Below are 56,240 nucleotides of genomic sequence, written 5' to 3'. Positions count from 1 at the left end.
TGCGCAACCTGCACGGCAGATCTTCGATGGCTTTCGCCAACGTCGTGTAGTCGCGCCCGGAACGACCGGCCGTAACAATGTCCGCGTTTTCGGTCCGGTTGCTGTATTTCGCGATCAGCGCCCGATGGTTCGTCACGGTCGTGCCATAAGGAACGCAAGCGAAGCGGCATCGCGCGCGAGGGAAGGCTGCGGCATATTGAACAGTTTCGGCATGAGAATGGCAGATGGCCACGTCGATCAACGAAAGTATAAAGCCGAAGTAGCCATGAGCTAGCGCGGTCAGCCTCCGCGATCGGCGCGGCGCAATAATCAACGTTTCAAATACGACAATCGTGCGAAGCCGCAGCAACATTCGAATGAGGCCGAAAATCAGCGCTTCGATATCGGACCCGACGACTGCCGCCACCGGACGCGGTCGGCTCAGCAGCAAGGACCGAATAGCGGAACCAAGCGCGACCCAGATCATCCGCGGATAAGCCACGAAAAGCCGCTCAGCCAATGTGGTGTAAGTCCGATCGACTACCGACGCAAAAAAGCGATGCGGTACCTGGCAACGGCGGAGCTCGACCGCAAACGGATGCTCGCTGACGTCATTGGCGTAATGTGGAAAGAAATGCAGCATCAGCGTGATTTTGCCAATGGAAGTCTGATCATGGGTCTGTTGCGCCCCGCTACAACAGCAAACTCAACGGATCCTCCACCACCTGCTTGAACGTCCGCATCCAGCTCGCCCCCAGCGCGCCGTCCGCAACGCGATGATCGACCGACAGCGTGCAGGTCATCACCGTCGCCACCGCAAGTTCGCCTGCGGCGTTCACCACCGGCCGCTTCTTACCCGCCGCCACCGCCAGAATCGCCGACTGCGGCGGGTTGATGATTGCGGTGAACGCCGACACCCCGAACATCCCCATGTTCGAGATCGAGAACCCGCCGCCCTGGAATTCCTCCGGCTTCAGCTTGCCGGCCCGCGCCCGGCCAGCCAGGTCCTTCATCTCCCGGCTGATCGTGGCCAGCCCCTTGGCATCCGCCTGGCGAATGATCGGCGTGATCAGCCCGTCCGGAATCGACACCGCGACGCTGATATCGACATCGTCGTAGAACGCCATGCCGTCCTCGGTCCAACTGGCGTTCACCGCCGGCACCTTGCGCAAGGTCGCTGCCGCCGCCTTGATCACCATGTCATTGATGGTGACCAGATAGGCGCCCGGCTGCTCCTTCGGCGGCGACTTGGCGTTCAACTGGCCCAGCAGCGCGATCATCGCATCGATCTCGATGTCCATCGAGACATAGAAATGCGGAATCGTCGCAGTCGACTCGCTCAGCCGCTTGGCGATGACCTTCCGCATCGACGTGTGCGGGATCAGCTTATGCGGTGCGCTAACCGCCGGCTGCGCTGCGGCACCGATCGGCGCGGCGGCGGGCGTGGCAATCGCCGGGGCCGGCATCGACGTCGCCGGCGCCGCAACCGCGCCGCCCTGCCGGGCCGCCTCGATATCGGCGCGCACGATCCGCCCGTTCGGCCCGCTGCCCTTCAGCCCAGACAACGCAATCCCCGCCTGTGCCGCCATGCGGCGCGCCAACGGCGAGGCAAATATCCGCTCACCGTCGGCGGCATGGCCATTGGCCGCCGCGGCGCCCTGTGCCTTCGGCGCCGGCGGTGCGGGGGCAGGACTGGCAGCCGGCTTCGGCTCGGCCGGCGGCGCGGCCTGGGCCGGTTTCGCCGCCGCCGCTGCCGGCGTCTGCTCGGGAACCGCCTCGCCATCATCCACCAGCACCGCGATCGGCGCGTTGACCTGCACGTTCGCGGTGCCGTCCTCGATCAGGATCTTCCCCAGCACGCCCTCATCGACGGCCTCGACCTCCATCGTCGCCTTGTCGGTCTCGATCTCGGCGATGACGTCACCGGCCTTGATCGTCTCGCCTTCCTTCTTCAGCCACCGCGCCAGCGTGCCTTCGGTCATCGTAGGGCTCAACGCCGGCATCAGGATATTGGTCGCCATAAGTAACGTTCCCCGCTCAGACGATTTTCCTTACCGCGTCCACCACCCAGCCCGGCTGCGGCAGCGCCAGCTTCTCCAGATTCGCCGCGTACGGCAGCGGTACATCGACCCCATGCACCCGAACCGGCGGCGCATCCAGCCAGTCGAACGCGTGCTCGATAATCTGCATCGCGACCTCCGCGCCGATGCCGGCGAACGGCCAGCCTTCCTCCACCGTCACCAACCGGCTGGTCTTCTTCACGCTGTCCACGATGGTCGCGGTGTCCAGCGGGCGCAGCGAGCGCAGATTGATCACCTCGGCCTCGACCCCCTGTTCCGCCAGCGCATCGGCAGCCTTCATCGCCACCCCGACCATGATGCTGAACGCCACGATCGTCACATGCTGGCCCACGCGCTCGACCTTGGCTCGGCCGATCGGCACGAGGAAATCCTCATCGACCGGGCAGTCGAAGGTCTGCCCATACAGAATTTCGTTCTCCAGCATGATCACCGGGTTGGGATCGCGGATCGCCGAGCGCAGCAGACCCTTGGCATCGGCCGACGACCACGGCGAGACCACCTTCAATCCCGGCACATGCGCATACCAACTGGCGTAGCACTGGGAGTGCTGCGCGCCGACGCGCGACGCCGCGCCGTTCGGCCCGCGCAACACGATCGGACAGCCCATCTGCCCGCCCGACATATAAAGCGTCTTGGCCGCGCTGTTGATGATCTGATCCATCGCCTGCATGGCGAAATTGAAGGTCATGAACTCGACGATCGGGCGCAGCCCGCTCAACGCCGCCCCCACCGACATCCCGGTGAAACCGTGTTCGGTGATCGGCGTGTCGATCACCCGCTTCGGCCCGAACTCGTCCAGCAACCCCTGGCTGATCTTGTAGGCACCCTGGTACTGGGCGACCTCCTCGCCGATCAGGAACACATCCGCGTCGCGGCGCATCTCCAGGGCAATCGCATCACGCAGCGCCTCGCGCACCGTCACCGGCTTGCTCGGCCCCCAATCCCGCTCCGGAGCCGGCACCGCCGCCAGCGCCTCCTGACGCTGCCCCTTGGCTCCCTGTTCGGCGATCGCCGCCGGGTCGGACCCTTGCGTCGCCACCTTCGGCAGCGCGGCGACCTCCGCCTTCGGGGCCTCCGCCGTCGAGACATCCTCCCCGTTCATGCTCAACACTGCGATCGGCGTGTTGACGGCAACCCCCTCGGTGCCTTCGCCCACCAGGATCCGGGCCAGCTTGCCCTCATCCACCGCTTCGACCTCCATCGTCGCCTTGTCGGTCTCGATCTCGGCGATCACGTCGCCGGCGCGGACGTCGTCGCCGACATCCTTCAACCAGCGTGCCAGCTTGCCTTCGGTCATCGTCGGTGACAGCGCCGGCATCAGGATCTGCGTCGCCATCGCTCAGCCCTCCAGCAACACGTCGGTATACAGTTCGGCAAGCTCAGGCTCCGCACTGGCCTGTGCGAAGTCGGTGGCGTCCTGGATGATGCCCTTGACCTCGTCATCGATCGACTTGATCTGCTTCTCCTCGACATCCAACTGCTCCAGCCGGCGCCGCGCGCTCTCGATGCAATCATGCTGGGTGCGCATCATCTGCACTTCCTCGCGGGTGCGATATTTCGCCGGGTCCGACATGGAATGGCCGCGATACCGATAGGTCTTCACCTCCAGCAGATAAGGACCCTTGCCGGCGCGGCAACGGGCCACCGCCGCCTCGGCTGCCTGCTTCACCGCCAGCACATCCATGCCATCGACCTGGGACCCCGGAATGCCCCACGGCGCGCCGTTCTTCGACAGGTCGTTACTGGCCGACGCGCGCTCGACCGAGGTGCCCATCCCGTACTTGTTGTTCTCGATCACATAGACCACCGGAAGCTTCATCAGCGCCGCCAGGTTGAAGCTCTCGAACACCTGCCCCTGGTTCGACGCCCCCTCGCCAAAATAGGTGATCGCAACCCGGTCGTTGCCGCGATACAGGTTGCTGAACGCCAGCCCGGTGCCCAGGCTGACCTGCGCCCCGACGATGCCATGGCCGCCGAAGAACTTCTTCTCCTTGCTGAACATGTGCATCGACCCGCCCTTGCCGCGAGAATACCCGCCGGACCGCCCGGTCAACTCCGCCATCACGCCGCGCGCTTCCATGCCGGTCGCCAGCATGTGGCCGTGATCACGGTAGGAGGTGATCACCTGGTCGCCATCGCCCAGCGCCAACTGCACCCCGACGACGACCGCTTCCTGCCCGATATACAGGTGACAGAACCCGCCGATCAGACCCATGCCGTAAAGCTGCCCGGCCTTCTCCTCGAAGCGCCGGATCAACAACATCGAGCGATACGCCTTCAGCAGCGTATCGCGGTCCACCGCGCCGTCCTTGGTCTTGCCGCGTTTTCTCGCCTCGGCCGCCTGCGCCATTTCGACGTTCTCCCGCTGGTGTGCCAGTCCGCTGCCCGCTCATTATCCGCTGCCCGCTCACTAGCGGTATATCGGTCCGTTCGACAAGCGCCCCAAGGCAGAACAGCTAAATGAATAGAGGTTGACCGCGAGCACGAAATTGCTGGTTGCGGCGCGGATGGTCAGTCCTTCCTGGGTCACCTCGGCTGGCAACAGCGATTGCGCGAGCTGCACGCGGTTCTGCACGTTGACCTGGTCGTATTTGTTGTTGTCCGGGATCGATGTTCGGGTCGGAGCCGATGGCGAAGGTCGCGGTGAAGATTGTAGGTACCGGAGCTGGAGCTGGTGCTCTGGTCGCAGAACATCCAGGTGGGGTCTTCATCTCGAATTACGCCTACATGCACCTGCAGCAGCCGATCGCACGCACCCCTGGCATCGGCAACACCCAGATCTTCGGCCAGCGCGAGTACGCGATGCGCATCTGGATGGACCCGGTGCGGATGACCGGCATGAACCTCACCGCATCCGACGTGATTGCCGCGATCCAGCGGCCGGACAAATTGGCCAACCGCCGGTTTCCCGGAGACCAGCAGCAGCAGCTGACTGTCATCACCCCAGGCGAGCTGACCACGCCGGAGGAGTTCGAGAACATCATCATCCGCGCCAACCAGAATGGCGGCGTGGTGCGGATCAAGGATATCGGCACCGTCGAGCTCGCGGCCCAACAGTACACCACCACGGCGGGACTCGACGGCAGTCCGTCCGCCACGCTGGCGCTGTATCAGACCCCGAACGCCAACGCCCTGGCTGTCGCCAGGTCCGTCGAACAGCAGATGAAGACGCTGTCGAAGCAGTTTCCGCCCGGCCTGAAATACGCCATCGTCTATAACGCGACCAACTTCGTCAGCGCCAATATCGTCGAAATCGTCCGCACCCTGGCGATCACCCTGGTGCTGGTGGTGCTGGTGGTGTTCCTGTTCCTGCAGGATTGGCGCGCCACGCTTATCCCGACGATCGCCATTCCGGTCTCGCTGATCGGCGTCTTCGCCGTCCTCTACGTGCTCGGCTACTCCGCCAACACCGTGGACCTGTTCGCCATCGTGTTGGCGATCACCCTGGTCGTGGATGACGCCATCGTCGTGGTCGAGAACGTGACCCGAACCCTGCAGCAGGACCCAAAACTCTCCGTCGCCGAGGCCACCAATGTCGCGATGGCCGAGATCACCGGGCCGGTCATCGCGACCACCCTGGTGCTGGTGGCGGTGTTCGCCCCTGTCGGCTTCGTCTCCGGCGTGACCGGCGCCCTCTACCGGCAGTTCGCGGTGACCATATCGGTATCGGTAGTGATTTCCGGAATCAACGCGTTGAGCCTCAGCCCGGCGCTCTGCGCCCTGCTGCTGCGGCCTCCGAAACCGACGCGATTCGTCGGCTTTCGCTGGTTCAACCGCGGATTTGGCGTCGCGCGGGACGGCTATGGCTGGGCGGTCGGCCTGTTGTCGCGCCGCCTGCTGCTCGGCTCGCTGGGCCTCGTCGTCGCCTTCGGCATCGGTTACCTGCTGCTCGAACGCACCCCAAGCGCCTTCCTGCCGGCCGAGGACCAGGGCTATTTCTTCGTCAACATCCAGACCCCCAACGGCGCCTCGCTGGGCCGCACCCAGGCAGTGGTGGACCAGGTCGGCAAGACCCTGCGCAACACACCGGGGGTCGCCCATTCCATCGAACTCGGCGGCTTCAGCATCGTCGCCGGCGCCCAGGAACCCAATGCCGGCACCGTCATCGCCATCATGAAGCCATGGGCAGGGCGAAGCGCCAGCGAGTCGATCCCCAGCGTGATCGCCAAGCTGGCACCGGTCTTCAATGCCATGCCCACGGCGCAGATCGTCAGTTTCAATCCGCCCGCCATTCCCGGGCTCAGCGCCGCCGGCGGCATCAACTACGTGCTGGAGGCGCGCAACGGCCAATCTCCAGCCGAACTCGCCGCCGCGTCCCGCGCGCTGATTTACGCAGCCAACCAGGACCCCAACCTCAGCTCCGTGTTCACCAGCTTCTCGGCCAGCATGCCGCAAATCCTGGTCACCGTTGACACCACCCGAGCCTCCCTGCTCGGGGTCACCCCCGCCGCGGTCTATGCCGTCTTGCAGGCCAACCTCGGCAGCCAGTTCGTCAACCTGTTCAACTACCAGAACTTCGTCTTCCAGGTCATCGTCCAGGCGCAACAGCAGTTCCGTAACCAGGTCAACGACATCGGCCAGTTGTACGTGCGCAGCAGCAGCGGCGCCATGGTGCCGCTGAACGCCCTGGTGAAGATCACCACCGTGCAGGGCGCCGACTCGATCAACGCCTACAACGAGTATCCCGCCGTGCTGGTCAACGGCTCCGCCAGCGCCGGCAAAAGCAGCGGGCAGGCCATCGCCGCCATGGAACAGGTCGGCACTCAGCATTTGCCCCAGGGGTTCGGCTATGACTGGACCGGAATGTCCTATCAGGAACTCCAATCGGCCGGCCAGGAATCGGCGGCGTTCGTGTTCGCCGTGATCTTCTCCTACCTGTTCATGGTGGCCCTGTATGAGAGCTGGACATTGCCGCTCTCCGTCGTGCTGCCGGTCATTTTCGCGGTGATCGGCGGCTTGCTTGCGTTGATGGTGCGCGGCATGGCGCTGGATGTATACGGACAGATCGGCCTGGTGCTGCTGATCGGGCTGGCCGCCAAGAACGCCATCCTGATCGTGGAATTCGCCAAGGACCGGCTGGAGCGCGGCGACATCACCGTCATGCAGGCCGCCGACGAGGGCGCAAGGACCCGCTATCGTCCGGTGATGATGACCGCCCTGGCCTTCATCATCGGGGTCATCCCGCTGGTGATCGCCACCGGCGCGGGGGCCGGCGGCCGGGTATCAATCGGCACCACCGTCTTCGGCGGCATGATTTTGGCCTCGTTCGTCGGCACCTTGTTTGTGCCGATGTTGTTCGTCGGGTTCGAGGTGCTCAGCGACCGGGCATCGAGGCTGTTCCGGCGCCGCTCCACCGAACACCCCGCGGAATAGCGGCGCCGTGGCGTAGCAACTGCTGCCATGGCAGTCCTTGCCCGCCCTGCTCATCTCATTCCGCCCGCGAACCCGGACCGGTCCACAGCGCCGCCAGTTCAGCGTGGTTGGTCAGCCAGCAGTGCGGTTTTTGCCTGACCACCGCCAGCGCATCCAGCAACGCCAGCGCGCCAAAAGGCCGCCCAAAGACATGCGCATGAACCGTGACGTCCAGGCACGCATACGGGCATCCCAATCGCGGCCACCCATCGACGATCCGGGTCAGAATTCGGGTGAACGCATCGGGCTCGTTTCCGTATCGAACATACAGCGGCATGTCATTCACCTCCATGGTGAACGGCACCCCGACCAGAGCCCCCGACGGCGTTCGGATCAGATACGGCAGATCGGCATCGAACATATCCGCATGAAAACCAAACCCCTGCGCCGCTAGCAGCCCCGACGTCGCCGCGCTTGGAGTACACCGCGGACTGAGCCAGCCCAGCGGCGGCGACCCAGCCGCGCGACCGATCATATCAACGCAACGCGCGATATCGGCGGCCTCCTGCTCCGGGCTCAGATAGGCCGGCAGGGTGCCCTGGCTCCAGCCGTGCGCCGCCACCGGATGACCGCGCCCGGCGATCGACGCCGCCAGCGCCGGGAACTGCTCCGCCACCACACCCGAGGTATAGAACACCGCCTTCACCGCTTCCCGATCCAGCAGATCGAGCAACCGCCAGCCGCCCACCTTGGCGCCATAATCCGCCCACGATCGCGCCTGCAGATCCACCGTGCCGGGCTTCAGCAGATTGCCCATCGGTCCCATCCCCGGAGCATCCGGCGCCGCCCAACCCTCCAGCATCACGCTGACCGAAACCGCCAACGGCCGGTCCGCCGGCCATCCAGGTGGCACCCGGTTATGTTCCATCTGCTCTCTCCACCCGCAGCCGAACCGGCGACGATCGGCCTGATCCCGCCGGACGCGACGCATCGCCCGGCAGTCCGACCGCGCAATACTCAATCCTGCGAAAACACTCCGGACTTTCCACCGTCCTTGTGCGTCACCCGCAGCCCCTCGATCCGCATCGCGCGATCCACCGCCTTGCACATGTCATACACCGTCAGTGCCGCCACGCTCGCCGCCGTCAACGCCTCCATCTCCACCCCGGTCTGCCCCGTGGTGCGCACGGTCGCGACGATGTCCACCGCGTTCGCCGCCGCATCAGCCGCCAGATCGACCGTTACCGCTGAAATCGGCAGCGGATGGCACAGCGGGATCAACTCCGAGGTCCGCTTCGCCGCCATGATCCCGGCCAGCCGAGCCACGCCGAGAACATCGCCCTTCTTCGCCGACCCCTGCTGGATCATCGCCAGCGTCGCCGCCGCCATCACCACCCGAACCCGAGCGGTCGCGGTCCGCGCGCTCACCGCCTTGTCCGACACATCGACCATCGCGGCGTTCCCAGCCTGATCGAAATGACTGAAACCACTCATCAGATACCGTCGCCCAGCAATTCCCGCACCGCCTGCGACACATCGGTCTGGCGCATCAGGCTCTCACCTACCAGGTAGCAGTTCGGTCCGACCGCCGACAGCCGTCGCAGGTCGTCGGTGTCGCGGATCCCGCTCTCGGCGATCAGGAAACGGTCCGGCGGCACCAGCGGGGCCAGCGTCTCGGTCACGCCCAGGTCGGTCTTCAGCGTCTTCAGGTTGCGGTTATTGATCCCGATCAGCGAAGTCTCCAGCAACAGCGCCCGATCCAGCTCCTCACGATCGTGAACCTCGACCAGCACATCCATGTCCAGGCTCATGGCAACCTGCTCCAGTTCCCGCGCCATCGCATCCGTCAGCGCCGCCATGATCAGCAGGATGCAGTCCGCCCCCATCGCTCGGCTCTCATGGACCTGCCACGGATCGAGCATGAAATCCTTCCGCAGCACCGGCAGCTTCACCGCCGCGCGCGCCGCTTTCAGGTGTTCGGGGTCGCCCTGGAAATGCAACCGTTCGGTCAGCACCGACAGACACGCCGCGCCGCCCGCCTCGTACGCCCGCGCAAGCCATGCCGGATCGAAGTCCGGCCGGATCAACCCACCCGACGGCGACGCCTTCTTGATTTCCGCGATCAGACCATAGCGACCGCTGGCCGAGGCCTGCTTCAGCGCATAGCCGAAGCCGCGCGGCGCATCGTGCGCCGCCGCGATCTCCTGGCGCAGCACGTCGACCCCGCGCCTGGCCTTGCGTATCGCCACATCCGCTCGCGCCTCGTCGCATATTCGGGCGAGCACATCCGGCATCGAGCCTATATCGTCCGCCATCAAGCCTCCCCATGCACGATCGCCCGAGCGGAACCGGTCCAGCGCGCCATTCGCGCGATCAAACCCCGGCGCGCCAATCGAGCGATCAAACAAAATCCTAAACCATATGCAACCCGCCCGGTCAGGCCGAAACTGGTTGAGCTCACGATGCGATGAGACCGCCCACCCGCCGCAAGCTCTGCAACGCAGCATGGGCGGCCCCGGATGCGATCGAACCCGCCGCCAACGAAACACCTTCGCGCAAGTCATCGGCTCGGGCCGCGATGATCAGCGCAGCCCCGGCATTCAGCAGTACGGTATCACGGTAGGCGCCCGGAGCCCCCTGCAGGACCGCTTCCAGCGCGGCCGCGTTGAACGCCGCATCGCCCCCCTCGATCGCCGCCACCGGCGCGCGCGGCAGCCCGGCGTCCTCGGGGTGCACGACGAAGCTGCTGATCGCCCCGTCCCGCAGCGCGGTCACCTGGTTCGGTCCGGCGACCGAAAGTTCATCGAGACCCATCCCATGCACGATCCACGCCGCCTCATGCCCAAGTGCTGCCAGTGTCTCCGCCATCGGTCGGGTCCAGTCGGGTGCAAACACCCCGGTCAGTTGCCGTCGCACCCGCGCCGGATTGGCCAGCGGGCCCAGCAGGTTGAAGATGGTCCGGGTGCCCAGTTCGACCCGCGGTCCGGCTGCATGGCGCATCGAGGGATGATGTCGCGGCGCGAACAGGAACACGCAACCCGCCTCGGCCAGGATAACGGACAGCGACTCGATCGGCGCATCCACGTTGATCCCAAGCGCGCTCAGCACGTCGGCTCCGCCAGTGCGCGACGACAGCGCTCGGTTGCCGTGCTTGGCGACCGGAACGCCGCAGCCGGCGACGACGAAGGTCACCGCCGAGGACACGTTCAGCGTACCCGCTCCGTCGCCGCCCGTGCCGCAAACGTCGATCGCCCCGGCCGGCGCGTCGATCGCGGTCATCCGCGCTCGCATCGCGCGCACCGCGCCGGTGATCTCGGCCACCGTCTCGCCGCGCAGCCGCATCGCCATCAGCAACGCGCCGATCTGCGCCGGCGTCGCCTCGCCCGACATGATGATGTCGAACGCCACCTCCGCCCGGTCCTCGGTCAGCGTTTCGCCGGCGGCGAGTCGGGCGATCAGCGGTTTCAGGTTGGCGGACAAAAACTTAGCCGTTACGCAGGGGCGCGTTGCTGCCGCGCGCCAGGGTCAGGAAGTTGGCCAGGATGGTGTGGCCGCACTCGCTGGCGATGCTCTCGGGGTGGAACTGCACGCCCCAGACCGGCAGCGTGCGATGGCGCATCGCCATGATCAGCCCATCCTCGGTCCAGGCGCTGACCGCCAGGTCGTCGGGCAGGGTGTCGCGCTCGACCATCAGGCTGTGATAGCGCGTGGCGCGGAACGGGCAGGGCAGGCCGGCCAGGATATCGCTGTCGGCATGGACGATTGCGCTGACCTTGCCGTGCATCGGTTGCGGCGCGCGCACCACCTTTCCGCCGAACGCCTGCCCGATCGCCTGGTGTCCCAGGCATACGCCAAGCAGCGGCACCGAACCGGCCGCTGCGGTAATCAGCTCGAGGCAGATGCCGGCTTCGGTCGGGGTGCACGGACCCGGCGACAGCACGATCGCCTCCGGCCGCATCGCCATCGCCTCGGCCACCGAAAGCTTGTCGTTGCGCCACACCTGGCAGTCGAATTTGCCGTCCCGGGCGCCGACATCGCCCAGGAAATGGTAAAGGTTGAAGGTGAAGCTGTCGTAGTTGTCGATGAGCAGGATCATAACGACGCATCTTTGGTCTGCAGGGCGCGGCGGTCAATCGCCGATCGAGGTAAGGACGTCGACCATGTAAGGGTCCTGCGGATGCAGCGTAACGTCATTACTGGATGCCCGGCTGCAGAAAACTCCACGAGGTCCAGATATTGCGCGCGCGTTTTTGGGCTAGAGTCCGTTACCCGGGCCGGCTTTGCGGCGAACCGGCCAGATCGAGGTACCTTCGGACGTTTTCGCCGCGGAGGTCGAGCGATCGCGGCGCTACCGGCAGGGGGTACTCAACGGCACGCAGCTACGACCGCTGATCCGCGCCTCTCGGCGTTACTGGGTTACGCTCCAGCTGACGTTGTAGTTTGAGTTTGATCCACACCCCGACGGCGAATTCACTCCAGGATGATTTTCGGGGGGAGGCGCATATTTTCGACCGTTCGTGGTCTGGGACTGAAGAAACGCCCCACTTAAGATATGAACACCCGACGCCACCGGGCCGTCGCAATCAGGGAAGGCAATGTTCCACCCAGCGACCACCAGCCACCCTGCCAGTGCGCTGAGGGCGCTTCCTACTAGGGGAACTGGAATCAAGATCTGCAGGAGGCCGCTGATGGCCGCCCCGAGGGCTGTACCGCCGGTCGTCGCAAGAGCCGTCACTGCTGCGTTTGCTATTTTCTCCGATGCTTGCTGTAGATAGGCTGACACTGAAGTTTCGCCCTGGGAACTGTTGATTATTTGGTATGAAAGTATCACGTTGTCAGTCGCGGCCACTTGGATATTATTAAATGCTAATGTTGTCGAGTAGGTTCCGTTCCTCAGGTTTCCCATGCTTTGGGTTTTTACCTGTGCCGGGTTGTCTCCCACTGTCACGCTGAGCGAAGCGTAATCGGTATCAGAGGATGTGCTAAAGATATTTCCGGAACGAGTGTTTAGGATTTGAAAGTTGTCGAGCGAGAACGTGAAGGTGGATGTGCTCGCGGCTCCCGACGCGGTAACGCCTGCGAGTACAAAGCTCTCCCAACCGGCCACGCTGGTTCCATCGGTATGAATGGGCATCGTATTAGGACCACCAACACCGCCCCCGTTTACGGAAGTAAGATAGTTTCCATTACTCGTTTGAATTTGGACCGTTGGTGGATTAGCGGTGTCGTCTAGGTTGAAGGTGAATGTTTCCCAACCACCCTGCGTGGTGGCATCAGAGTGGACAGGAGATGTGCCATCGTTTGGACCCCCAATCCCGCCACCGTTGACCGCAGTCACGAAATTTCCGGACAACGTCTGCAGCGAAAAACTGTTCCCGCTGACGATTCCGGAAACATTTCCATTTGTTACGACTCGAAAAGTTTCCCATTTACCCGCCGCGGTAGCGTCTGTATGTAAGGCAACTACGGCAGGGCCAGCATCGGGGCCGCCGAGGCCGCCGCCATTCACTGCGGTGAGAAAGAAGCCATTGGTTGTCTTTATGGCGGCGCGAAATGTTTGCATAGTAAATCGCTCCTTCTGGTTCCGAACCACCGTGTGATCGTTAAAGTAATCAAAGCAAACTGGCCTGTTCGTCGTCCCGTAGTGTTAAAGTAAATTCGGAGAATTGTGTTCATATATAGATAGAAACCTGTCTTCAATTTTTCATTCGCTGAATTGGCGCCCCGACGATGCTATTGCAGTTACCTGCAAGTCGGAACAATCATCGGCTTTCCCGATTGTAGCCCAGCGACCAATCTCGTCTGCTGCAAATTGTGAGTTAACATTAGCTGTTGGCTGCTAGACTTCGCATCGTCAAAAGTGACTACGACTGCATTAGATCGCGCGTCTGCTGCTTTTTTGGGAACCGCTGGCTATCACATCTGCGTGCACTATGCTAATGAGTTTGGAGATGCGATGGGCTCCGGTTGTGTCTAGAAGTCTTCGAATTTGTGCCCGCACCGTATAGATGCTGGTGGAGCGGGCCGTGGCGATCTCCTGCGGTGCTCGCCCGCTCGCGAGCGCCGCTGCCACCTCGGCTTCCGCCAACGTGCATCCCAGTTTCAGACGGATCGCGGAAGGGTCCGGAGTCTGCCGTTGTTTCGATCTCTCTACGAACAGCAGGGCGCACCCTGTTTGTCGCTGACTGAATGGGTTGTCGCACGCGACGCCGGCAGGGACGACGTGAACCACTGCTGACCTCAAGCCGGCCAATACTAGAGGGATTTCCCCACCAGCACGGCCATTGCAGGCCTGCCCAATCAGCGCGCGGAGGCGTCCTGTTGTTGCATCATCACCCAGTCGGACCAGCCCGTCCTCGGTCAGCCGAATACTATCTCCGTCGGCCAGCATCTCGGCGCCAGCCTCTGAATGGTCAATAACCCGCGCTTCACTTCTTACCATTACGCAGATCATGCCTTCGCGGTCAACCGCCTGCCGTAACAATAATCCCTGTTCAATTCCTTCTTTGAGCACGGCGCCTATGCGCACCGCTCGGCGGAGATGAGCTATCATCGGCGCCCACTCCATCAGCCGCTCACGCTTAAGCGGCGTGTTGCGAGTGTGTACATCCAAGACCGCGAGAGAGTGTTGATCGTTTACCAGCGTCACTCCGGATTGATACCGACCGCCGGCTGGAACTAGAAAATCCTGGAAATAGGAGCTTCGCGAAACGAAATCTGCCGATATGAACTCATGGCACTGTAGGATTGTACCAGGTGGCCCCACCGCATTTCCTGAAGTAGGTATTAGGGGGTCGAGAGCATACCACTCATTCATGTAGCGATCGGCGGCGGTGGGATCCATATGCCGCGTGCCGCTTATTTTGAGACGCGGCCGAACCCCGCCAATAAGTTCCGGAGCCTTGTCCAGCACGACGACATGAGCGCCCACTCCGCCAATGGCGTCCGCGAGCGTAGCAAACACCGTAGACCACTGTGTGGGATCCAACGCGGCATCGTAGATGAGACCGAGCAGTTGGTCAGCACCATCCATGAGGTGGATCCTCTTTTAAGGCCAACTAAACTGTATCCTCTGGCTAGCCTTGCACCTCGCCGGCTAATCGCCAAACTGCTCCGCAGCGACCACCGAGGCTCTCATGGCCGATGACGATGTGCCGTTCACCGGCAAAATCCGCGACAAGCTGATCGAGCGCAAGCAGGACTGGGCCCGGCAGGGCCGGCTGTTGACCGGCACCACGGCGGATCCGGATCACGACCGACTGCCCCCCGGTCAGCGCCTGGTCAAGGATTGGCCGGTGCTCGACCTGGGCGCCCAGCCCGATGTCACCGAAGCCAAGTTCCGCCTCGATGTCGATGGCGCGGTGGCCAACCGTCTCAGTCTGCGACTGCATGAGTTCATGGCTCTGCCGCAGACCGAGCAGGCGTCCGACATCCACTGCGTTACCCAGTGGTCGCGCTACGACAACCACTGGAAGGGGGTCTCGGCCCAGGCGCTGCTGCGGATCGTCCAGCCGTCGTCGGAGGTGAACCATGTGATCTTCACCGCCCACGACGGCTACACCGCCAATATCCGGCTGCACCAGTTCGACCAGCCTGACGTATTGCTGGTGCATCAATGGCAAGGCCGCCCGATCAGCCGCGAGCATGGCGGCCCGGTGCGCATGCTGGTGCCGCGGCTCTATCTCTGGAAGTCAGCCAAGTGGCTCCGCCGCATCCACTTCACCATCAGCGATCACCCCGGATTTTGGGAGCGCCGGGGCTACCACAACGACGCCGACCCCTGGCAGGAAGAACGTTACGATTGAAACCGGCCGCCGGCATTTAGCGGTCGCGCGCGCCGACGTTAATCCCGCCTCGCCAGCAACGACGTCAACGCGCGCGGGTTGGCCACCAGGTCGGCCACCGTGTGCTGATCCAGCACCGCCATGAACGCCGCGACCGCGCGATCCAGCAGGTCCGGCAATAGGCAGCCGGGCTGGATCACGCACTCCGCGCATGGTGCCAGAGCCATCTCCGGTTCGGTGCGGCGGATAATCTCACCGACCCGGATCTCCGAGGCCGGGCGCCCCAGGCGCAACCCGCCATGCTGGCCGCGCAGTGTCAGTACCTCGCCGCTGGCCGCCAATTGCTGCACCACCTTCATCAGATGGTTCGACGAAATCCGGTACGCCGCCGCGATCTCTGCGATGGTAACGAAACGATCCGGATGCAACGCCAGATACATCAAGGTTCGCAGCGTGTAGTCGGAAAAAAGCGTCAGCCGCATCACCCGCGCCCTCTGGCCGCCTAGTATCCGATCGCAGAGAATCGCGAGACGCGGAGCGTCCGCGATTCGCCGCGTGAATCGGATACTCAAACAAGCAGCGACGTATCGCGCTTCACTGATGCGCGATACTAGCCGATCCTACCCCAGCCGAGCCGCGATGTCCGCGATCACCGCCTCGAACATCGGCGTCGTCAGCCGGCCGGTATTCGTGTTCAGCCGCGAGACATGATAGCTGTCCACCAGCATCAGCCGGTCCGGCAGCGCATGTACCGCACCATGGGCGAACGCCACCAGCCCGGCGCGCAGCCCACGCGACCGCAGCACCGCCTTGTGCGACACAACGCCCAAAGCCAGCACCACAAGCAGCCGCGGCATCGCTTCCAGTTCACGGGCCAGGAACAGATTGCATCCCGTGATCTCGGCCGGAGTCGGCAGATTGGCCGGCGGCACGCAGCGCACCGCGTTGGTCACCCGGCAGTCCCGCAGCACCATCCCGTCCGCCGGATCGGCGGCGTAACCACCGGCCGCGAAACCGTATTTGATCAACGTCTGGTACAGCAGCATCCCGGCAAAGTCGCCGGTAAACGGCCGCCCGGTACGGTTTGCCCCGCGCACGCCCGGCGCCAGTCCCACCACCAGAAGCCGACTGTCCAATGGCCCGAAGCTCGGTACCGCACCGTTGAACCACGCCGGATTGGCCGCTCGGTTGGTTTCCCGATATCCGACCAGCCGCGGGCAGAGCGGACAGTCCGCGGCCGGCGCCTGCAAGCCCATCCCGGCCCGCCGGCTCAGGTCACCTCGTGCGGGTCGGCATACGGTTCGGCCGGCGTGCTCCGCGTCCCACTGTTTCGCTGCCGCGGCTCGGTCTGCCGCCGGGTAAACTCAGTCGCGATGTCCGCCAACTCCACGAACGAATCGCACTGCCGGCGCAATTCATCGGCCACCATCGGTGGGCTGCTGCGGATCGAGGACACCACCGACACCCTGACCCCTTTGCGCTGCACCGCCTCGACCAGGCGGCGAAAGTCGGAATCGCCGCTGAACAAAACTACGTGATCAACCTTGTCGGCTAACTCCAGCATGTCCACCGCGATCTCGATGTCCATATTGCCCTTCACCCGGCGCCGCCCAGCCCCGTCGGTGAACTCCTTCGCCGGCTTGGTCACCAGCGCGTAGCCGTTATACGCCAGCCAATCGGTCAGCGGCTTCAGCGGCGAATATTCTTCCGTCTCCAGCACCGCTGAGTAGTAATACGCACGGATCACATTGGCCTTTTTACGGAAGTATTCCAGCAGGTTACGGTAGTCCACGTCGAACCCCAGATTACGCGAGGCGGAGTAAAGATTGGCGCCGTCAATGAAAAGCGCGACACGCTCATTGGGAAGAAAAGCCATCGGCCTAACCTTGTAAAGCGGGTTGCTAATAATTGGGACAAGCGCAAACCGATTGTCCCGGCTAAATCGGCGGACTCGAGAGGAGGTATTACTATATCCAAGAGTCAATTTTGTGAACATCGAAACGGTGTCACAGCCGCCACACCCGAAACGTGCACCGCCCTCATCGCGGTCGGAGCCAACCTTCCACGCAGCGATGGAACACCCGCCCTGCGGACCTGCGAACAGGCCGTCGCGATGCTCGACAGCCTGCCGCGCCTGCGACTTATCGGCCACTCGCGCTGGTTCGAATCGGCACCCGTGCCCCCCTCCGGCCAGCCGCCCTACATCAACGGCGTCGCCTCGCTTCGGTTCGACGCCGGCGACACGCCCGACCCGGCAGCGTTGCTCGCCTGCCTCATGGATATCGAGACAAGCTGCGGGCGCCGGCGCGGCGCACCCAACGCCGCCCGCACCCTCGATCTCGACATCATCGGTATCGGCGATCTGATCCGCGCCGCGCCCGACCCGGTCCTGCCGCACCCCAGGGCCCATCTGCGAGCCTTCGTGCTGGCACCGTTGCTCGACGTGGCACCCGACTGGGTCCATCCCGTGCTCGGGCGTTCCGCCGCCGCCTTGCTTGCCGCCCTACCGCCCCAGGCGATCCGCCCGCTCTGATCGCGGCCCGATCCGCAGCAGCGCCGCAAGCTCCGCTTCATGCTCGTAGGACGGCATCAACCGGTCCAGTAGCGGATCCCTGCGTGCGGCGGGGTGGAAGTAAATCTCGCTCTCGCCATCAGGAAGATTGGCCAACAGCAGCGCCACGCGCTCGGCTGTCATGTGGCCGCTCCAGGCCAGCCCGAAGCAATGCTCGCTGCTCGTCACCCCGGCCATCCGAGCCTGCCGCCGCAGTACGCCAGTCCAACGATACAGCAGCCTCTCACCGACCCCCAGCCTGGTGCCACAGCGAGCCAGCACCGCCGGCGGTTCGGCCGGCACTCGAATCCGGCGTAATCCGAACCCGCCACCGACTCGCAACAGCATCGCCCCGACCGTCGGATGCAGGTGCATGTGCTTGTGCGCATTGGCATGATCCAGCGTCAGCCCGGTCGCGGCAAACGCCGCGAACTGTGCACCAATCTCCGCCTCTAGCTGACGCCTGACCTGGGGTCGGAAGTAATACTTCAGCCCCAGCGCCAACTGATCGGACGGGAACCAACCGGCGCTGTCGACCAGATCCGGGATTTCCGCCGGAGGCAGGGCGGCCGGGCCCTCGATCACCACAAGATGCAGCCCGACTCGCAGCGACGGGTTGGCCCTGGCCCGCCGCACCGCGTCGCCGGCGGCGGCCCCGGCCACCATCAGGCTGGCGGCCTGCAGGGCACCTTCTCGATGCGCCCGCTCGATCCCCTCGTTGACCGCTTCCGATAAGCCGAAATCGTCGGCGCAGAAGCTGACGCTGCTCACCGGAACGATCCGGCGCCGCCCATTCGCCTCAGACCGTCTGGTGCCGCTCCCGCAGGAACTGGAAGAACTCCACCCCCTCGCGCAGCCGCCGCTTCATCATCTGCGGGCTGCGCACCATCTCGCCGACGATGGAAGCGATCTTCGGCGCCCGAAAATAGAACCGCTTATAAAACGTCTCTACGTTGTCGAAGATCTCGGTATGCGACAAATGCTCATAGTGCAGAGGGGCGATCTGCACCCCGCTCTCGTCCACCAGTTCGGCATGGTCCGCGTCCAGCCAGCCATTCTCAACCGCCTGCTTGTACAGCAAGGTCCCGGGATAAGGCGCGGCGAGCGAGACCTGAATGGTGTGCGGATTGATATCCGTGGCAAATCGAATGGTCTCCTCGATCGTGGCCTGGGTCTCCCCCGGCAGGCCCAGGATGAAGGTGCCGTGGATCTTGATCCCAAGGTCATGGCAGTCCTGGGTGAACTTGCGGGCAACCTCGATCCGCATGCCCTTCTTGATGTTGTACAAGATCTGCTGATTACCGCTCTCATAGCCCACCAGAAGCAAACGCAGGCCGTTGTCCTTCAACACCTCCAGCGTCGCCCGCGGCACGTTCGCCTTGGCGTTGCACGACCAGGTGACTCCCATCTTGCCCAATTCGCGCGCGATCGCCTCGGCGCGCGGCAGGTTGTCGGTGAAGGTGTCGTCGTCGAAGAAAAATTCCCTGACCTGCGGGAACCGCACCTTGGCCTGGCGAATTTCCTCGGCAACATGTTCCGGAGAGCGCACCCGGTAGCGATGACCGCCGACGGTCTGCGGCCACAGGCAGAAGCTGCAATGCGATTTGCAGCCGCGGCCGCTGTACAACGACACATACGGGTGCAGCAGGTAGCCGATGAAGTAGTCCTCGATCCGCAGGTCGCGATGATAGACCTCGGTGACGAACGGAAGCTGGTCCATGTCCTCAAGGATCGCCCGATCCTTGTTGTGAACGATGACCCCGGTCGGGTTGCGCCAGGAAATGCCGTCCACCGATGCCCAGTCGCGACCCTCGGCAATCTCCTTGATGGTGAAGTCGAACTCGTTGCGCGCGACGAAATCGATCACCCCGCCCTGGGCCAGGCTTTCCGCCGGCTGTACCGCGACCTTGGCGCCGACGAAGCCGATCTTCAGGCCTGGGTTGGCCACCTTCAGCGCCTCGGCCACCTTAACATCGGACGCGAACGACGGCGTCGAGGTGTGCATCACGCACAATTCGTAATCACCCGCCTGCCGCGCGATCGCCTCCAGCCCGATCCGCGCCGGCGGCGCGTCGATCAGCTTGCTGCCCGGCACCAGCGCCGCCGGCTGAGCCAGCCAGGTCGGGAACCAGAACGACTTGATCTCCCGCTTGGCCTGGTAGCGGGACCCGGCACCACCGTCGAAACCATCGAACGAGGGCGGGTGCAGGAACAGGGTCTTCATCATATCACGCGGATTCCCTCGATCGGCGGCGATCACAGCCGAAGTGTCACGGATTGGTGGGCCGGCGGCGGTGGCGTGTCGGCGTGCAGGCCGTGACCGCGCCAGTGAACCTTGCGGCCACCATAGCTCGCCGCCATCACCGCGACGGAAAATACGTCGCGCAAAGGCAGAAGCCAGATCGGGCAACAAAACGCAACCGCGGCCTGGTCGTTCCCCCCCGACCACGCCTGCCCCGACGACGCCTGCCCCGACCACGCCTGCCCCGACGACCACGCCTGCCTGGTCCTCCATAACGGCGCCAGTGCTCGGTCGACGCTCAGCGCCGCGACGGCCCGCAGCATCCAGGCCAGCAGGAAACAACCCACCGACCAGGCCGCCCCGCCACTCAGCAGCACCGTCAACAGCGCCCAGACCAACGGATACTGGATCACCGAGGCCGCGAAACCCGCCGGTTCCAACGCCCGGATCGTGCGCGCCCAGCGCAACTCATGGCGGAACAGCGCACCAAAGCTGGACTCCGGCACCGTGGTCAGCGCCACCGTGTCGGCCAGCACCACGCTGGACCCAAGGCCATTGATCCGCCGCCCCAGCACGTTGTCGTCGGCCAAATGCTCCACCAGCGCGTGCAGCCCGCCGATGCTTTCCAGATCGCGCCGTCGCAGGCACATCGTCGCGCCAAGGCAATCCTGCCGCCCCAACGCCCGCGCCACCAGCGCACTCGGCAGGAAGCCATGAGTGATCTGCATGGCACCCAACCGGGCGGCCAGACCGATCGCCCGGCCTCCCGCCACCGCCGTATCATCCGTCCTGGGCCGCCGTGCGGCATCGGGGCAGGGGGCCGGTCGCACCCCGGATCCCGACGCCGAACCCCGGGCCACGGCAGCCGGCAATCCGGCGTATAGAGTGGTCACCAAACCCACCCCCGGCCGTTCCAATGCCGCCACCAGCCGGTTCAGGTAGTCCGATCGGACATGCACGTCGGCATCGGCTATCACCAGCACGTCATGACGCGCCGCCGAAATCATGTTGATCAGGTTGCCCACCTTGCGATTACGCCCATGCAAAGTCGGATCGATCACCAAATCGATGTCCAGGCTGGGAAACCGCGCCTGTAGCCGGCGCACCACGCCGATCGCCGAATCGGTCGCATCCTGCACCCCGAACACGATCTGCCAGCTCGGATAATCCTGCCGGCACAACGTGGCCAGCGCCTCGGCCAGCAGCGGCTCATCCCCATGCAGCGGCTTCAGCAAAGTCACCGGCGGCCGGACTATCGGATCGGCTCCTCCGCTCTGGCGCGCGAACGACGTTACCAGCCGGGACCCGACCAACGCCTCGGCCAGGCCAATGCCGGCCAGCACCGCGGCCACCCCAGCCAGCATCGCCATCATCCCCCCAGCGCGCCGCCCGTCCCGCCGGCGGTCAGCAACGGGTCGAGCGCGGGCCGAATCATTGCCCGAATCATTGCCCTGGGCGTTATCATCCTGAAGTGCCGACCTTCGACGACCCGACCTTCGACGATCCGACTTTCGACGATCCGACCTTCGGCGCCGCGATGCCCATCGCCGACAGCGCCGCCGACACGATGTCCTTGGCCGACAGCCCGGCCGCGATCAATTGCTTGGTCTGTGAGTCGTGATCGATGAACCAGTCCGGCATCACCATAGGCCTAATCTTCAACCCGGAATCCAGCAGGCCCTTCCAGGCCAGGTGCTGCATAACCTGGGCGCTAAAGCCGCCAATGGAAGCTTCCTCGATCGTGATCAGGACCTCGTGATTGCGCGCCAACTGTTCGACCAATACGGTGTCTATCGGTTTCGCAAACCGCGCATCGGCGACCGTCGTCGGAAAGCCGCGCGCGGCCAGTTCGTCCGCCGCCTTCAGCGCATCGCCCAGCCGAGTGCCCAGCGACAGGATGGCAATGTTCTTGCCTTCGCGCAGCACCCGACCCTTGCCCAGCGCCAGCACCTCGCCGATCTTGGGCAACGCCACGCCGGTGCCCTCACCGCGCGGATAGCGGAACGCACTGGGCCGATCGCCGATGGTGACCGCGGTCGCCACCACATGCACCAACTCCGCCTCGTCCGACGGCGCCATGATCACCATGTTCGGCAGGCACCCCAGATACGACAGGTCGAAGCTGCCGGCATGGGTCGCGCCGTCAGCACCGACATAGCCCGCCCGGTCCATCGCGAAGCGCACCGGCAGCGATTGCAGCGCGACGTCATGCACGATCTGATCGTAGGCCCGTTGCAGGAAGGTCGAGTAGATCGCGCAGAACGGCTTCATCCCCTCCGTCGCCATTCCGGCGGCAAACGTCACCGCGTGCTGCTCCGCGATCCCCACGTCGAAGCAGCGGTCCGGAAACATCTTGCCGAAGCGGTCCAGCCCGGTGCCCGACGGCATCGCCGCGGTAATCGCCACCACCGTCGGGTCCCGCTTCGCCTCGGCGATCAGCGCCTCGGCGAACACCTTGGTGTAGCCCGGCGGCCCCGGCGGCGCCTTGGCCTGCTCGCCGGTGATCACGTTGAACTTGGACACCCCGTGATACTTGTCCGGCGACCGCTCAGCCGGCTCGTAACCCTTGCCCTTCTGGGTGATCGCATGCACCAGAATCGGCCCGGTCTCCTCGGCCTCACGCACATTGCGCAGCACAGGCAGCAAATGATCGAGGTTATGCCCGTCGATCGGTCCGACGTAGTAGAACCCCATCTCCTCGAACAACGTCCCGCCAGTCAGGATCCCCCTGGCATATTCCTCCGCCCGTCGCGCCGTCCGCTCGATCCCGCGCGGAAACCGCCTGGCCATCCGCCCGGCCAGTTCGCGCAGCGACAGAAAGCTGCGCGACGACATCAGCCGCGACAAATAGGCGCTCATCGCCCCCACCGGCGGGGCAATCGACATGTCGTTATCGTTCAGGATCACGATCAGCCGCGATTTCAGCGCCCCGGCGTTGTTCATCGCCTCATACGCCATGCCCGCGCTCATCGCTCCGTCACCGATGACGCAGATCACGTTGCGGTCGTCCGCCACCGACCGAGCGGCTTCGCCATCCTCGGTCACCGGCGCGCACGCCGCCGATTTCAGGTCGCGCGCCACCGCCATGCCAAGCCCCGCCGAGATCGACGTCGAGGAATGCGCCGCCCCGAACGGGTCGTACTCACTCTCCGATCGCTTGGTGAACCCCGACAGCCCGCCACCCTGACGCAGCGTGCGGATCCGGTCGCGCCGCCCAGTCAGGATCTTGTGCGGATAGGCCTGGTGCCCGACATCCCACAACAACCGATCGCGCGGTGTGTCGAAAATCGCGTGGATCGCCACCGTCAGCTCCACCACTCCAAGCGAAGCGCCAAGATGCCCGCCGGTCACGGACACCGTGTCCACAGTCTCGGCCCGCAGCTCATCGGCCAGTTGCCGCAACTGCTCGATCGAGAAATTGCGCATGTCGGCCGGGTGGCGAACGCGGTCGAGTAACGGCGTGGTGATCGGGCTCATCAATTCTCCTGTTTCTTGCTTAGCTGCGCCTGTTCTTGCCTTGCCGCGCCCCTAGCTGCGTCGCTCGATTACAAAACCCGCCAAGGCCCTCAGGTTCGTGGCTCGGCCGCCGAATTCATCAAGATGCGCCGCTGCCTGCCGGGACAGCATGTCGGCATGGGACCGAGCCAACTCCAAACCCAGAACTGCAACCATGGTTGCCTTGCCCACGGCGGCGTCCTTGCCGGCGGTCTTGCCAAGCTCCGCCGCGTCGCCTTCCACATCCAGAACATCGTCGGCGATCTGGAACGCCGCCCCCAGGTCACGCCCATAGGCCGCCAGCAGATGCCGCTGGGCCGACGTCGCCCGGCCAAGAATTCCGCCGCACTCGGCACTGTATTGGATCAGCCGACCGGTCTTCAGCGCCTGCAATCTAGTCACCGCCGGCGCGTCCAGATCATGCCCTTCGGTTATCATGTCGATCATCTGTCCGCCTGCCATGCCGCGCGCACCGGCCGCGGCACCCAGCGCCGACACCAGTTCGCAACGAGCCTGAGGATCGGAGTGAGTGTCCGGCTCCGCCAAAATCTCGAACGCGCGACACTGCAACGCGTCGCCGGCCAAGATTGCGGTCGCGTCATCGAACGCCCTATGTGTGCTCGGCTTGCCACGCCGCAAGTCGTCATCGTCCATCGCCGGCAGGTCGTCATGCACCAGCGAATAGGCGTGCAGCATCTCCACCGAGGCCGCGACTCGGGCGGCGCAGGTCTCGTTCACACCGAACAGCGCGGCGGTTTCCATCACCAGGAACGCCCGCAACCGCTTGCCGCCACCCAACGCGGCATACCGCATCGCCTCGGCCAGGCGTCCCTCGGCGCCCTCCACCGGCGGCAACAGGACATCCAGCGCCTGCTCCACGGTGGCCGCGACGCGCGCCATCTCGCGCGGTAGATCGATCAATGCCATGGAACTATCAGACGCCACACGCAGCCTCGCGACCGGGGCCCCGCCGGACGGGAGCCGATTTTTTTGCCGATAACACGTCAGACGACGTTGCGCATGCCGACCCGCGCGCGATCCTTGCCGTTGTTGCCAATTTGCCACGCCGTTGTGTTCAGCCCCGTCATCCGCCCCCCGGCCCGCCAACCGGGCCGCTCGGCCGGTGCGAGACCGCCCAGGCGAGCCCATGCGCCACGCGGCCGGTTCGCGCCGCCCGGCCATCGTCGGGGTTTGGCGGCGTTGCAGCCCAACGACCGACCTGCCATATCCCGGGCCGGCCAAGCCCCGCGTCGGTCAATCAATGTCGCGCCGACCCGGTGCCACCTACGGAGAGTAGCTGAATGATCCGCGTCGTCCTTGCCCAGCCCCGTGGCTTCTGTGCCGGGGTGGAACGGGCTATCGAAATCGTCGAACGCGCGCTGAAAAAATACGGCCCGCCGATCTATGTCCGTCACGAGATCGTGCACAATCGCCACGTGGTGGAGGATCTGCGCACCCGCGGCGCCGTGTTCGTCGACGAACTCGACGAAATCCCGCCCGGCTCGATGACTGTGTTCTCCGCCCACGGCGTTGCCAAGCGAGTCGAGGCCGCAGCCGCCGAACGCGGCCTGCCGGTGATCGACGCGACCTGCCCACTGGTCGCCAAGGTGCACAATGAAGGTCGCCGCTACGCCCGCCAGGACCGCGAACTCGTGCTCGTGGGACATGCCGGCCATGCCGAGGTCGAGGGAACCATCGGCCAGGTGCCCGCCAAAGTACACTTGGTTCAGACCGTAGAGGACGTAGCCCTGCTCAACGTCAAGGATCCCGACAAGCTGGCCTACATCACCCAGACGACCCTGTCGGTGGACGACACCCGCGGCATCATTCAGGCCTTGTCGGCGCGGTTTCCCACCATCGTCGGTCCGGACGTGCGCGATATCTGCTACGCCACCCAGAACCGCCAGCAGGCGGTCCGCGACCTGGCCCATTGCGTCGACATGATCCTCGTGGTCGGCTCGTGCAATTCCTCCAATTCCAACCGCCTGCGCGAAATCGGCCAGGAACTTGGCAAACCTTCCTACCTGATCGACGATGCCGACGCCCTGCAAGCCGAGTGGTTCAAGGACATCACCTCGGTCGGCGTCACCGCCGGCGCCTCCGCCCCGGAGACCTTGGTGCAGGGCGTGCTGGACGGCCTGCGCCGGTTCGGCACCATCGAAGTGTCCACCCAAGGGGGCGTCGCCGAGGATGTCCGGTTCCGCTTCCCCGCCGAACTTGAACTTGATCGCGCTGAGCAAAACGCGCGGAGCGCGTGAATCATGCGAACAAACAGAACAAACAGCTGGTGTCGCAGGGTTGGGGTTTCGCCAATGTGGCGAACGTCAGCCTTGCGACATCAGCGGACGCATAAGGAAACCAGCAGACCATGACCGTTCCCCTGAACCAGGCCCTGCGCGTCGGCGCCTATGTCGTCAAACAACATCTGATCGGTCGCAAGCGCTATCCGCTGGTGCTGATGCTGGAGCCGCTGTTCCGCTGCAACCTGGCCTGCGCCGGCTGTGGCAAGATCGACTACCCGCCCGAGATCCTCAACCAGCGCCTTTCGGTCGATGATTGCATGCAGGCGGTCGAAGAATGCGGTGCCCCGGTGGTGGTGATCGCCGGTGGCGAGCCGCTGCTGCACAAGGAAATTGACCAGATCGTGCAAGGCGCGATCGCGCGCCGCAAGTTCGTCATCGTCTGCACCAACGCGCTTCTGCTGGAAAAGAAGATGGACCTGTTCCAGCCATCGAAATGGTTCTCCTGGTCGGTGCATCTCGATGGCGGGCGCACCGAGCACGACATCTCGGTCTGCCAGGACGGGGTCTACGACCGCGCCGTCGCCGCGATCGCCGAATCCAAGCGCCGCGGCTTCCGCACCATCATCAACGCGACGCTGTTCAACAACGCCGAACCCGCCAAGGTCGCCGCGTTCTTCGACGACGTCATGGACATGGGAGTGGACGGCATCTCGGTGTCCCCCGGCTATGCTTACGAACGCGCCCCCGATCAGCAGCACTTCCTCAACCGCGCCAAGACCAAGGAACTGTTTCGCGGCATCTTCCGCCGCCAGGGCCAGGGGCACGGGAAGGGGCAGGGGAGCGCGCGCAAGAAGTGGTCGTTCAACCAGTCGTCGATGTTCCTCGACTTCCTGGCCGGCAACCAGACCTTCCACTGCACGCCCTGGGGCAACCCGACCCGCACCTATTTCGGCTGGCAGCGGCCCTGCTACCTGCTCGGTGAAGGCTACGCCAAGACCTTCAAGGAACTGATGCAAACCACCGACTGGGACAAGTATGGCACCGGCAACTACGAGAAATGCGCCGACTGCATGGTGCATTCCGGATACGAGGCCAGCGCGGTCGCCGAAACTGTGCGCAAGCCCTGGCGCGCCGCGGCGCAGGCCATGCGCGGCATCCGCACCGAAGGGCCGATGGCGCCCGATGTCTCGATGGCAAAACAGCGCCCCGCCGAATACGTCTTCAGCCGCCATGTCGAAACGGCCGTTAAACGTATCCGCGCCGGCAAGAAGCCTACCGAGGAAGTCGCCGACGCCGCCGACTGAAAGCCGCTAACCCCAAAGCGCCACCCCACGCGCCCGTCCTGGCGCCGGCCAGCTATTCGGCCGTCATTTAGCGAATTGTTAACCAATATCGGCTAGGTTGTCGCTCGGCGTCCTCACCGGGCTTACGACCAACGTGTTCGCAAAGTAGCCTCAGAACGATTTCAGCGCTCGATTACAGCAAAGCAATTCGATCCAGATGATTTCAGACGAACCGGATGAGGACGCCGAGAACCTCGACGACGAGACCCTGCTGCGGACCTACCTCGGCGTCACGCCGAACCGCCCGACGGGAGAAATTGCCACCGAACTGCCCGACTGGCCACAACGACGCCAGAGCGACCTTCGCTTGAACCTTGATGCCGAAACCGTCGCCTGGTTCAAGGCCAGACATGCCGACTGGCAATCGGCGATGGCCAGCGTCCTGCGAGCCTGGGTGGCGGTGCAAATGCGGGAGCAGTCGCCCGCGGAAACCGTGAAGCCTGGGTGAAGCCTGTCAGCCCTTGCGCGCGCGTCGCATCAGAGATCCCCGGCAGCTCGGGGTAGTCACTCTAGGGAGTTCCTATGACCTGCGCGTCGGTTTTGGCGTTAAATTGAGTCAGCCAAATAAGACGCCCCAGTAGGTCAGGCCGCCGGGCGCCGATTGGGCCTCCCGGCACCGATGAGACGCTTATTGACCTCGCCCTGCGTCCACTCCCCCTTGCCGATCAACGGGCGCTTCCCTTCAGCCTCGAACTGACGACCCACCGAATCAATGGCGCTTTGCTACCGCAGACCTTGATGCGATAAAATTCGCATCCCGCGAAACGTGTTCTTGCTCAACTTGAAGGCCTGTTCGTCAAAATTTTCGCGACAAATCCAGGTTATGAAGTCAGGGTAGCCGCTGGCTAATTGAACACTTCTGTCAGCAGACCCCGAGAATAAACATTCATTGCGGTTTCCTGTTGACTGGGTCTTCCCCAATATGGAAGTTTGACCTGGTCACGATTTCTGCAGCCACGCTTTCGCACAGTGGCAACCATACTCTGATCAAAACAACACCGCTTGGCGCCCGAATACCGGCGTCGCACTCACCTAACCCGGCGATCGAATCATTGAGTGATCGAACCAGAAGGCCAATCTATTCCATTACTATATAATAACAAAATCGGAGACCTCCATGAACGCCCCTCAAACCGATCTCCACTACGCACCGAATGGCAACTTCAATGGAACGACCTACTCGCCTGCTAGTGTCGGGTTCAACCTGGCCGACGTCGGGGAAACTTATCAATTGAACGAACTTCCAGCCGGCGTCAAAGGACTCGTTTGGCTAGGCACAACCAGCGGCGCGACCAGTTCGTTCATGAGCGCCGTCAACCAATATATTGGCAATCCGAAAGTTTACGGCTTCTATCTGGCCGATGAGCCTGGGCCCAACGTAAGCGCAGCCAACCTCAAAGCCGAATCAGATTACATTCATTCGGTCGATCCGGGTGCCAAGACATTCATGGTGCTGGAGAACAACGGTTCGGCGCTGACGCCATCTTTCGCCTTCAATCCCGCCAACACCGACATCGATCTATTTGGTCTGGACCCTTATCCGGTTCGACCCGAATTCAATGGCGCAAACTATAATACCATTGGTGCCGCAGTGCAGGCGGTCGAAGCAGAGGGCGTGCCTCAAGCCGATATCGTGCCAGTCTATCAGGCATTTGGCGGAGGTGGATACTCGTCCTGGACCCTGCCGACCACCGCCCAGGAGCAAACAATCCTCTCGACATGGGGACAATATATACCAAGCCCCGCTTTCGATTTCGCGTACAGTTGGGGCGTTCAGGATGGTGATACCGCATTGTCCAGCGACCCCGCGCTCCAGCAGGTGTTCGCCGCTCACAACGCCTCGTCACCACCGCCACCGCCACCGCCCCAGACCGCGGCCGCTCTAACCGCCGCGGATAGCCACGGCACCAGTGCTCGGGTCCCGATCATCAGTTCGGGCTCGTCCACAACAACCATCGGCACCGGGGTCGTATCTCAAACCGTGTCCGCCGGGATCGATAGCGTTACGTCCACAGCGATCTCATCAGAGACTCTGCAACTAGGTTCGGGCTCTACGAATATGCACTTCATCAACCCGACCGCGCTCACTGTTAGCGGCGCGACCGGGCCTGCCTCCATTACGGTCGATTCAGGAACCAATACATTCACCGCCGGCCCTGGCGCATTGACCCTGAATCTGGGATCGGGAGCGGATTCGCTGGTGTACCACGCCGGTGACGGCCTGCTGACGGCCAGCAACTTCTCCAGAAGATTCGACACTCTGACAGTGGATAAGTCGTTGCAAGGATCGTTTCACCAAGCCTCGGATGGCAACGCTGGAACCAAGTTGACATTCGGCACCCAAGCGCAGGGGATCGATTTGATCGGTGTATCGCACATTGCGGAATCAAGAATACATTTTGTCTGACGGTGATACTCCACCGCACCTACCATGAAGCTGGCCTCGACCATTGCCGAAAATCACGTTTGACCGGACGCTTGTGGCATCCGCCGGCACGGTCGCTGCACAAACGCACAAATGTTTTGAAACCATCCTTTGCTGCGATACCGGTGTCCGCCGCATATTGCAGCGGTGGACCTCCCCGGAATGTCTAGCGCGCGGCTCGCTTGCCGTTGCCGGCCGAGGCGCGCGAAGCCCGCGCACCCGCGACCGCCTGGCCGACGGACTCGGCGCCAGCGCGGGCCTGCATGAACGCCTTCAGCACCTCGTTGATCCGCGTCTGGTAGCCCGCCCCGAATCCGCGGAAGAAACGCAGCACGTCCGCGTCCAACCGCAAGCTGACCGCCAGCTTTGGCTCCCGCACGTCAAACACCAGGTCGGTCGCCCAACCCGCACGCTGCGTATCGCCAGCCGCCCGCCCAGTCGCCTTCGTCGGTTCAACGCGCGTCCGAGCCTTGCCCGCCTGCGCTCGGCGCGGCTTGGGATGTCCGTTTGCGCTACGGTTTGCCTTGGCCATCTTATTCCTCCCATCATATCGACCTGGTTGGATCCAGAGCGATCAAACCCATCGGGTAAGTTCAACTCGATTATGTACACGCCTGTCGCTACGGTCAAGCCGTCATTGAACGCGGCCGTGTCTTCCCAGCAACGGTCCAATCGCGTCCCTCAGATCAGCAATTCGATCAGGAACGGCCCTGACCGCTTCAGCGAATGCGTCAAAAGATCGGCGAAACCCTCGACCGTGTCGGTGCTCGCCGCCTCCACCCCCATCGACCCGGCCAGCGCCGGCCAATTGATATCGGGATTGCCGATATCCATCATATCGAGCGCGGTTCGACCCGGATTGGCACCCACATTGGCCAGCTCACCCAGCAGGATCTGGTATTTCCGATTCGACAGCAGAACCGTGGTGACGTCGAGCTTCTCCCGCGCCTGAGTCCATAGCGCCTGCATCGTATACATCGCCGACCCGTCCGCCTGCAGATTGATCACGCGCCGGCCCGGCGCGCCGATCGCCGCACCGGTCGCCATCGGCATCCCGCCGCCAATCGCGCCCCCGGTCACGTTCAACCAGTCATGCGGCGGCGCGCCCTTGGTGGCGGCAAGGAAATCGCGCCCGAACGTCACCGATTCGTCGGCGATCACCGCATGCTCCGGCATCAGCGCCCCAAGCGCGGCGGCCACCGCCCCGGGCGTCAGCGCCCCGCGCCCGACCTCGGGCCGGCCGCCATTGTCCGGCGCCGCGGCACGGCCACAGCCCAGCGCGTCGGCCAGCCGCGCCAGCGCTTCGACACCGTCCTGTTCCGGACGCGACAGAACCTGGATCTCGGCCTCGCCGGGCACCGAGCTCTGCACCTTCCCCGGATAGGCAAAAAAAGTAATCGGCTTGCGCGATCCCGCCAGGATCAGTTGCTTGGTCCCCGCCATCGCCTTGACCGCCAGATCGACGACATAGGGCACCCGCTCCACCGCCAGCCGGCCCTGGCCGTGCGCCATCCGCGCATTCGACCCCTGCGCCATCACCCGGCACCCGGTAGCGGCCTGGATCCGATGCGCCAGCGCCAACCCATCCTCGTGCAGCCCGACCCCGCCCAGCAGCAGCACCACCCCCGCGCCGCCGCGCCGCAACACGTTGGCCGCCTGCTCGATCTGCTGCGGCGCCGCCGCCGGCGCGGCCAGCCGGGGCAGCGCCTCGGCCACCACGCCGCCGTCGTTCCAAGAGCTGTCAGACGGCAGGATCAGCGTCGCGATCTGCCCCGGCGCGATCATCGAGACCTGCACCGCCGCCGCCGCATCGGCCCCCACCGAACCGGCATCCATCGAGGTCCGCACCCAGCCCGACACGCCACGCGCCCAGCCCTCTGTGTCCGCCGTCAACGGCGGATCCAGCGGCCGGTGATAGGTCGCCTGATCGCCGACGATATTGACAATCGGCGTGGCGGCGCGTCTGGCATTGTGCAGGTTGGCCAACCCGTTGCCGAGGCCCGGACCGCAGTGCAGCAGCGTCGCCGCCGGCTTGCCCGCCATTCGGGCATAGCCGTCCGCCGCCCCAGTCACCACCCCCTCGAACAGGCCAAGCACGCAGTGCATGCCAGGCACCCGGTCCAGTGCCGCGACGAAATGCATCTCCGACGTGCCTGGGTTGGAAAAACACGTCGTCACGCCACTTTTCAGCAGCGAATGCACCAAGCTCTCGGCGCCGTTCATCCAGAGCTCTCCCTCGGTCAAGGCTCGGGCATCGAGCACCGGCCGCAGCAAACCCGGACCTGTACTCGTTTTGTCATATCTTGACCAGAGCGACAGATGGCCGCCGTGGATACGCCGCGTCACCGCTAACCGCGTCCCCACCGGCGCGCACTGGAATCTACGAATTGGCCCTGCTACGTCAGCCCGGCTCGAACAAGGAGACCGCCGTGAAAACCTTCGCCCTGCTCGCCACGCTGTCGCTGGCGGCAACTCCGGCCTTTGCGCAGACGCCCGCCCAAACGCCCGCGCCAAGCCAAACGCCGGCCCCCGCAACCCGTGCCCCGTCATCCGGCACAGCCAGGCCCGCCAGCAAGGAATCCCAGGTTGACCAGCGGATCACCCAGATGCACCGCCGCCTGAAGATCACTCCCCAGCAGGAACCCGCATGGAAGGCCTTTGCCCAGACGATGCGTGATAACGCAACCTCGACCGACCAGGCCTACAAGGACCGGCGCGCATCCATCGCCACCATGTCGGCGGAACAGAACATGCAGAACTTCGCCCAGATCGTGCAGGCCCGCGCGCAGGGCGTGCAAAACCTGTCGGTCTCGTTCCAGACCTTGTACGACGCCATGTCGGACTCCCAGAAGCAAGCCGCCGACAACCTGTTCCGCCACTATGCCGATCGCGCCGAGGCCCGCAAGCAAGCTCCAAAATAGCCATCACCCGATAGTATCCGATTGCAGAGAGGCCTGAGGCGCGAAGCGGCCGCGATTTGGCGCGTGAATCGAATACTCAAACAAACAGCGACGTATCGCACTTCCCCGCCGCGCGATACTCGGGTCCCCGGGCGCCACCCGCTAAAACCTGATCAGCGGAAACCTGATCAGTAGATATCCCGCAAATAACGTCCCTGACGGGCCAGCGCGACGATCCAGTCGCGCGCCTGGTCGGCGCTCAGCTTGCCCTCGGTCGAAGCGATCCGCCGCAACGCCGCATCGACGTCGCGCGCCATCCGCATGGCGTCGCCACAGACATAGAAATGCGCGCCATCCTGCAGCCAGCGCCACAGATCCGCCGCCTGCTCGATCATCCGATTCTGCACGTACACCTTGTCGCCCTGATCGCGTGAAAACGCCAGGTCCAGCCGGCTCAACGTGCCGTCCGCCAGCCAGCCCTGCAGCGCCGGGCCATACAGGAAATCCGTCCGCCTGTGCTGATCCCCGAAGAACAGCCAGGACCGCCCGCGCACGCCTCCCACCGCGCGATCCGCCAGGAACGCCCTGAACGGCGCGATACCGGTGCCCGGCCCGACCATGATGATCGGCGTGCGCGGATCAGCCGGCAACCGGAAGTGACTCTCCTGCACGCTGGCCAGGATCGGCCCCGCCGCGATCGCGTGCCGCCCCAGGAACCCGCTGCCCACCCCGTGCCGCACCCGCCCGCGCCGCACGTCCCGCACCACGCTGACGCACAGATGCACCTCGCCTTCATGCGCCCGCGGCGACGAGGCGATCGAATACAGCCGCCGCCGCAGCATCGGCAGCGACCGTACCAGGTCCGCAAGCTTCGGGCGCGCCGAGGGAAACGCCTCTAGCAGGTCAAGCAGGTCAGGACAGTCCGGCTCCGCGTCGTCCTCGCCATCCACCAGCCGGCGCAGTGCCGCGGCATGGCCTGGATAGGTCGCCGCCCCGGCCAGCAGATCGAAGGTCCGGTCCAGCGGGCGAGCAATATCGGCAACCCCAAGCGCCTCACGCAAGCCTCGCTCGATGCCGTCGATGCCGACCACGCGTTCCTCCCCGCTCGCCCCCAGCGCGGCAATGGAGTCGGCAACCAGCATCGGATCGCTGCGCACCGCCAGATTGAGCGAATCCCCCGGCAGGTAACTCAACCCCGAACCGGCCAGATCGATCACCACATGCCGCACATCCTTGGCCGAGTCCGGCTCGGTCAGCGGATCAGCCGACAGCACGCGGACCGCGACGCCCTCGGGGTCCGCCTTGGCCGCCCCCGCCGCAGCGCCCGCGATGGCTGCCCCAGAGGCGGCGGAACTGGCGCCGGCAGCCACCACCGGCGCCTCGGCCAGCAACTGCTTCACCTTCCTCGCGGTCGGCTTGGCGCCGGGCACGCACAGCGTCGTGGTGGTCTCCCGGCCCTCGGCCAAGGCTTCGGCATAGGTCTGGCACAGATAGCCACACTGGCCGCAATCCAACTGTGCCATCGCCGCCATCAGCCGGCGCTTGATCGGCCTGCCGTCGGCCAAACCCAGCCGCTCGTCCATCTCCAGCGCCGGATCGTGCCAGGGAAACTCCTCCTCGGGTGGTTCCGTCACCGGCGCGGCCGCATCGCCGGTGCCGCCGCCGTACAGCCCAGCCAGGAAGCCGTTCAGCCACGCGCGTTGCGCCTCCGAGAACGGCGCATTCTCCGGGATCAGCGGCAGCGGCGGACTGATCGCGTTCACCCGCCCGCCACCGCACTCCGGCCTGCCGCAAGCCCAGCCGTCACGCGGCTTCCGCCTTCAGAGTCTCAGCAATCGCCCGCAATTCGTCGTCGCCACGAGCCCCCGACCAGGCCTGGAAACTCTCCCCGACGGCCCGCGTCGCCATCCAGGCGTCAAGCAGCGCCAGCACCATCGCCGGCAAGTCCTCGAACGCCACACCCGGACGGATCAGCCGCCCGATCGCCTGCTGCGGCCCGGCGCTGCCGCCGACATGCAGATCGTAGCCCTCGATCATCTCCCCATCCTGATCGCCCTCATCCTGAGCGCCCTCAAGACCGCCCCCGCCAGCCCCGACCTTGGCGGTCTCGACCTTGGCGGCAAGCAGCCCGATATCGGCGATGTAGTGCTGGGCACAGGAATTCGGACACCCGGTCAGGTGGATATTGATCGGGCTGTCCAGCGCCAGCCGAGCCTCCAGGTAATCCACCAGCACCGAGGCGTGCCGTTTGGTGTCGCTGGCGGCGAACTTGCACCCGACATTGCCGGTGCAGGCCACCAGCCCGGCGCGCAGGCTCGATGCATGGGTGGACAGTCCCAGCGCCTCGATCGCCGCCACCGCCGCATCCACGTCGGCCTCGGCGACATTGGGGATCAGCAGGTTCTGCCAGACCGTAAGGCGCAGTTCCGCCGACCCGAAACGTTCCGCGATCGCCGCCAGCCCCCGCATCCGCTCGCCGCTGATCCGCCCGACCGGGAACACCACGCCGATATAGTGCAGCCCGGGTTGTTTCTGTGGGTGGACGCCGACATGCCCCAACCGGTCCTGCGCCGAACCGGGCAGGATCGCCGCAGCATCCACCCGGCGAAGCGTCTGGCCCAGCTCCGCCTCGACCCGCCCCAGGAACGCCTCCAGCCCGATCCGGTCCAGCACGTATTTCAGTCGCGCCTTGTGCCGGTCGGTGCGATCGCCCTCGGCGATGAACACCCGCAACACCGCATTCGCCACCGGGATCGTCGCCTCCGGCTCGACCAGCACGCCGGTATCGCGGGCAAAGTCGCGATGCCCGGTGATGCCGCCCAGATCGAGCCGCCAATACACCCCGCCAGGCACCCCGAACCCCTCGGCCACCCGCACCGCGGTGAACCCGACATCGTTGGTGTCCTGCAGCACCGCCACTCGCCCGCCGCCATCGAAGGCGATGTTGAACTTGCGTGGCAGTCCATAAAGCTCGGGATGATGCAGGATGAAGTGATGCAACGCACGCGCCTGCGGGCGGGTGTCGATCAGTTCCCCCGGGTCGATCCCGGCGGTCGGGCTGCCGGTGATGTTGCGGATATTGTCGGCCCCCGACCCGCGCGACGTCAGGCCGATCTCGGCCAGCCGCATCAGCACCTCGGGCGGCCCCTCGGCGCCGATCTCGCGCAACTGCAGATTGGCCCGCGTGGTGATGTCGGCGTACCCGCCGGCCAGGTCCTCGGCAATCTGCGCAACGCCGCGCAGCTGTGCCGCGGTGATGATACCGCCCACGATCCGCAATCGGCACATGAAGCCGTTCTGTGCCGGAGCCACCTGGAACAGCCCGAAATACTTGGTCAGGAATACATCGGTCCCTTTGGGAAACTGCCCCGCCCTGGCCAGTTCCGTAACCTCATCGAAACGGCCCAGCGGCGGCTTGTTGCGCTTCGCTTGTTCCTCGGCGACCAGCTTGCCGCCGCCGGCCACGCAGCGATCTTGCGCCGCGCGCTGCAGGTCGTTCGGATCAGCTCCGCCGCCGCCGCCGCCGGCCGGACCGACCGGCAGCCCGAACGCCGCGCGCCGCGCTTCCACCCCGGTCATGAAACCCTTCAGGTATTCCTGCTGCTCGACGGAAAATCCCGTTGCCTCGCCCGACATCGGCTCAGCCTTCGGCGGATTGCGCCACAACCGCGGCGCGTCCGGCGGTCTTGGGTACAAACGTGGCGAACAGCGCCAGCGCGACAAAGCCAAACCCGCCCACCAGGTTGCCGATCGTCACCGGGATCAGGTTCCACAGCACCCAGTCCGAGACCGATACCTTGGCGCCCATCATCATGCCGGCGGGAATGACGAACATGTTGACGACCGTATGCTCGAACCCTTGCGCGAAAAACACCAGGATCGGCATCCAAGCCGCCGCGATCCGCCCGATCACCGAGCTCGAGCACAGCCCCATCACCACGCCCATGCAGACCATCCAGTTGCACAGCATCGCCTTGACGAACACGGTCAGCATGCCGGCCGCCCCGAACTTCGCGTAGCCGATGGTCTTCGCCTCAGCGACCTGGCGCAGCCGTAGGGCGACGCCGGCCGGAGCGATCTGCCAGGCATCGGTCGCGGCAATCACGAACAGCACGCCGTAGACCACGCTGCCGATCAGGTTGCCCAGCAGCACCCATGACCAATTCGACAGCATTTGCCCCGGTTTTGCCCGCCCCGCCATCACCGCCATCGGCAGCAGCGCGAAGCTGCCGGTGACCAATTCCAGCCCCAGCAGCACGATCATGACGAAACCCACCGGGAAGATCAGCGCGCCCACCAGCAACTGCCCGGTCTGCACCGCCGCCCCCAGCGCCATACTGGTGGCGATGCCCAGCAAACCGCCCGAGAGCGCGCCCCGGATCAGCAGATCGCCCACCCCAAGCTCCGCTTTCAGCGCGCCGGCCGCAATCATGGCGTCGACGACAGCGGCGGGTTTCAAAGCATCCATGCCGGCCTCTCTTGGCGGTCTCGTGCCCGGCAAACAGCAAAATTCGTGCCGCTGGAAGCCACGGCTTGCCGATCGAAGCGGCTGAAACCGGCCCCCCACATGCCAAACCTGGTGCCGAACCTGGTATCCCGCGACCGGATCTGCTGATAGACTCGGCCTTTGGTCAGGGTGTCGCGAACCTTGGTCCGGCAGCCAGGGGGCGGTGATGCGAGCGATCTTTGTGCAGATCAAATGCGAAATGGGGCAGGCATACCGTACCGCGCAGGCCGCTGCCGACACGATCGCCGAGATGTCGGAGCTGTTCTCCACGTCCGGACAATACGACCTGCTCGGAAAATTTTACCTCGACGCAGACCAGGACACCGGGCTGTTCGTGACCCAGAGGATCCAGACGCTGCCTGGGGTGAGGGACACCTACACTTTGATCACGTTCAACGCATTCGGCGGCGCGAAGAGCCGTTAGCGGCGCCAAAGGCCTGTAGCGGATTACTATCTCCTTACCCCGGCTGGGACCGGCGCAGCGCCTCGGCTTCGGGTGAAAGATTGAAAACCAATTCAGCCTCTCCCCGATGGTTTGTTACTGACAAGTAAGCGACCAGGCCCCGGCGGGCCGACGACCCAGCCGGGCGAGCCCACCACGACAAATTCCACAACCTGCTCCGCGGCGCGGCCAAAAATCACCTCCCCCGCTCACCGATCAGGTGATCCTCCAATGTACCAGCAAGCAGCGGCGGCATCGCGGGGCACCGCAACCTGCGGCACGATCCGCCACCTCCGGTCCACTGACCCCAGGTTCACCGCCGGCCCCTCAAACTCCCTCCTCCGTAACCTCCTCCTCCACCTCCAGCCGCCCCCGCCGTCGGCGCCCGATCGCCAGTTCGGTCACCACCCCGTGTAGCGTGCGCAACTCCTGCTCCGTCACCTCGCCGCGCTGGAACAGGTGGCGCAGGTTGCGCACCATCCCCGGCCGCTTCGCCACATTCCGCAGGAACCCGCAAGCGTCCAACTGGTCCACCAGATGCGCCAGGAAATTGTCCAGCCGCCCCTTCGTCGCTACCGCGGTCTCGTTGGTCATCAGCCGGCGCGGTGGCGTTGCGTCGGCCGCCATCCACCACTCGTACGCCATCACCATCACCGCCTGCGCCAGGTTCAGCGACAGGAACGCCGGGTTCAGCGGAAACCGCACCAGCGCGTCCGCCGCCGCCATGTCGTCGTTGTCCAGCCCGGCGCGCTCCGGTCCGAACAACACCCCGGCGCGCAACCCCCGCACCGCGACCTCGCGCAGTTCCGCCGCCGCCCCCCTGGCGGTCAGCACCGGCTTGACGATATGGCGCGGGCGGGGGCAGGTGGCCAGCACGCGATGTAGGTCGGCAGTCGCCTCGGCCACGCTTGGATGCACCGTCGCCGCATCCAGGACTCGGTCCGCGCCCGAGGCCGTGCGCCACGCGGCCTGTTGCGGCCACCCGTCGCGCGGAGCAACCAGCCGCAGATGAAACAGCCCGCCATTCGCCATCGCCCGGGCGCAGGCACCGACATTGTCGGCCAGTTGCGGCCGCACCAGGATCACCACCGGGCTGTTGCCGATCGGCGCCAGATCGGCCCCCCCATCGCGCCCCGTCATCGGCCGCGCCCCGTCATCAGTCGGCGCGCCGCCATGTGGTGCCCTTCGCGCCGTCCTCCAGCACGATGCCCTTGGCCGCCAGCTCGGCGCGGATCGCATCGGCCCGCACCCAATCCCGAGCCTTGCGTGCATCGAGGCGTTCAGCAATGGCTGCTTTGATGGCGGCGGCTTCAATGGCCGGCGAGTTACCGGAACTGGTGACGATCGTGAAGGTGGCCCCCGCTGTGGGCGCTCCGTCGCCGACAGTGATCTCGCGGCCGAACCAAGCGTCAGGCGTTTGCTGCAACAGCCCCAGCACCGCGCCCGAGGCCCGCAATCCCGACCCCGCAACAACGTCGCCGGCCATCGCCGCATCCGCCAAGGCATGCATCGCCGACAGTGCTAACGGCGTGTTCAGGTCGTCGCACAACGCTTCCAAAACCGGCGGCGGGACGGCAGCGCAAGCCGCCGCGCCACCGGACCCGCCGGACCGCGGGGCAGGGGACTCGGTACCGCGACCCGCATCCGCGCCCCAGCCGTCAACCCGCTCCAACGCGCGATAGAAACGATCCAGCTCGCGCCTCGCCTCGGCCAGGCCCTGATCGGAAAAATCCAGCACCGAGCGGTAATGCGTGCGCAGCAGCAAAAGCCGAATCACCTCGCCCCGCGCATTGCCCAGAATGTCGCGCACGGTGAAGAAATTGCCCACGCTCTTGGCCATCTTCTCGCCGCTCAGCTGCAGCATGCCGTTGTGCATCCAGTAACGCGCGAAATGACTGCCGGGGAATGCGCACAAGCTCTGCGCCATCTCGTTCTCATGGTGCGGAAAGATCAGATCGCTGCCGCCGCCATGAATGTCGAAGCTCTCACCCAGGTATTTCCACGACATTGCGCTGCACTCGATATGCCAACCCGGCCGACCACGCCCCCATGGCGACTCCCAGCCCGGCAGCTCGTCCGAGGACGGCTTCCACAACACGAAATCACCCGCATCACGCTTGTACGGCGCCACATCCACCCTGGCCCCGGCCACCAGCTCGTCCGGGCTGCGTCCCGACAGCCTGCCATAGCTGGGATCGGACGCCACCGCGAACAGCACATGCCCCTCGGCCGCATAGGCATGACCGGACTCGATCAGTCGCTGGATGATCATGATCATCTCGCCAACATGCGCCGTCGCCCTGGGCTCATGATCCGGCTCCAGCGCCCCGAGCGCCGCCATGTCGGCATGGAAATCCGCCGTGGTGCGCGCGGTGATCGCACTGATCGCCTCGCCGGTCCGCCGCGCCCGGGCGTTGATCTTGTCGTCCACGTCGGTGATGTTGCGGACATACGTCACATGTGGATACAGCAGCCGCAGCAGCCTGACCGCGACATCATACACCACCACCGCCCTGGCATTGCCCAGATGCACCAGGTCGTACACCGTCGGGCCACAGACATAGATCCGCACGTTGGCCGGATCGGCCGGTTCAAACCGCTCTTTGCGACGCGTCAGGCTGTTGTGCAGATAAAACTCGGGCATTGGCGGGTCCATCATCGATACTGGCTTGGATCGACGCTGGCTTTGTCCGCGAAAGCCACCGCCAACGCAACGCGATTTGGCACCGGCGCCAATCGACTCCGCAGCCCACCGACCCAAATGAGACCATTTCGCCATGCCCGCAACCGACAAGCCCGCCGAACCATCCCGCGCGCCGCCCCCGCAGCCGCCCACAAAACCGCCCCCCGAACCGCTCCAGGCACCGCTCCAGGAACCGCTTCGGGGGGCGCCCCGCGCCCACCCCCGAACAGATCCCTCGACCCGCCCGCTAACCCAAACCCCTTTGGGCCGCTTCCTCACCGTGTTCGGCTCCGGTCTCGTTGTCATGCTGGCCGACAGCGAAGTGGGCAGCGTCATCACCGCCGGCCAGAGCGGCGTGCGCTGGGGCTACCGCCTGCTCGCGCTGCAACTGCTGCTGGTGCCGATCCTCTACATGGCGCAGGAACTCACCGTGCGCCTGGCGATCTTCACCGGCCGCGGCCACGGCGAGCTGATCCGCGACACCTTCGGCCCGCTCTGCGCCTGGGTCGCCGCGCTCGCCCTGACCATCGCCAGCGCGGGCGCGCTGCTGACCGAGTTCTCTGGCGTCGCCGGCGTCGGCCAGCTTTACGGGCTGCCCCGCTTCGCCTCGCTGCCGATCGCCGCCATCGCCCTGCTGGCTGTCACCTTCACCGGCACATACCGCCGCGCGGAATTGTTCGCCATCGCCGTCGGCCTGTTCGAACTGGCGTTCTTTTTCGTGGCCTGGGCAGCGCACCCCAACGGCGCCGCGCTGTTGGCGGGCGCGATCGATATCCCGCTCCGAGACCCCGACTACCGCTACCTGGCGGCAGCCAACATCGGCTCCGTCATCATGCCCTGGATGGTGTTCTACCAGCAGTCCGCGATTGCACAAAAACGGCTCGGTCCCCAGCACCTGGCCGCCGCCCGCTGGGATACCGCGATCGGAGCGCTGCTGACCCAGGCGATCATGGCCGCGGTGCTGATCGCATGCGCCGCCACCATCGGCCGCGCCGACGCCCACCCGACCCTGTCCAGCGTCGGCCAGATGGCCCAGGCGCTGACCCCGGTCCTGGGCACGCGGGTCGGCAACCTGGTGTTCGGACTCGGCGTACTGGGCGCCGCCATGGTGGCCGCGATCGTGGTCTCACTGGCCTTCGCCTGGGGCCTCAATGAGGTCATCGGCAACCGCCCCTCGGCCGCCGCCGACCCGCTGAAAACGCATTGGTTCCGCGTCACCTACGCACTCTGCGTCATCGCCGGAGCACTGTTCGTGGCCCTCTGGCCCAACCTTGTGTCGCTCAACGTCGCGGTGCAGGTGGTGAACGCCCTGATGCTGCCGCTGGTGCTTGGCTTCCTGATCGCGCTGGCGATCAAGGCACTGCCCGAGGCTCACCGGCTGCGCGGACCTTATCTTTGCCTCATCGTCATAATCGCCGCGGTGACCTGCGCGCTCGGACTGGTCGGCGGCCTGTCGGGGGCAAGCCCGCTGTAACGCTGATAAGTCCCCAGGCCCGGGGGTCGTAGCGGTCCGCCATGGCGACCCGCCGGGTCGAATCGATGGCCTGGTTATTGCGTGCAAGTAGCTTAACGTCGCTGCTTGCCTGGCTGCTCTCAAATTCCGCCACTACATGGCCAATGACCCGTGGAGGCTGCAATGGCATCGGAATCCGGCCCAGTCCCGACCCTCGTCATCACTGGCGCCCACCCACGACTGTACAACCACGACCTGGCGCCGACGGCCCCCGAGGGCCGCACCTGGGGCGTGTTCAGCCTGTTCGCCATGTGGATGTCCGACGTCCACTCGATCGGCGGCTACACCTTCGCCGCCAGCCTGTTCTTCCTCGGGCTGACCGGATGGCAGGTGCTTATTTCGATGCTGGTGGGCATCACCGCCGTCTATTTCCTGATGAACCTGATCGGGCGCCCATCATTGCGCTATGGCATCCCATTCCCGGTCGTGGCCCGTATCTCATTCGGCGTAATGGGCGCCAACCTCGCAGCCATGGTCCGCGGCGTGGTCGGCATCGTCTGGTACGGGGTGCAGACCTATTTCGCGTCGAAAGCGGTCCAGGTCCTGATCCTCACCCTCGCACCGTCCGCCGTCAGTCTGACGCATAACAGCATCGTCGGGCTGTCCACCCTGGCGTGGTTCAGCTTCCTGTTCATGTGGAGCTTCCAACTGGTCATCTTCATGAGCGGCATGGAGCGCATCCGACGTTTCATCGATTTCTGCGGCCCGGTGGTCTACGTCGTCATGTTCGCCCTGGCGATCTGGATCCTGTGGCAGACCGGATTCTCCAGCCTCTCGCTGCAGCTCAGCCCGCCGGCCTCCTCCGATACCGCAACGTTCGGCGTGATGGCCAACGCGGCGATGCTGATCGTCGCCTATTTCTCGGCGCTGTTGCTCAATTTCGGCGACTTCGCTCGCTTCGGCAAAGACCAGGCCGCCATGAAAATGGGCAACTTCCTCGGGCTCCCGGTCAACTTCCTGGTGTTCTCGATCATCACCGTGATCGTCACCGCCGGGACACTGAAAGTATTCGGCCAGGCGATCATGGACCCGATCCTGATCGTGCAGAAGATCGGCAGCCCGATCGTCGCCATCGTCGGATCGATCACCTTCATCGTTGCCACCATGGGCATCAACATCGTGGCCAATTTCGTATCCCCGGCCTACGACATCTCGAACCTCCGCCCCCAACATATCAGCTTCAGGATGGGCGGTCTGATCACCTCCATCCTGTCCGTGCTGGTGTGCCCCTGGCTGTTCGTCGCCAACCCCTCGGCGATCACCCTGTTCGTCAGCATCTTTGGCTCCGTGCTTGGGCCGATGTTCGGGATCATGATCGCCGATTATTATCTGGTGAAACGACAGACCGTGACGGTTGACGACCTGTACTCGATGGCGCCTCAGGCGAGCTACCATTTCGACGGCGGTTGGAACCAGAAAGCGCTGATCGCGCTCACCGTTTCCGGCGCCATCTCGATTGGCCTGGCGCTGCTCGGGGCCTACGGCGTGATGTTCAATGTCGGCGATTGGGGATGGCTGATTGGCGCCACCGTGAGCGCCACGATCTATCGCGCGCTGTCCCAGCCGCAAGCCCGCTTGATGGCCGCCCGGGCCGGCGTTTGACCGAAACCCCAAGCCAGGAACCAGCCAGATGCCAGTCGAGCACCAAAGGCCAGTCGACCGCCAAACGCTACTCGACCGCCAAACGCCAGTCGACCGCCAAACGCTACTCGACCGCCAAGCGCCAGTCGACCGCCAAACGCTAATCGACCGCCAAACGCCAGTCGACCGCCAAACGCTACTCGACCGAAGGAAATTGCTTGGCGGCGGCGCCTTGCTGCTGATGTTTCCGATAGTCCCGCGACGAGGCCGCGCTGCGTCGTCTCCCGGCCTAACGACTCACATGCTCGACGTCGTCGCGGGCAAACCAGCCGAAGGCGTGCTGATCGATTTCGCCGTGCTCGATGCAGACGCCTACCAGCCGATCAAGTCGGTTCACACCAATGCCGATGGTCGCAACGCCGAGCCGCTGTTGACACCTGAAACCATGAAGGTCGGCCAATACCAGTTGACGTTCCACATCGCCGACTACTTTACCAGGCAGGGCGTCGTGCTGCCGAAGCCACCGTTCCTCGACAAGGCGGTCATCCAGTTCGGCATCGCCGACGCCGCTTCGCACTATCATGTGCCGTTGCTGGCCTCACCGTGGACCTACACCACCTATCGCGGAAGCTGAACCTCCCGCCGCGTCGGGATCCTGTCAGACAAAGGAAGCCTTGATGACCCTGCGCCACGCGGCCACCGGCTTTGCAATGATCGTCGCCATCTTGACCGGCCCTGCGCTGACCGCCCACGCACAAGACATCGACATGGCCAGCATCAATGCGATGGACCGGCCCAGCTTCGTGCAAAAGTTCGGCGGCATATTCGAACGTTCCCCATGGGTCGCCGATAAAGCCTGGGAGCAACGGCCGTTCGCCAGCGTCGACACCATGCACGCGGCAATGGTACAGGTCGTCAAGTTCGCCCCGCTCCCCAGCCAACTGGCTCTGCTGCAGAGCCATCCCGATCTGGCGGGCAAACAAGCGCAGGCCGGCGCCATGACTTCGTCGTCGGTTTCGGAACAGGCGAGCGCCGGTCTCAATGCGCTCTCCAAGCCCGAGATGGAGAAGATCTCCGCCTTCAATGCGGCATACAGGCAGAAATTCGGCTTCCCGTTCATCACCGCGGTTCGCATGCACACCAAGGAGGGCATCTTCTTCGACTTTGCCCAACGGCTGAAAAACGACACCCAGACGGAATACCAGAACGACCTGCAGAACGTTTATGCCATAACCAGGCTGCGGCTGACGGCGATGCTGACCGCCAAATAGCGGTCATCGCCGGATCGTGCCGGCTCGCCCATCATCCGCCGGCCGCACCACCCGCGGCGAGAACGCGATCGCTTGCGGTGGCATCACCCAAAGCGTGCCTCGCCCCCGCGGACAATGAGTTGCAGGGCACGATCGGTTCAACCTGAACCGGCCGTGCCCTATGTTACGTTTGGCCGAAGCATGGCAGAAACCCGCTTCACGGCCCGTTTTCCCCTCGTATCCGCCTCGATTACCGCCTAAGTGTGCGCCGCACCATCCCAAAGCCTCACCCCAAAGCCAGGACCGTATGCAGATCCGCAACGTCGCCATCATCGCCCACGTCGATCACGGTAAGACCACCCTGGTGGACAAGCTGCTCAGCCAGTCCGGCGCCTTCCGCGAGCACCAGCAGGTCGCCGAACGCGCGCTCGACCGCAACGACCTGGAAAAGGAGCGCGGCATCACCATCCTGGCCAAATGCGCCTCCGTGGTGTGGCACGAGACCCGAATCAACATCGTCGACACCCCCGGCCACGCCGATTTCGGCGGCGAGGTCGAACGCATCCTCAACATGGTCGACGGCGCCATCGTCCTGGTCGACGCCGCCGAGGGTGTGCTGCCGCAGACCAAGTTCGTCGTCGGCAAGGCGCTCGCGCGCGGCCTGCATCCGATCGTCGTGGTCAACAAGGTGGACCGCCAGGACGCCCGCCCCGATGAGGTCCACACCGAGATCTTCGACCTGTTCGCCGCCCTCGGCGCCTCCGACAGCCAGCTCGACTTTCCCATGCTCTACGCCTCCGGCCGCAACGGCTGGGCGACCGAAACCTTGGACGGCCCGCGCACCGACCTGGCGCCGCTGTTCGACCTGGTGCTGCGCCACGTGCCGCAGCCCACGGTCAAGCCCGACCAGCCGTTCGCCATGGTCGCCTCCATCCTGGAATACGACAACTTCCTCGGCCGCGTGCTGACCGGGCGGGTCGAGCAGGGCACCGCCCGCGTCAACATGCCGGTGAAAGTGCTGCGCCGCGACGGCTCAGTCGTGGAAACTGGCCGCCTGACCAAGCTGCTGTCGTTCCGCGGCCTCGACCGCGTGCCGGTGGAGGAGGTCATGGCCGGCGACATCATCGCCGTCGCCGGCCTGTCCGAAGGAACCATCCCCGACACCATCGGCGCCCCCGACTTGCCCGGCCCGCTCGAGGCCATCCCGGTCGATCCGCCCACCCTGGCGATGACCTTCCGCATCAACGACTCCCCGCTGGCCGGCCGCGAGGGCAAGAAGGTCACCTCCCGCCAAATTCGGGAAAGGCTGTTCCGCGAGGCCGAGGGCAACGTCGCCATCCGCGTCACCGACTCCAACGAAACCGACGCCTTCGAGGTCGCCGGCCGCGGCGAACTGCAACTCGGCGTGCTGATCGAGCAGATGCGCCGCGAGGGCTTCGAACTCACCATCGGCCGCCCCCGCGTGCTGACCCGCAAGAACCCCGAAACCGGCGACCGCGAGGAACCGATGGAGGAGGTCCTGGTCGACGTCGACGACCCCTACACCGGCGTGGTGGTGGAGAAACTCAGCCGCCGCAAGGGCGACATGCGCGACATGCGCCCCTCCGGCGGCGGCAAGGTGCGGATGACCTTCGCCATCCCCAGCCGCGGCCTGATCGGCTACCACGGCGAGTTCCTCACCGACACCCGCGGCACCGGGATCATGAACCGCCTGTTCGCCGGCTACGGCCCCTGGAAAGGCACCATCGAGGGCCGCCGCGCCGGGTCCTTGATCTCCACCGAAGCCGGCGAGGCCGTCCACTACTCGCTGTGGTATATCCAGGAACGCGGCACCATGTTCGTCTCCCCCGGCGAGAAGGTCTACCAGGGCATGATCCTCGGCGAGCATTCGCGCGAATCCGATCTGGAAGTGAACCCGATCAAGGAAAAGAAGCTGACCAACATCCGCGCCGCCGGCAAGGACGACGCCATGCTGCTGATCCCGCCACGCAAAATGAGCCTGGAACAGGCCATCGCCTACGTCGAGGACGACGAATTCGTCGAAGTCACCCCCGCCGCCATCCGCCTGCGCAAGCGCTACCTCGACCCGCACGAGCGCAAGCGCTTCGAACGCAAGGTGGACGCCGACGCGGCAGCGTGAAACGCGAGATCGGCTGCTCTGGATTTAATAGTCCGCGAGGAGTGTTGGCTAAAAGGATCCTTAATGCGCCGACAGAGCAGCAACCCAAAGCGTCGTCTCGCTTCACCGGATCGGCTTGATCCGGCTGGTCGACAAGCGCTCGCGGCTCGACTCGCTTACACGGGAAGCGCACTCCACAAGCGCCGCGCCGCCGACTACGGGTTCAACCCGCCTATAAACCCGCGCGCCTGGAAGTCGCTTTGCGACGGCAAGCAGGTCATCTTGAAGGCTGAAGCGTCGGAACTTTTTCGCCAAGGCGTGCTAAACGGCCTTTTCAGCGACTTTCAGGATGTTGACAAACCAAAATATGTCTGGACTGTGGACACCAACAACGAAGTATACGAAGCAGTGGTCGACACTTACGGCTATCACGGATATCGCTTGGAAGAGGAGGATGACTTTCGAACCTTAATCTTTAAGGAATGGAAGAGACGATGCAATCCTCGCTGATCATCACCGCGGACTGGGAGAGGTTAGACGAGGGGCCGCTCGAAGAGCGTGCCTGCTTCGCTGCTCTGGGCGTCCTTGGCAACAATCACTGGATGACCGAAGGGCACGACAGCTACGTCAACCGGGTTCGCTCCGCGCCGTTGCTATCCGCCTACCATCTGGCCGAGTGGTTTGCGTGGAACTGGTGGCGCCTGCGCTGGGAACCGAGGTCCAGGGCACCGGATTGGGCCTTCGCCCATCGAATGGCGACCATTGGTGAGGGTTACGTCTGGCCGAATATCACCATTATCTCTGACGGCGATTGGACGGCGTTGATCGCCAGGCCAACCACCGACCGTGCGGAGACCGCATTCCGCTATATCAGCGACCGGTCCGTCATCATGCCGTCGCCGGTGTTCGAGAACGCCGTGGACCAATTTGCCAACCAGGTTCTGGGCCAGCTCCAGGCAGAGAGTGTCCAGAACACCAACCTGCAACGGCTTTGGTCCGAACTGGGAACCGAACGCCGGGACCGAGACGCGGCCCGACGACGAAAGCTTGAGGCATTGTTGGGTTGCGAGCCAGACGAGTCAGACGCAACAATCATTGAGCGGCTAATCCACGACGCCCAACTTTTTGGGGAACGGGCGGTCGAGGAGCTTGCGGCAGACCGCGCCCAAGGCGGCGGTTTGTTGGCCGCCGATGACTTGCGTCAGCTTGCCAACATCAACGGCTTTGACGCGTCGCCGCGAGACGCCATACGCCTTGCGCCTGGTGGCCTGCCGCTCCCACGTGACGTCAAGGCATGGCAGCTTGGAGCCGATGCGGCCCGAGCAGCGCGTGAACGCAACGGGCTTGGGGATGGGCCGATCGACAACAAACGGCTAGCAGAATTGGCCGGCACAACGGCCGGGGCGTTGACCGACACCCGGCACGGCCCACGCATTTCGTTCGCGCTCGACCATAACGAGACCCAGAGCCGCATAGTACTGCGCTCACGGTGGCCGACCGGACGCCGGTTCGAGCTCGCAAGACTTCTGGGCGAGCGGATCGTCGCGTCGCCGCAAGGCCGTCTGCACGCCGCTACCCGCGCCTACACCTACCGCCAGAAGATGCAACGCTCCTTCGCCGCTGAGCTGCTCAGCCCATTCGAGGTCGTCGATCAGATGCTGGCGGGCGACTATTCGGGTGAGGCTCAGCAAGACGTCGCGGAACAGTTTCAGGTTTCGGAACTCACTATCCGCACCTTGCTGGTAAACCACCGCCGGCTGGAGCGCGAAGAACTCGACGAGGATCTCGTAGCCGCGTAGCGCCCGACGGATTGACATCCTGGGATGGAAATACGTCCGGCGATGGTTCCCCCCTACCTCCCCTGATCCGCCTCGAACAACGCCGTCAGCTCCTCCGCCGCCTGCTGCGCACTCTGGATCAACTGCTTCTCATCCCGATAAATCGCATGCGCATCCAGCAAGTTCTGCTCGTCATGCGCCCGAAACAACGCCACCGACCGCTCGGCGTCCGCGGCCGAAACCCCCAACGCCAGCAACGAATCCTCCGCCATCTTCAAGCTGGAGTAAAACAGCTCCCGCACCAGCCCATCCACCCCGCGATCGATCAGCCGATGCGCGTGATAGCGGTTGCGCGCCCGCGCCAGGATCTTCAACTGCGGAAAGCTCCGCCGCGCCACCTCCACCACCCGCAACACATCGTCAGGGTGATCCAGCACCACCACCAGCAGCCTGGCCTGCTCCGCCCCCGCCGAACGCAACAACTCGACCCGGGTCGGATCGCCAAAGTAAACCTTGCTGCCGAACCGCCGGATCACGTCCACCTGGCCCAGGTCCCGCTCCAGCGCGGTAAACGCGATGCCATGCATCCGCAGCACCCGCCCGATGATCTGGCCGAACCGCCCAAACCCGCAGATGATCACCGGCGCGCTCGCCGCCTCGATGGTGTCGTAATCCGGCCCCGGCTCCGCCTCCAGCCGAGGAATCACGAACCGCTCCGACAACGCAAACAACACCGGCGTCGCCGCCATCGACACCGCCGCCACCAACGTTGCCAGCGCCGCGTTGTCGGAGGCCAGCGCCCCCACATCCACCGCGACCCCGAACAGCACGAAGCTGAACTCACTCGCCTGCGGCAGCGCCAGGCTGAACCGCAGCCCATCGGCGACATTCTGCCCAGCCAGCCGCGCCAGCCCGAAACCAACCACGATCTTCGCCACCAGCAACCCACAAGCCGCCGCCGCCAGCAGGGCAGGGTGCGCCAACGCCAAGCCCAGATCCGCCGACATCCCCACCGAGATGAAGAAGAACCCCAGCAACAGCCCCTCGAACGGCGCGATATCGGCCTGCAACTCGTGCCGATACTCCGACTCCGAGAGCAAAACGCCCGCCATGAACGCCCCCAGCGACATCGACAGCCCGGCCAGGCTGGCGATATAGGCGGTCCCGGCCACGATCAGCAGCGACGCCGTAGTAAAAACCTCCTGAATCCGAGCACCCCCCAGCGCTCGGATCAATGCCGGAACGGCAAACCGGCCGCCGACCAGGATCACCGCCACCGCCAACACGGCCCGCGCCACATCCTGCCACGGCACATGGTTCGGCAAGCTGTGCTGAGCCGCCAGCGGCACCAGCGCGACCAGCGGAATGAACGCCAGATCCTGAAACAGCAGCACCGCGAACCCATCGCGTCCGGCTCGGCTCTGCAACAGGTCGGCCTCGGCCAGCATAGGCAGCACGATCGCGGTGGACGACATCGCCAACCCCGCCCCCAGCACCACCGCCCCAGCCCATGGGATCGCCAGCGCGTGCGCCAGCACCGCCAGCACCGCCGCGCTCAGCACCACCTGCGACGACCCCAGCGCGAACACCGCCCGCCGCATCACCCATAACCGTTTCGGCCGCAGTTCCAGCCCGATCAGGAACAGCAGCATCACCACGCCCAACGATGCGATATCGCTGATCTGCTGCACGCCGCGCACCAGACCCAGACCGGACGGCCCGATCACCACCCCGGCCACCAGATAGCCAAGCACGCTGCCCAGCCCAACCCGGCGGGTCAGCGGCACCGCGATGGTCGCCGCCGCCAGCAGCGCAACCAGGGTCGCCAGCATCAGTAGCCGCGCGCGATGTCAAAACGATTAGGCAACGGCAACCCATCCCGCCAGGCCCGCAGGTTGTCCAGGAAAATATCCAGACTTTGCGGATTGTAGGTCGCCGGATCATCCGCCGCGGTGTGCGGACTGATCACCAGGTTGCGCGTCGCCCACAGCCGGTGCCCGGCTGCGATCGGCTCCGGCACGAATACGTCCAGCACCGCCCCGGACAGATGTTCCTGATCCAGCAGGTCGCACAGTGCCGCCTGATCGATCAGCTCGCCACGGCCGATGTTCAGCACCCCGGCGCCCGACGGCAGGCACTCCAGCCGCCGGCGGCTCATCAACCCACGCGTCGCGGCGGTCAGCGGACAGGCCAGCACCAGGAACTCGGTCTCCGCCAGCACATCATCGATCGCCTCCAGGCCGACCACTTGCGCGCAGGCCGGATGCGGCCGGGGACGGGCGCGCACCCCGGTCACAAGCATGCCGAACCGGGCCGCCTGCTCCGCCGTCGCGCCACCCAGGGTGCCGAGGCCGACCACCGTCAGCCGCCGCCCCTTCAGCACCGAGCCCCATAATTTACGCCACACCCCTTGCCGCTGGTGGGTCACCATCGCGGGTACCCGGTTGGCCAGCATCAACACCGCCATGATGGCGAACTCGCCCGACTTCGCCGCATGAGCGCCGCGGTTGTTCAGCAGCGCGACCCCCGGCGGCAGCCAGTCAAATGGCGCCAGCCGGTCCAGCCCGGCGTTGGTCAGGAATATCAGTCGCAGGCGCGGCGCGGGGCAGGGGAAGTGCGCCGCGATCACGCTGGCATCGGTCACCAGCGCCTCGGCCTCGCGCATCGCCGCGACGAAATCAGCCGGCGTTGTCCCGATCGAAACCTCATGCCCAGCCGCAACGTCGGGCGCCCGCGCCACCGCCGCCTCCCACATCGCGCGCGAGAACTCAAACAGCGGCTCGTTGTCGGGACTCTGCAGATGGATGCGCATGGTATGAGCGTGCCATGACCCGGTGCCGATGGCGATGCCGTTCTGATCATCCGGCGGCCGGCCGCCCCAGCCATCGCGACAGGAAGGCTCGGACGTGCCGAAAACTGTCCTCGGCCGCCGCCGGATCATACAGCACGGCGTGGCCCTCGTTCCGCCGGAGCGTGGCCAGTCCCGGATTCTCGAAGCCGTGCACCACGTTGGGGCAGGTGTATAGCTCGAATGGCTGATCGGGGCGCATTTTCCGCGCAAAAGTGGCGCAGGTCAGCGCCGGTCGTCCCCAATCGTCCGCCTCGCCCGCGAGCGCCAGCAGCGGCACGGTGCCATGGGTCCAGGGATTGCGGCATGCGCCATAGGAATCAACCGAGGCTTTGAGCAGTCCGGGATATTGTCGCTGATACAACGCCTGGGTCACCCAGACCGCGGGCGCAGGCAGCCAGCACCAGCACCGCCAGAACAGCCAAAGCGGAGATCCGCCTGTTCATCGCGTTCTAATCCTGCGTTCAGCGATAGAATGGCGCTTTGATCGCCGCCGCACTACGGACGGTGCCGATGCGATTTCGAAAGGCGCTTTCGAGACGTCCGAAGATCGCGCCGCCCGTTGTCCCAGCCGCGGTGCGTTGGTGGCTCATCGCCACCGATTACCGCGTCGCTTGGTCTGCGGATGCTGCCCACAGATCACATTGATCGCTGCCGCCGCAATCGCGTTGAGTTCTCGTCGCGTCAGCCCAGCCCGCGAGCGCACGGCCAGCGTGTGCAGAGTCGCGGTGGCGAGTTGCGCGAGTGCAGTGGCGTCGGTCTGCGGTGATACCTCTCCCCGTTGACGCGCCTTGCCAATGAGGTCCGCAAGGAATTCATCCGTGCTACGGATACTGCCCGCGAGAAATTCTCGCACGAGCGGGTCGACCCCCGCCTGGGTCGCCGCCGTGCCTATCGAGTAGACTCTCGCGCCCCATCAGCCCCCGCTAAGTAGATCTCGAGCGCCGCGTCGTAAAAACGCTCGAGATAGACCCGCAACGACGGCTCATCGGTAAGTAGTGCCTTCGCCTTTGCGCGGGACGCGTCACGGCAGCGCTCGAGGGTCATGAGATATATCGCGCGCTTGTCACCAAACGCTCCGTAAAGACTGGGCCTGTTCATTCCTGTAGCGGCTGCCAGATCGTCGAGCGACGTGCCGGCGTAACCACTTTTCCAAAATGCTTCCGCGGCTTTGTCGAGCGCCTGGTCTGGGTTGTACTGCGGCGGCCGGCCACGGCGACGAGTCTCAGGGCCACCTGTAGAAGGGGTACGTTTTCCGCCCGCCCACGGCAATTCAATCATTGCCAGAGGTCATAAAGTTTCGCTGGGATATGGTGCGGCGCGGCAGCGGTGAGGTCGTCTCGAACGGTATCGGCTTTCTGGTTGTCGACGACCAATTACGTATCAAATGCGATTATCTCTTTGCCGAGACCCGAATCCTGCGGATGAAAACCCGGGAAATGGGCTGCGCGTTCTAAGATTCGCCGAATATAGTCTTCGCTCTCGACGTCATGATCGCGCTGAGGTGTTGCTGTCGCAAACCCGGTGGCGTGAGGTTGACGAACCTCGGACGTGACTCGCCCGCTACGATGGCATCAGCCGGAACCGATCATGCACTAGAAAGTCCGGGACGCGGTATTCCTGCCAACCAGCGTCCGAACCGCCGTCTCCACCGCCCCCAGATCATTCGGCACCACCGCGAAGCGCTCCCCCCGCGTCAGCAAATCCGCCATCCGCTCCGGCAAGGCCGGCCGCTTCCCGGTCGCCCGCTGCATCGCATCCGGAAACTTCGCCGGATGCGCCGTCGCCATCGCGACCGTCGGCACCCCGCCCGGACAGCGCAACGCCCGTGCCGCCGCGATCCCGATCGCACTGTGCGGATCAGCCAGATACGAACTCGCCGCCTGCAACCGCCGGATCTCCGCCTCAGTGCCCGCATCGTCCAGCCGAAACCCATGCAGCAAATCACGCGCGCGATGCCACACCGGCTCCGGCACCGCCATCCGCCCCAGGCGCCGGAAATCCAGCATCGTCCGCCGCGTCGCCTCGCCGTCACGATCGAGCAGCTCGAACAGCAGCCGCTCGAAATTCGAACTCACCTGGATATCCATGCTCGGCGACAGCGACGGCTGCACCGGCGCCACCGACATGTCGTTGGAGGCCAGGAACCTGGCCAGGATGTCGTTACGATTCGACCCGACGATCAGCCGCGCCACCGGCAACCCCAGCCGCCGCGCCGCCCACGCCGCCAGCACGTTGCCGAAATTGCCGGTCGGCACGCTGAACGCCACCTCCCGTTCCGGCGCCCCCAGCGCCAGCGCCGCCGCCACGTAATACGGAACCTGCGCCGCGATCCGCGCCCAGTTGATCGAGTTTACCGCCGCCAGCCGCATCTCGTCGCGAAACCCGGCATCGGCGAACATCGCCTTCACCAGGTCCTGGCAATCATCGAAGCTGCCCTCGATCGCCAGATTGCCGACATTGGCCGCCGCCACCGTGGTCATCTGCCGCCGCTGCACCTCGCTGGTGCGGCCCAGCGGATGCAGGATCATGATATCGACCCGGTCGCGCCCGGCGCACGCCTCGATCGCCGCCGACCCGGTATCGCCCGAAGTTGCCCCGACGATGGTGATCCGCTGGTCCCGCTGCGTCAGCAGATAATCAAACAACCGCCCCAGCACCTGCAGCGCCAGATCCTTGAACGCGAGCGTCGGGCCGTGGAACAGTTCCTGCGCGAACAGCCCGGTCTCCAACTGCACCAGTGGGACGACAGCTGGGTGGCCGAAGCCGGCATAGGCCTCCCCGCAGACCCCCAGCAGCACCTCGAACGGAATCGCCGCGCCGACCAATGGCTGCATGACCCGAGCCGCCAGTTCGGCATAACCCAACCCCCGCATCGCCCGCCAGTCGCTCAGGCTGAAATGCGGCCACGCCTCCGGCACGAACAGCCCGCCATCCTCGGCCAGGCCGGCCAGCAGAACATCGGCGAAGTCGCGCGCGGGCGCCTGCCCACGGGTCGAGATGTAGCGCATGATCGCCTTTGTAGCTCAAAACGCTACACCGCGACACATCGCCAGCGACCTCAGCTACCGCCGATGCCCAGCTTCCTGACCCAAGACGTTGCGTGAGTCGAAGCTCTTTTCGTGCGGGCCTCGGCGGAACGTGGCCCTAAATTCCGCCTCCGTCGGCCAGATCACTCACCGTTACGCCTCGGCGTGAGCGCGCCTTGCTCGGGCTTGCGAAAGGTCGCCTCCCCGGCGTCCGACACCTTGACCCATGTCGGATCAGGCGCGGCGTCGGCGACGTAACTGTCGTTCCAGTTCCACCACTTGTACGGCCGGCTCTGCGGGTAGCCCTCCGGCGAATCCTCCCAGGTCTCCTGGCGCCCGAGCGCCGTCATGTCGAGGTAACTCCAGGTGGTGCCCATGGCCTCGTCGCCGCGGCCGTTGATGAAGTAGCTGCGGAATATCCGCTCGCCGTCGCGGACGAACGCGTTGTGGCCGTGCCATTCATCAACGCCGAAGTCGGCGTCGAAGCCGTCGGTGATGCTGTACCAGGGCATCGCCCAGCCCATCCGTGCCTTTATGCGTTCAATGTCGGCCTGCGGTGCCCGCGAGGCATACGCAAGCGTCGTGTCGCGCGCGTTCAGATGGGCGAGATTGCCGACCTGATCGGCCCCCAGGGAACAGCCGCGGCAGCCATGCTCGGGCCAGCCGAACACGCCGGGTTCGAAGAACGCGCGGTAGATGATCAACTGACGGCGCCCCTCGAACAGGTCGAGCAGGCTGGCTTTGCCCCCAGGCCCCTCGAACACGTAGGCCTTGTCCACGGCAACCCACGGCATCCGCCGCCGCTCGGCGGCCAGTGCGTCGCGAGCGCGGGTCATGGCCTTCTCCTTGACCAGAAGCTGCTCGCGCGCGGCATCCCACTCCTGCGGCGAAACAATCGGTGGCGTTTTCATGGCGCGCTGTCCTCCTTCATAGCCCGTCCCGGGCAATGTGATCGGGGTCATCACGAGCAATCTCGTCCCCTCCAACCAAAGCGCCCGTCGTTCACTGCCGATCGCGCGCCGTTGGTCAGGCGATAGGTTTGCCGCCGGACGCCGAACGGTGGGAGTGACAAGTGTGGCGCGATTCAATGTCTCTCCACACCGCGTGGGCGCAATCGACGCGGCGGCGGGAGAAAAGATCACGCTGCGCCATCTGGGCGGTCCATCGTCGGCGCGGCCCGCTGATCAGCGGCAACGAAATCCAGTCGCTGCGCCAGCGCGCATCCGAGACCATGATCCCAACTTCGGCGGAACCCTCAAAGCGCATGAATCATGCGGCAAAACAGAGAGCTCAACCATAACCAGCACGCACAGTCATGCCGATCATGGTCCAGCCAGGCCCGCTCAGCCGCGCGCCGCCGTCGCGCCGTCCCGCTGCGCCCAGATCGTCGCGCCATCCCGCGTCGCCGCCGCCGGATCGTCGGCCCGTCCGGTCGCCAGCAACGCCAGCGCGATGGTCGCCCGGATGGTCGCCAGCGGAGTCTCCGGCGTCGCCTCCCCGGTCCATACCGCCGCCAGCCCGGCTGGCGTGTCCGCCGCCGCGGGATGCGCCCGCAACCCCTCAACCGCCGGCAGCGCCAACTCCCGCCGCCCCCGCTCGCAATCCCACAGCACCGCCGAACCCGGCTTCAGCGGCACCCGCTCGGCCTCCCCGCCGCCACCCTTCAGCACCAGCAGCCGCCGCCGCCCCATCCGCTCCGCCACCCCCAGATGCACATCGATATACGGCGGATGGAACACCCCATCGACCCCGAACGGCGCATCCGCCGGGTTGAGCAACCGCGCCGCGGTATTGACCGGAGACCGCAATCCGAACAGCCGGCGCATATCCAACAGCCGCTGCATCGCCGGGCACAGCGCGCGCAACGGCAGATAGGCGAACCGCTCATCCCGCAGCGCCGCCGCCGCTGCTGCCAAATCGGTCACCGGCCGCACCCCGAGCGCCGCCAACCCATCCTCGACCGCAATGGCGGACGAAAACTCGTTCGACCCATGCATCAGTATCGTGATCCCGGCCCGCGCCAGCGCTAGCGCCGACAGCAAAAACCACGGCGCCCCCCGGGTCCGCCCGGCACCATAGGACGGCCAGTCGAGCT

The 56,240-nt window shown here is 65.0% G+C and carries 52 protein-coding genes (2 of these 52 running past the window's edge); 17 read left to right on the top strand and 35 right to left on the bottom strand.

The features are described 5' to 3' along the window. The 5 genes in view from ACQY4Y_RS22210 to ACQY4Y_RS22190 are tightly spaced (at most 60 nt apart) and all read right to left on the bottom strand, a layout consistent with a single transcriptional unit that may run on beyond the window. Positions 1 to 622, bottom strand: partial view of a glycosyltransferase gene (locus ACQY4Y_RS22210; protein WP_428492746.1) — the 5' portion only. Its footprint begins 464 nt before the window's first position; only the first 622 of its 1,086 coding nucleotides appear in the window; it begins with the start codon at positions 620 to 622; its stop codon lies off the left edge, out of view. A gap of 49 nt (positions 623 to 671) precedes the next feature. Then, entirely contained in the window at positions 672 to 2,000 is a 1,329-nt protein-coding gene (locus tag ACQY4Y_RS22205) for a pyruvate dehydrogenase complex dihydrolipoamide acetyltransferase (RefSeq protein ID WP_428492745.1), read from the bottom strand. Positions 2,001 to 2,016: 16 nt separating this feature from the next. Then, positions 2,017 to 3,396, bottom strand: a complete 1,380-nt coding sequence (locus ACQY4Y_RS22200) for a pyruvate dehydrogenase complex E1 component subunit beta (RefSeq protein WP_428492744.1) — start codon at positions 3,394 to 3,396, stop codon at positions 2,017 to 2,019. 3 nt (positions 3,397 to 3,399) lie between these two features. Further along, positions 3,400 to 4,410 carry a pyruvate dehydrogenase (acetyl-transferring) E1 component subunit alpha gene (pdhA, locus tag ACQY4Y_RS22195; RefSeq protein WP_428492743.1) on the bottom strand — a complete coding sequence of 337 codons (1,011 nt, stop codon included), beginning with the start codon at positions 4,408 to 4,410 and terminating at the stop codon, positions 3,400 to 3,402. Positions 4,411 to 4,470: 60 nt separating this feature from the next. Further along, complete coding sequence (locus ACQY4Y_RS22190) at positions 4,471 to 4,635, bottom strand: hypothetical protein (RefSeq protein ID WP_428492742.1); 165 nt, start codon at positions 4,633 to 4,635, stop codon at positions 4,471 to 4,473. Positions 4,636 to 4,688: 53 nt separating this feature from the next. Here ACQY4Y_RS22190 and ACQY4Y_RS22185 point away from each other — a divergent pair, with 53 nt between their 5' ends. Continuing rightward, positions 4,689 to 7,433: an efflux RND transporter permease subunit gene (locus ACQY4Y_RS22185; protein ID WP_428492741.1), complete on the top strand. Its 2,745-nt coding sequence runs from the start codon at positions 4,689 to 4,691 to the stop codon at positions 7,431 to 7,433. A gap of 55 nt (positions 7,434 to 7,488) precedes the next feature. On the opposite strand, the gene ACQY4Y_RS22180 is transcribed toward ACQY4Y_RS22185, so the two are convergent. The 7 genes from ACQY4Y_RS22180 to ACQY4Y_RS22150 all read right to left on the bottom strand — a co-directional run bounded on the left by ACQY4Y_RS22180 (position 7,489) and on the right by ACQY4Y_RS22150 (position 14,445). Beyond that, positions 7,489 to 8,340, bottom strand: a complete 852-nt coding sequence (locus ACQY4Y_RS22180) for a polysaccharide deacetylase family protein (RefSeq protein ID WP_428492740.1) — start codon at positions 8,338 to 8,340, stop codon at positions 7,489 to 7,491. Positions 8,341 to 8,429: 89 nt separating this feature from the next. Continuing rightward, positions 8,430 to 8,906, bottom strand: a complete 477-nt coding sequence (moaC, locus tag ACQY4Y_RS22175; protein ID WP_428492739.1) for a cyclic pyranopterin monophosphate synthase MoaC — start codon at positions 8,904 to 8,906, stop codon at positions 8,430 to 8,432. After that, positions 8,906 to 9,727 carry an indole-3-glycerol phosphate synthase TrpC gene (gene trpC / locus ACQY4Y_RS22170; RefSeq protein WP_428492738.1) on the bottom strand — a complete coding sequence of 274 codons (822 nt, stop codon included), beginning with the start codon at positions 9,725 to 9,727 and terminating at the stop codon, positions 8,906 to 8,908. The genes moaC and trpC overlap by 1 nt, the downstream gene beginning before the upstream one ends. A gap of 142 nt (positions 9,728 to 9,869) precedes the next feature. Then, positions 9,870 to 10,892 carry an anthranilate phosphoribosyltransferase gene (gene trpD / locus ACQY4Y_RS22165; protein ID WP_428492737.1) on the bottom strand — a complete coding sequence of 341 codons (1,023 nt, stop codon included), beginning with the start codon at positions 10,890 to 10,892 and terminating at the stop codon, positions 9,870 to 9,872. Between the two features lie 4 nt (positions 10,893 to 10,896). After that, a complete protein-coding gene (locus tag ACQY4Y_RS22160; RefSeq protein WP_428492736.1) occupies positions 10,897 to 11,508 on the bottom strand; it encodes an anthranilate synthase component II in 612 nt (203 codons plus the stop codon). Positions 11,509 to 11,820: 312 nt separating this feature from the next. Continuing rightward, positions 11,821 to 12,975, bottom strand: coding sequence for a fascin domain-containing protein (locus ACQY4Y_RS22155; protein ID WP_428492735.1), 1,155 nt, complete (start codon positions 12,973 to 12,975; stop codon positions 11,821 to 11,823). Between the two features lie 312 nt (positions 12,976 to 13,287). Beyond that, positions 13,288 to 14,445 (bottom strand): hypothetical protein, encoded by a 1,158-nt coding sequence (locus ACQY4Y_RS22150; RefSeq protein WP_428492734.1) that lies wholly within the window; start codon positions 14,443 to 14,445, stop codon positions 13,288 to 13,290. A 103-nt stretch (positions 14,446 to 14,548) separates the two neighbouring features. On the opposite strand from ACQY4Y_RS22150, the gene ACQY4Y_RS22145 reads away from it, so the two are divergent. Continuing rightward, positions 14,549 to 15,217 (top strand): sulfite oxidase-like oxidoreductase, encoded by a 669-nt coding sequence (locus ACQY4Y_RS22145; RefSeq protein WP_428492733.1) that lies wholly within the window; start codon positions 14,549 to 14,551, stop codon positions 15,215 to 15,217. Between the two features lie 38 nt (positions 15,218 to 15,255). Here ACQY4Y_RS22145 and ACQY4Y_RS22140 read toward each other — a convergent pair whose 3' ends face one another. The 3 genes from ACQY4Y_RS22140 to ACQY4Y_RS22130 all read right to left on the bottom strand — a co-directional run bounded on the left by ACQY4Y_RS22140 (position 15,256) and on the right by ACQY4Y_RS22130 (position 17,072). Then, positions 15,256 to 15,678: an Rrf2 family transcriptional regulator gene (locus ACQY4Y_RS22140; protein WP_428492732.1), complete on the bottom strand. Its 423-nt coding sequence runs from the start codon at positions 15,676 to 15,678 to the stop codon at positions 15,256 to 15,258. Between the two features lie 138 nt (positions 15,679 to 15,816). Continuing rightward, on the bottom strand, positions 15,817 to 16,452 hold the full coding sequence (locus tag ACQY4Y_RS22135; RefSeq protein WP_428492731.1) for a uracil-DNA glycosylase: 636 nt from the start codon (positions 16,450 to 16,452) through the stop codon (positions 15,817 to 15,819). 14 nt (positions 16,453 to 16,466) lie between these two features. Then, positions 16,467 to 17,072, bottom strand: a complete 606-nt coding sequence (locus ACQY4Y_RS22130; protein ID WP_428492730.1) for an NYN domain-containing protein — start codon at positions 17,070 to 17,072, stop codon at positions 16,467 to 16,469. Between the two features lie 165 nt (positions 17,073 to 17,237). On the opposite strand from ACQY4Y_RS22130, the gene folK reads away from it, so the two are divergent. After that, positions 17,238 to 17,729 (top strand): 2-amino-4-hydroxy-6-hydroxymethyldihydropteridine diphosphokinase, encoded by a 492-nt coding sequence (gene folK / locus ACQY4Y_RS22125; protein ID WP_428493696.1) that lies wholly within the window; start codon positions 17,238 to 17,240, stop codon positions 17,727 to 17,729. Here folK and hpnK read toward each other — a convergent pair. From hpnK to ACQY4Y_RS22100, 5 genes are all read right to left on the bottom strand, one after another. Then, entirely contained in the window at positions 17,700 to 18,518 is an 819-nt protein-coding gene (gene hpnK / locus ACQY4Y_RS22120; protein ID WP_428492729.1) for a hopanoid biosynthesis-associated protein HpnK, read from the bottom strand. The genes folK and hpnK overlap by 30 nt on opposite strands. Before the next feature lie 28 nt (positions 18,519 to 18,546). Next, entirely contained in the window at positions 18,547 to 19,974 is a 1,428-nt protein-coding gene (gene hpnJ, locus ACQY4Y_RS22115; RefSeq protein WP_428492728.1) for a hopanoid biosynthesis associated radical SAM protein HpnJ, read from the bottom strand. 29 nt (positions 19,975 to 20,003) lie between these two features. Beyond that, positions 20,004 to 21,353: a glycosyltransferase gene (locus ACQY4Y_RS22110; RefSeq protein WP_428492727.1), complete on the bottom strand. Its 1,350-nt coding sequence runs from the start codon at positions 21,351 to 21,353 to the stop codon at positions 20,004 to 20,006. A gap of 97 nt (positions 21,354 to 21,450) precedes the next feature. Beyond that, a complete protein-coding gene (dxs, locus tag ACQY4Y_RS22105; RefSeq protein WP_428492726.1) occupies positions 21,451 to 23,466 on the bottom strand; it encodes a 1-deoxy-D-xylulose-5-phosphate synthase in 2,016 nt (671 codons plus the stop codon). A gap of 51 nt (positions 23,467 to 23,517) precedes the next feature. Further along, positions 23,518 to 24,411 carry a polyprenyl synthetase family protein gene (locus ACQY4Y_RS22100; RefSeq protein ID WP_428492725.1) on the bottom strand — a complete coding sequence of 298 codons (894 nt, stop codon included), beginning with the start codon at positions 24,409 to 24,411 and terminating at the stop codon, positions 23,518 to 23,520. Between the two features lie 374 nt (positions 24,412 to 24,785). On the opposite strand from ACQY4Y_RS22100, the gene ispH reads away from it, so the two are divergent. From ispH to ACQY4Y_RS22080, 4 genes are all read left to right on the top strand, one after another. Then, a complete protein-coding gene (gene ispH / locus ACQY4Y_RS22095) occupies positions 24,786 to 25,742 on the top strand; it encodes a 4-hydroxy-3-methylbut-2-enyl diphosphate reductase (protein ID WP_428492724.1) in 957 nt (318 codons plus the stop codon). A 110-nt stretch (positions 25,743 to 25,852) separates the two neighbouring features. Further along, entirely contained in the window at positions 25,853 to 27,031 is a 1,179-nt protein-coding gene (gene hpnH / locus ACQY4Y_RS22090; RefSeq protein WP_428492723.1) for an adenosyl-hopene transferase HpnH, read from the top strand. Positions 27,032 to 27,227: 196 nt separating this feature from the next. Beyond that, on the top strand, positions 27,228 to 27,518 hold the full coding sequence (locus ACQY4Y_RS22085) for a BrnA antitoxin family protein (RefSeq protein WP_428492722.1): 291 nt from the start codon (positions 27,228 to 27,230) through the stop codon (positions 27,516 to 27,518). Between the two features lie 669 nt (positions 27,519 to 28,187). Beyond that, positions 28,188 to 29,477, top strand: a complete 1,290-nt coding sequence (locus ACQY4Y_RS22080) for a hypothetical protein (protein WP_428492721.1) — start codon at positions 28,188 to 28,190, stop codon at positions 29,475 to 29,477. 184 nt (positions 29,478 to 29,661) lie between these two features. Here the strand turns inward: ACQY4Y_RS22080 and ACQY4Y_RS22075 are convergent, their stop codons facing one another. Together ACQY4Y_RS22075 and ACQY4Y_RS22070 are read right to left on the bottom strand one after the other, a co-directional pair. Beyond that, positions 29,662 to 30,027, bottom strand: coding sequence for a BrnA antitoxin family protein (locus tag ACQY4Y_RS22075; RefSeq protein ID WP_428492720.1), 366 nt, complete (start codon positions 30,025 to 30,027; stop codon positions 29,662 to 29,664). Positions 30,028 to 30,176: 149 nt separating this feature from the next. Beyond that, complete coding sequence (locus tag ACQY4Y_RS22070; protein WP_428492719.1) at positions 30,177 to 31,718, bottom strand: acetolactate synthase large subunit; 1,542 nt, start codon at positions 31,716 to 31,718, stop codon at positions 30,177 to 30,179. A 206-nt stretch (positions 31,719 to 31,924) separates the two neighbouring features. Here ACQY4Y_RS22070 and ACQY4Y_RS22065 point away from each other — a divergent pair, with 206 nt between their 5' ends. Continuing rightward, positions 31,925 to 32,416 carry a Spy/CpxP family protein refolding chaperone gene (locus ACQY4Y_RS22065; RefSeq protein WP_428492718.1) on the top strand — a complete coding sequence of 164 codons (492 nt, stop codon included), beginning with the start codon at positions 31,925 to 31,927 and terminating at the stop codon, positions 32,414 to 32,416. A gap of 167 nt (positions 32,417 to 32,583) precedes the next feature. On the opposite strand, the gene ACQY4Y_RS22060 is transcribed toward ACQY4Y_RS22065, so the two are convergent. The 3 genes from ACQY4Y_RS22060 to ACQY4Y_RS22050 are packed head-to-tail and all read right to left on the bottom strand — an operon-like array spanning position 32,584 to position 36,863. Then, positions 32,584 to 34,158 carry a sulfite reductase subunit alpha gene (locus ACQY4Y_RS22060; protein ID WP_428492717.1) on the bottom strand — a complete coding sequence of 525 codons (1,575 nt, stop codon included), beginning with the start codon at positions 34,156 to 34,158 and terminating at the stop codon, positions 32,584 to 32,586. 40 nt (positions 34,159 to 34,198) lie between these two features. Further along, positions 34,199 to 36,031 (bottom strand): NirA family protein, encoded by a 1,833-nt coding sequence (locus tag ACQY4Y_RS22055; RefSeq protein WP_428492716.1) that lies wholly within the window; start codon positions 36,029 to 36,031, stop codon positions 34,199 to 34,201. Positions 36,032 to 36,035: 4 nt separating this feature from the next. After that, positions 36,036 to 36,863, bottom strand: coding sequence for a formate/nitrite transporter family protein (locus tag ACQY4Y_RS22050; protein WP_428492715.1), 828 nt, complete (start codon positions 36,861 to 36,863; stop codon positions 36,036 to 36,038). Positions 36,864 to 37,068: 205 nt separating this feature from the next. On the opposite strand from ACQY4Y_RS22050, the gene ACQY4Y_RS22045 reads away from it, so the two are divergent. Then, complete coding sequence (locus tag ACQY4Y_RS22045) at positions 37,069 to 37,326, top strand: Lrp/AsnC ligand binding domain-containing protein (RefSeq protein WP_428492714.1); 258 nt, start codon at positions 37,069 to 37,071, stop codon at positions 37,324 to 37,326. A gap of 345 nt (positions 37,327 to 37,671) precedes the next feature. Here the strand turns inward: ACQY4Y_RS22045 and ACQY4Y_RS22040 are convergent, their stop codons facing one another. Beyond that, complete coding sequence (locus tag ACQY4Y_RS22040; RefSeq protein WP_428492713.1) at positions 37,672 to 38,484, bottom strand: RNA methyltransferase; 813 nt, start codon at positions 38,482 to 38,484, stop codon at positions 37,672 to 37,674. Between the two features lie 16 nt (positions 38,485 to 38,500). Beyond that, entirely contained in the window at positions 38,501 to 39,988 is a 1,488-nt protein-coding gene (gene cysS, locus ACQY4Y_RS22035) for a cysteine--tRNA ligase (RefSeq protein WP_428492712.1), read from the bottom strand. A gap of 133 nt (positions 39,989 to 40,121) precedes the next feature. On the opposite strand from cysS, the gene ACQY4Y_RS22030 reads away from it, so the two are divergent. The 7 genes from ACQY4Y_RS22030 (at position 40,122) to ACQY4Y_RS22000 (ending at position 48,289) form a co-directional block, all read left to right on the top strand. Beyond that, complete coding sequence (locus tag ACQY4Y_RS22030) at positions 40,122 to 41,501, top strand: NRAMP family divalent metal transporter (protein WP_428492711.1); 1,380 nt, start codon at positions 40,122 to 40,124, stop codon at positions 41,499 to 41,501. A gap of 162 nt (positions 41,502 to 41,663) precedes the next feature. After that, positions 41,664 to 43,142: an NCS1 family nucleobase:cation symporter-1 gene (locus tag ACQY4Y_RS22025; protein ID WP_428492710.1), complete on the top strand. Its 1,479-nt coding sequence runs from the start codon at positions 41,664 to 41,666 to the stop codon at positions 43,140 to 43,142. A gap of 220 nt (positions 43,143 to 43,362) precedes the next feature. Continuing rightward, entirely contained in the window at positions 43,363 to 43,755 is a 393-nt protein-coding gene (gene uraH / locus ACQY4Y_RS22020; protein ID WP_428493695.1) for a hydroxyisourate hydrolase, read from the top strand. 43 nt (positions 43,756 to 43,798) lie between these two features. Continuing rightward, positions 43,799 to 44,392, top strand: a complete 594-nt coding sequence (uraD, locus tag ACQY4Y_RS22015; RefSeq protein ID WP_428492709.1) for a 2-oxo-4-hydroxy-4-carboxy-5-ureidoimidazoline decarboxylase — start codon at positions 43,799 to 43,801, stop codon at positions 44,390 to 44,392. Between the two features lie 286 nt (positions 44,393 to 44,678). Then, complete coding sequence (gene typA, locus ACQY4Y_RS22010) at positions 44,679 to 46,511, top strand: translational GTPase TypA (protein ID WP_428492708.1); 1,833 nt, start codon at positions 44,679 to 44,681, stop codon at positions 46,509 to 46,511. A gap of 63 nt (positions 46,512 to 46,574) precedes the next feature. After that, entirely contained in the window at positions 46,575 to 47,000 is a 426-nt protein-coding gene (locus ACQY4Y_RS22005) for a hypothetical protein (protein ID WP_428492707.1), read from the top strand. After that, positions 46,985 to 48,289 carry a hypothetical protein gene (locus tag ACQY4Y_RS22000; RefSeq protein WP_428492706.1) on the top strand — a complete coding sequence of 435 codons (1,305 nt, stop codon included), beginning with the start codon at positions 46,985 to 46,987 and terminating at the stop codon, positions 48,287 to 48,289. The genes ACQY4Y_RS22005 and ACQY4Y_RS22000 overlap by 16 nt, the downstream gene beginning before the upstream one ends. A 53-nt stretch (positions 48,290 to 48,342) precedes the next feature. Here the strand turns inward: ACQY4Y_RS22000 and ACQY4Y_RS21995 are convergent, their stop codons facing one another. The 5 genes from ACQY4Y_RS21995 to ACQY4Y_RS21975 all read right to left on the bottom strand — a co-directional run bounded on the left by ACQY4Y_RS21995 (position 48,343) and on the right by ACQY4Y_RS21975 (position 52,397). Further along, on the bottom strand, positions 48,343 to 50,100 hold the full coding sequence (locus tag ACQY4Y_RS21995; protein ID WP_428492705.1) for a monovalent cation:proton antiporter-2 (CPA2) family protein: 1,758 nt from the start codon (positions 50,098 to 50,100) through the stop codon (positions 48,343 to 48,345). Continuing rightward, the gene (locus tag ACQY4Y_RS21990) at positions 50,100 to 51,080 is read right to left on the bottom strand and encodes a D-2-hydroxyacid dehydrogenase (protein ID WP_428492704.1); all 981 of its coding nucleotides are present in this window, start codon (positions 51,078 to 51,080) and stop codon (positions 50,100 to 50,102) included. The genes ACQY4Y_RS21995 and ACQY4Y_RS21990 overlap by 1 nt, the downstream gene beginning before the upstream one ends. 46 nt (positions 51,081 to 51,126) lie before the next feature. Continuing rightward, positions 51,127 to 51,492: a dienelactone hydrolase family protein gene (locus tag ACQY4Y_RS21985; protein WP_428492703.1), complete on the bottom strand. Its 366-nt coding sequence runs from the start codon at positions 51,490 to 51,492 to the stop codon at positions 51,127 to 51,129. Positions 51,493 to 51,705: 213 nt separating this feature from the next. Continuing rightward, positions 51,706 to 51,972: a hypothetical protein gene (locus tag ACQY4Y_RS21980; RefSeq protein WP_428492702.1), complete on the bottom strand. Its 267-nt coding sequence runs from the start codon at positions 51,970 to 51,972 to the stop codon at positions 51,706 to 51,708. A gap of 35 nt (positions 51,973 to 52,007) precedes the next feature. Further along, positions 52,008 to 52,397 carry a TetR/AcrR family transcriptional regulator gene (locus tag ACQY4Y_RS21975; RefSeq protein WP_428492701.1) on the bottom strand — a complete coding sequence of 130 codons (390 nt, stop codon included), beginning with the start codon at positions 52,395 to 52,397 and terminating at the stop codon, positions 52,008 to 52,010. On the opposite strand from ACQY4Y_RS21975, the gene ACQY4Y_RS21970 reads away from it, so the two are divergent. Next, positions 52,397 to 52,573: a hypothetical protein gene (locus ACQY4Y_RS21970; RefSeq protein ID WP_428492700.1), complete on the top strand. Its 177-nt coding sequence runs from the start codon at positions 52,397 to 52,399 to the stop codon at positions 52,571 to 52,573. The genes ACQY4Y_RS21975 and ACQY4Y_RS21970 overlap by 1 nt on opposite strands. Before the next feature lie 138 nt (positions 52,574 to 52,711). Here ACQY4Y_RS21970 and thrC read toward each other — a convergent pair whose 3' ends face one another. The 3 genes from thrC to ACQY4Y_RS21955 form a co-directional block, all read right to left on the bottom strand. Continuing rightward, positions 52,712 to 54,127, bottom strand: coding sequence for a threonine synthase (gene thrC / locus ACQY4Y_RS21965; protein ID WP_428492699.1), 1,416 nt, complete (start codon positions 54,125 to 54,127; stop codon positions 52,712 to 52,714). A 161-nt stretch (positions 54,128 to 54,288) separates the two neighbouring features. After that, positions 54,289 to 55,056, bottom strand: coding sequence for a DUF899 domain-containing protein (locus ACQY4Y_RS21960; protein ID WP_428492698.1), 768 nt, complete (start codon positions 55,054 to 55,056; stop codon positions 54,289 to 54,291). A 432-nt stretch (positions 55,057 to 55,488) separates the two neighbouring features. Next, a protein-coding gene (locus ACQY4Y_RS21955) for a glycosyl transferase family protein (protein ID WP_428492697.1) crosses the window boundary here: on the bottom strand, positions 55,489 to 56,240 show its 3' portion. The gene runs 259 nt beyond the window's last position; only the last 752 of its 1,011 coding nucleotides appear in the window; the start codon falls outside the window, past its right edge — the gene reads right to left on this strand; its stop codon occupies positions 55,489 to 55,491.

This window comes from Rhodopila sp., from assembly GCF_965277165.1.
In the GTDB taxonomy this organism is placed as follows: Bacteria; Pseudomonadota; Alphaproteobacteria; order Acetobacterales; family Acetobacteraceae; genus Rhodopila.
Note: the sequence above shows the minus strand (reverse complement) of the source record. Positions and strands in the feature narration are given on the sequence as shown.

What these genes read in the sequence shown, in the direction of transcription:
- ACQY4Y_RS22150 (WP_428492734.1), bottom strand. Translation starts at nt 14,445, where the DNA reads ATGGATGGTGCTGACCAACTGCTCGGTCTCATCTACGATGCCGCGTTG.
- dxs (WP_428492726.1), bottom strand. Translation starts at nt 23,466, where the DNA reads ATGAGCCCGATCACCACGCCGTTACTCGACCGCGTTCGCCACCCGGCC.
- ACQY4Y_RS22130 (WP_428492730.1), bottom strand. Translation starts at nt 17,072, where the DNA reads ATGGCTTTTCTTCCCAATGAGCGTGTCGCGCTTTTCATTGACGGCGCC.
- hpnH (WP_428492723.1), top strand. Translation starts at nt 25,853, where the DNA reads ATGACCGTTCCCCTGAACCAGGCCCTGCGCGTCGGCGCCTATGTCGTC.
- ACQY4Y_RS22100 (WP_428492725.1), bottom strand. Translation starts at nt 24,411, where the DNA reads ATGGCATTGATCGATCTACCGCGCGAGATGGCGCGCGTCGCGGCCACC.
- hpnJ (WP_428492728.1), bottom strand. Translation starts at nt 19,974, where the DNA reads ATGATGAAGACCCTGTTCCTGCACCCGCCCTCGTTCGATGGTTTCGAC.
- ACQY4Y_RS22110 (WP_428492727.1), bottom strand. Translation starts at nt 21,353, where the DNA reads ATGCTGGCTGGGGTGGCCGCGGTGCTGGCCGGCATTGGCCTGGCCGAG.
- ACQY4Y_RS22205 (WP_428492745.1), bottom strand. Translation starts at nt 2,000, where the DNA reads ATGGCGACCAATATCCTGATGCCGGCGTTGAGCCCTACGATGACCGAA.
- ACQY4Y_RS22140 (WP_428492732.1), bottom strand. Translation starts at nt 15,678, where the DNA reads ATGCGGCTGACGCTTTTTTCCGACTACACGCTGCGAACCTTGATGTAT.
- ACQY4Y_RS22070 (WP_428492719.1), bottom strand. Translation starts at nt 31,718, where the DNA reads ATGAACGGCGCCGAGAGCTTGGTGCATTCGCTGCTGAAAAGTGGCGTG.
- ACQY4Y_RS21960 (WP_428492698.1), bottom strand. Translation starts at nt 55,056, where the DNA reads ATGAAAACGCCACCGATTGTTTCGCCGCAGGAGTGGGATGCCGCGCGC.
- ispH (WP_428492724.1), top strand. Translation starts at nt 24,786, where the DNA reads ATGATCCGCGTCGTCCTTGCCCAGCCCCGTGGCTTCTGTGCCGGGGTG.
- ACQY4Y_RS22155 (WP_428492735.1), bottom strand. Translation starts at nt 12,975, where the DNA reads ATGCAAACATTTCGCGCCGCCATAAAGACAACCAATGGCTTCTTTCTC.
- uraH (WP_428493695.1), top strand. Translation starts at nt 43,363, where the DNA reads ATGTTTCCGATAGTCCCGCGACGAGGCCGCGCTGCGTCGTCTCCCGGC.
- ACQY4Y_RS22085 (WP_428492722.1), top strand. Translation starts at nt 27,228, where the DNA reads ATGATTTCAGACGAACCGGATGAGGACGCCGAGAACCTCGACGACGAG.
- uraD (WP_428492709.1), top strand. Translation starts at nt 43,799, where the DNA reads ATGACCCTGCGCCACGCGGCCACCGGCTTTGCAATGATCGTCGCCATC.
- ACQY4Y_RS21990 (WP_428492704.1), bottom strand. Translation starts at nt 51,080, where the DNA reads ATGCGCATCCATCTGCAGAGTCCCGACAACGAGCCGCTGTTTGAGTTC.
- trpC (WP_428492738.1), bottom strand. Translation starts at nt 9,727, where the DNA reads ATGGCGGACGATATAGGCTCGATGCCGGATGTGCTCGCCCGAATATGC.
- ACQY4Y_RS22000 (WP_428492706.1), top strand. Translation starts at nt 46,985, where the DNA reads ATGCAATCCTCGCTGATCATCACCGCGGACTGGGAGAGGTTAGACGAG.
- ACQY4Y_RS22050 (WP_428492715.1), bottom strand. Translation starts at nt 36,863, where the DNA reads ATGGATGCTTTGAAACCCGCCGCTGTCGTCGACGCCATGATTGCGGCC.
- ACQY4Y_RS22030 (WP_428492711.1), top strand. Translation starts at nt 40,122, where the DNA reads ATGCCCGCAACCGACAAGCCCGCCGAACCATCCCGCGCGCCGCCCCCG.
- ACQY4Y_RS22075 (WP_428492720.1), bottom strand. Translation starts at nt 30,027, where the DNA reads ATGGCCAAGGCAAACCGTAGCGCAAACGGACATCCCAAGCCGCGCCGA.
- ACQY4Y_RS22160 (WP_428492736.1), bottom strand. Translation starts at nt 11,508, where the DNA reads ATGATCCTGCTCATCGACAACTACGACAGCTTCACCTTCAACCTTTAC.
- cysS (WP_428492712.1), bottom strand. Translation starts at nt 39,988, where the DNA reads ATGCCCGAGTTTTATCTGCACAACAGCCTGACGCGTCGCAAAGAGCGG.
- ACQY4Y_RS22145 (WP_428492733.1), top strand. Translation starts at nt 14,549, where the DNA reads ATGGCCGATGACGATGTGCCGTTCACCGGCAAAATCCGCGACAAGCTG.
- ACQY4Y_RS22080 (WP_428492721.1), top strand. Translation starts at nt 28,188, where the DNA reads ATGAACGCCCCTCAAACCGATCTCCACTACGCACCGAATGGCAACTTC.
- ACQY4Y_RS22200 (WP_428492744.1), bottom strand. Translation starts at nt 3,396, where the DNA reads ATGGCGACGCAGATCCTGATGCCGGCGCTGTCACCGACGATGACCGAA.
- ACQY4Y_RS21975 (WP_428492701.1), bottom strand. Translation starts at nt 52,397, where the DNA reads ATGATTGAATTGCCGTGGGCGGGCGGAAAACGTACCCCTTCTACAGGT.
- ACQY4Y_RS21995 (WP_428492705.1), bottom strand. Translation starts at nt 50,100, where the DNA reads ATGCTGGCGACCCTGGTTGCGCTGCTGGCGGCGGCGACCATCGCGGTG.
- pdhA (WP_428492743.1), bottom strand. Translation starts at nt 4,410, where the DNA reads ATGGCGCAGGCGGCCGAGGCGAGAAAACGCGGCAAGACCAAGGACGGC.
- thrC (WP_428492699.1), bottom strand. Translation starts at nt 54,127, where the DNA reads ATGCGCTACATCTCGACCCGTGGGCAGGCGCCCGCGCGCGACTTCGCC.
- ACQY4Y_RS22040 (WP_428492713.1), bottom strand. Translation starts at nt 38,484, where the DNA reads ATGACGGGGCGCGATGGGGGGGCCGATCTGGCGCCGATCGGCAACAGC.
- ACQY4Y_RS22135 (WP_428492731.1), bottom strand. Translation starts at nt 16,452, where the DNA reads ATGGGCTTGCAGGCGCCGGCCGCGGACTGTCCGCTCTGCCCGCGGCTG.
- moaC (WP_428492739.1), bottom strand. Translation starts at nt 8,906, where the DNA reads ATGAGTGGTTTCAGTCATTTCGATCAGGCTGGGAACGCCGCGATGGTC.
- typA (WP_428492708.1), top strand. Translation starts at nt 44,679, where the DNA reads ATGCAGATCCGCAACGTCGCCATCATCGCCCACGTCGATCACGGTAAG.
- ACQY4Y_RS22005 (WP_428492707.1), top strand. Translation starts at nt 46,575, where the DNA reads ATGCGCCGACAGAGCAGCAACCCAAAGCGTCGTCTCGCTTCACCGGAT.
- ACQY4Y_RS22185 (WP_428492741.1), top strand. Translation starts at nt 4,689, where the DNA reads ATGGCGAAGGTCGCGGTGAAGATTGTAGGTACCGGAGCTGGAGCTGGT.
- ACQY4Y_RS22055 (WP_428492716.1), bottom strand. Translation starts at nt 36,031, where the DNA reads ATGTCGGGCGAGGCAACGGGATTTTCCGTCGAGCAGCAGGAATACCTG.
- ACQY4Y_RS22180 (WP_428492740.1), bottom strand. Translation starts at nt 8,340, where the DNA reads ATGGAACATAACCGGGTGCCACCTGGATGGCCGGCGGACCGGCCGTTG.
- ACQY4Y_RS22045 (WP_428492714.1), top strand. Translation starts at nt 37,069, where the DNA reads ATGCGAGCGATCTTTGTGCAGATCAAATGCGAAATGGGGCAGGCATAC.
- ACQY4Y_RS22025 (WP_428492710.1), top strand. Translation starts at nt 41,664, where the DNA reads ATGGCATCGGAATCCGGCCCAGTCCCGACCCTCGTCATCACTGGCGCC.